Raw genomic sequence first — 55,768 nt, forward strand, 5'->3', positions numbered from 1 at the left:
CGGCAGCACTGCCAGCCGCGCCGCGAGCTCGACCCGGCCGCCGCTCGGGCCGACGCAGCCCACGTGCGTCGCGACGCGGGCGCGCGCAAGCACCTCGTCGAGCAGGCCGAGCCGCGAGAGCGCCCGCTGCGCATCCGGTATCAGGCCGTCGCCGCAGGTCTTGTCGCGCGGAAAGGCGTGCTGGTCGACCAGCACCACGTCGAGGCCGGCCCCCGCGAGCGCCTGGGCGCAGGCGCTGCCGGCGGGGCCGGCGCCGATCACCAGCACTTCGCATGTGTTCGAGGCAGCCGAGAGGGTCACGGGCACTCCTGGGGAGCACCGATGTTAAATCGACGCCTGCGTGGTGTTTTCATTTGACCGATCGGTCGAATCCAGGCCCCGGATTGCAGCCTGTTGCAATGTCCCGATGCCTCTTTCGGGTAAACGATAGGCCATCTTTTTTTACCGAATGGATAATTTAGCCTACTCCACGATGCAGGAAGCACCCATGCCATCCCTCCGCCCGCGCAGCCGCTACTGGTCCGACCTGACCAGCGAAGAGTTCTCCCGCCTGGACCGGGCCAACCTGATCGCGGTGCTGCCGGTCGGCGCCACCGAGCAGCACGGCCCGCACCTGCCGATGTCGACCGACACCGCGACCATCGACGGCATGGTGCGCGCGACCCTGCCGCACCTGCCCGACGACCTGCCGGTGCTGTTCCTGCCCACGGTGGCCTACGGCAAGAGCAACGAGCATTCGCGCTACCCCGGCACGCTCACCGTGTCGGCCTCGACGCTGATCGCGCAGTGGAAGGACATCGGCGCCTGCGTGGCCCGCGCGGGCGTGCGCAAGCTGGTGCTCTACAACAGCCATGGCGGCCAGATGTCGATCATGGACATCGTCGCGCGGGACCTGCGCGAGTCGCACGACATGATGGTGGTGGCCGCCAACTGGTACACGCTGGGGCTGCCGGAAGGGCTCTTCACGGCGCACGAAGGCAAGCACGGCGTGCATGCCGGCGACCTCGAGAGCTCGGTGATGCTGCACCTCACGCCCGACCACGTGCGGCCCGAGAACTTCCGCAACTTCCGCTCGCTGACCGAGGACCTGGCGCAGGAGAACCGCTTTCTCTCGATCACGCCGACCGGCAAGCTGGGCTGGCAGATGCACGACATCAACCCGGTCGGTGCGGCCGGCGACGCCACGCGGGCGACCGCGGCCAAGGGCGAGGCGGTGCTCGACCACGTCGGGCGCAACTTCGTGCAGCTGCTGCAGGAAGTCCATCGCTTCCCGATCGAGCGGCTGGCCAACGAACCGGCCTGGAGCTGAACATGGCCGCAGCTTCCACGCCGCCGCTGGTCAGCCTGCGCCAGGTCAGCAAGCGCTTCGCCAACGGCACCCTGGCGCTGCAGGGCATGTCGCTCGACTGCGGCGAGCACGACTTCATCAGCTTCCTCGGCCCCTCGGGCTGCGGCAAGAGCACGGCGCTTCGGCTGATCGCCGGCCTGACGCGCAGCAGCTCGGGCGAACTCGCATGGTCGCGCACCAACAGCGGCGCGTCGACCAGCGACCGCGAGCTCGGCTTCGTGTTCCAGGAGCCGACCCTGATGCCCTGGGCCAAGGTCTTCGACAACGTCTGGCTGCCGCTCAAGCTGGCCGGCATGTCGCGCGACGCCGCCGCGCCGGTGGTCGCCCAGGTGCTCGAGATGGTCGGCCTCTCGCGCTTCGCCGACGTCTATCCGCGCGAGCTCTCGGGCGGCATGAAGATGCGGGTGTCGATCGCCCGCGCGCTGGTCACGCGGCCGCGGCTGCTGCTGATGGACGAGCCCTTCGCGGCGCTCGACGAGATGACCCGCATCAAGCTCAACAACGACCTGCTGGCGATCTGGCGCGAACACCGCTTCTCGGTGATCTTCGTCACCCACAGCGTCTACGAGTCGGTCTACCTGTCGAACCGCATCGTCGTGATGGCGCCGCGGCCGGGCCGCGTGGTCGACGAGATCCGCATCGACGAGCCCTACCCGCGCGGCGAAGCCTTCCGCACCTCCACCCGCTACAACGCGCACTGCACCGCAGTGTCGCAATCCCTGCACGGAGCCCTCCATGGCGTCGACATCGATCACTGACAATCCGGCGCTGGCCGCACTCGGCGATGCGCCCTCGGCGGCCGACCTGCAGCGGCGCGACGAGCGGCTGCGGCGGCGCGAATCGCTGCTGCGCACCGCGGTGCCGATCGCGGTGGTGGTCGGACTGCTGCTGCTGTGGGAGGTTCTGGTGCGCATCAACAACGTGCCGCACTACATCATCCCGGCGCCCTCGCTGATCCTCACGACGCTGGTCGACAACTGGGACACGCTCTCGAGCGCCCTGTGGTTCACGGTCAAGCTCACGCTGCTCTCGCTGGCCGCGGCGATCGTCGGCGGCGTCCTGCTGGCGATCGCCTTCGCGCTCTTCAAGTGGGTCGAGATCGGCCTCTTCCCGATCGCCGTGATCCTGCAGGTGACGCCGATCATCGCGATCGCGCCGCTGATCCTGATCTACGTGTCGAGCACCACCGCGGCGCTGCTGCTGTGCGCCTGGATCGTGGCCTTCTTCCCGATCCTGTCGAACACCGTGATCGGCCTGAAGAGCGCCGACAGCAACCTGCGCGACCTGTTCCAGCTCTACAAGGCCTCGCCCTGGCAGACCTTCCGCTACCTGCTGGCGCCGAGCGCGCTGCCCTACTTCATGGCCGGCCTGAAGATCGCCGGCGGCCTGAGCCTGGTCGGTGCGGTGGTGGCCGAATTCACGGCCGGCACCGCGGGCCGCGAGACCGGGCTGGCCTCGCGCATCCTCGAATCGAGCTTCCGCACCGAGATCCCGATGATGTTCGCGGCACTGCTGCTGGTGTCCCTGCTGGGCATCGTGATCTTCATCGTCTTCGCCGCGCTGTCGAGGGCGGTGCTCGGCCACTGGCACGAGAGCGAGATGAGGAGGGAGAGATGAGCGCCGTGCTGAAAGCACCAGAGCGGCCGGCTGCCATCGACTGGGAGGCTGTGAAACGCGACCTGCACGGCTTGAACGTGATCGAGTCGCCGAACCAGCGCAAGCAACTGTCGAAGGACTTCTACTGGTACAGCCCGATCCTCACCGAGCAACTCGCCGGCTGCGTGGCCGACCTGGTGGTCAAGGTCTCGACCGAGGACGACGTCCGCCAGGCCGCCGCCGTGGCCGCCAAGTGGAAGCTGCCGCTCACGGTGCGCGCCGGCGGCACCGGCAACTACGGCCAGTGCGTGCCGCTCGAAGGCGGGCTGGTGCTCGACGTCACGCCGATGAGCCGGGTGCTGGAGATCGGCGACGGCCGCGTGCGGGTACAGGCCGGCGCGCGCATGCACGACATCGAGCTCGCGGTGGCCGAGACCGGCCAGGCGCTGCGCATGTGGCCCTCGACCTGGCACGTGGCCTCGATCGGCGGCTTCATCGCCGGCGGCTTCGGCGGCATCGGCTCGATCCGCCACGGCATCCTGCGCGACCCGGGCAACCTGCTGGGGGCGCGCATCATGACGGTCGAGCGCGAGCCGCGAATCATCGAGCTGCGCGGCGACGAGATCCAGCAGGTGCACCACGCCTACGGCACCAACGGCATCCTGACCGAGGTCGAGGTGGCGCTGAGCCCGGCGGTCGAGTGGGTGCACTGCATCGCGCTGTTCGACAGCTACCGGCGGGTGCTGGATTTCGGCGTGGCGGCCAGCACGCCCGCGCTCGAACTGTTCCTGCTGTCGGCGGTCGATGCCCGCTTCTCGCCCTACTACGCGAACCTCGGCGACCACTTCCCGGCCGATCGCCATGCGATGTTCGCGATGGTCGCGCCGGACTCGATGCCGGCCTTCCGCGCACTGGTGGCGGCGCACGGCGGCACGGTCTCGCTCGCCGGCACCGAGGCCGAACTGCAGGCCGCCGGCCTGCCGCCGGCCTACGAATGCGCCTACAACCACACCACCCTTCAGGCGCTCAAGGTCGACCGCAGCTGGACCTACCTGCAGGTGGCCTACGCGCAGCCCTTCGACCCCGCGGTGGTCGACCGCCACATCGCGGTCTTCGGTGACGACGTTCTGCAGCACCACGAGTTCGCGCGCGCCGGCGGCGAGTACGGCACCTTCTCGATCCTGCTCGTGCGCTGGAAGGGCGAGGCCCACCAGTACGAGGTGATTCGCGAGCTCGAGTCGCAGGGCGGCTGCCAGGTCTTCAACCCGCATGTCGTGACCATCGAGGACGGCGGCATGAAGACCATCGACACGCAGCAGATCGACTTCAAGAAGCGCAGCGACCCGATGGGCCTCATGAACCCCGGAAAAACGCGCGGCTGGCACCCCGACATGGCGCTGGACGCCTGAACCCCCTCCACAGAGACACAACCGAAGGAACCACGATGCGACTCGAATCCCGCTTCATTGCCCGCACCCTGCTGGCCAGCCTGCTCGCCTGCACCGCCCTGGCGGCCATCGCGCAAGACAAGGTGACCATCGCCACCAACTGGCGCGCCCAGCCCGGCCACGGCGGCTTCTACCAGGCGCTGGCCGACGGCACCTACAAGAAGTACGGGCTCGACGTCGACATCCAGCAGGGCGGCCCGCAGGTCAACAACCGGCCGATGCTGCCGGCCGGCAAGATCGACTTCCTGATGACCGGCAACATGCTGATGGCCTTCGACAACATCAAGCAGAAGGTGCCGACCGTGGTCGTTGCGGCCTACTTCCAGAAAGACCCGCAGGCCATCATCGCCCACCCGGGCCAGGGCTTCGACAAGTTCGCCGACCTCGCCAAGGCCAAGACCGTGCTGCTCGCCAAGGACGGCCAGATCAGCTACTGGCAATGGATGAAGAAGGCCTACGGCATGCGCGACGAACAGGTGCGCCCCTACAACTACAGCCTGTCGCAGTTCCTGGCCGACAAGCAGGCGGTGCAGCAGGCCTACGCGACCTCGGAGCCGCTGGCGGTCGAGAAGCAGGCCGGCTTCAAGCCGGTGGTGCTGTCGCTGGCCGACGCCGGATGGTCGACCTACGGCATGGTCATCGAGACGCGCCAGGACCTGGTCAAGACCAAGCCGGACGTGGTGCGCCGCTTCGTCGAGGCCACCAACATCGGCTACGCGAACTACCTCTACGGCGACCGCAAGGCGGCCGACGAGCTGATCAAGAAGATCAACCCGGACATCAGCGACGACTACATCGAGAAGTCGATCCCGATCCTGCGGGCCCACATCGACGTCGGCGATGCGGCCACCAAGGGCATCGGCGCGATGAGCGACGAGCGCATGAAGGACTTCTACGACAAGACGGTCGCGGCCGGCCTCTACAAGCCCACCGACTTCGACTATCGCGACGCCTACACCACGCAGTTCGTCAACAAGGGCGCCGGCGTCGACATCCGCAAGGCGGCCGCGAAGTGACGGTCCGGCGATGACCGAGCGCAATCTCACCGTGCGGGTGGCGCGCATCGCGCGCCAGACGCCGGAGATCCTCTCCTTCGAGCTGGTGCATCCGGCCGGCCGGGCGCTGCCGGGCTACCAGGCGGGCGCGCACATCGACGTCCACATGCCGGGCGGCTTCTCGCGCCAGTATTCGCTCGCCTGCGACGCCGGCGGGGACGGCCGCGCCGCTTCGCGCTACCTGATCGGCGTCAAGCGCGAGGCCGCCGGCCGCGGCGGCTCGGCCTCGATGCACGGTCGCGTCCGCGAAGGTGACCTGCTGCCGATCAGCGCGCCGCGCAACAGCTTCCCGGTCCGCGCCGAGGCGCGCCGCCACCTGCTGCTGGCCGGCGGCATCGGGATGACGCCGCTGCTCGCCATGGCCGAGTCGCTGGCACGCGCCGGCGCCGACTTCACGCTCTGCCTGTTCGTGCGCAGCGCCGAGCACCTGGCCTTCGCCGAAGCGCTGCGCGAGCCGCTGCTGGCGCCCCATGTGCGGCTGCACTTCGATGCCGGCACCGCCGCGCAGAAGATCGATCTGCGCGATCTGCTCGCAGTGCGCGAGGCCGGCACCCAGCTCTATGTGTGCGGCCCCGGCGGCTTCATGCAGGCGGTGCGCAGCGCCGCCGCGCACTGGCCCGAGGATGCGATCCACACCGAATATTTCGCGGCGCCGACCGATGCCGCCTGCGCCACCGGCAAGCCCTTCGTGCTGCACCTGGCCCAGCGCGGCATCCGCGTGCCGGTGGCCGGCGACCAGAGCGCGGTTGATGCGCTGCACGCTGTCGGCATCGACATCCCGGTGTCCTGCGAGCAGGGCCTGTGCGGCACCTGTGTGGTCGGCGGCGAAGGCGAGGGCGCGGAGCACCGCGATTTCTGCCTCACGCGCGGCGAGCGGGCGCACAAGGTGGCACTGTGCTGCTCGCGGGCCAAGGGCGAAGCTCTGGTGGTCGACCTGTGAGAACCTGTTTGCGCCGCCACTCTGGCACCATCCGCACCCAATGACCACCGCACCCCACGGCGACGCCCTGGACGAGCCGCTCGACGCGCCCGCCACACGCGGCCGTGCGCGCAAGTACACGCAGCTGCTGGCCGTGATCCACCGGGCCGCGGTCGAGGTGTTCGCGAGCGACGGGCTGGCCGGCGCGTCGACCCAGGCCATCGCCGACAAGGCCGGCCTGTCGAAGGCGCAGCTGCACTACTACATCGAGAGCAAGGAAGCGCTGTACCGCCAGGTGCTGCAGGGCATCATCGACGACTGGATCGGCGTCTTCGGCTTCAGCGACGAGGCCTTCGGCCCGCGCAAGGTGCTCAGCGACCTGATCCACCGCAAGATGGTGTTCTCGTTCGAGCATCCGCTGCGCTCGCGGATCTTCACGGCCGAGATGATGCGCGGCGCACCGGTGCTGCGGCCGATGATGGACCACAGCCAGCAGCGCACCGACCAGGCGGCGGCCGTGATCCAGAACTGGATCGACCAGGGCCTGATGGACCCGGTGGACCCGATCCTGTTCCTGTTCCATCTCTGGGCCGTGACCCAGTTCTACGCCGACCACGCGACGCAGGTGGCGCTGTTCAGGAAGGTCGCCGAGAGCGACGACAAAGACCGCCGCTACCTGATCGAGCAGGTGACCGAATTCCTGCTGAAGGGCGCCGGGGTCCGGTAGCAGCGCGGACGGCGGCGCTGCGCCGCTCAGTCGCCTGCGCTTTTCGCCGCATCCGCGGCACACGAGGGCGCAGGACAGGGCGGCGCAGTGTGTCCTGACGTGACCTCGGACACATAGTGGAGGTTGACCGGCTTGACGCGGATGATGCCGCGCCCGGGCACGTCGATTTCGGAGATCACCAGGAACGACAGCGAGATCGTCATCGGCAGCACGAGAAACAGCCCGGCCTTGCGCCGCAGGTGACGGGCGTTGTAGCCCACGAGGGCGTTGCAGAACACCGCGATCGTGGCCAGCAGCAGCCAGGCGGCCAGCGGAATCTGGGCGCGCCAGCCGGCGTATGTCTTCTGCTGCGCGCTCAGTACCTCGTTCACGCCGGCGACCACCAGCGACGTGATCGGATTCTTCTGCGCGACGGCCGCCGCGCTGGTCGCCGTCCACAGATCGTCCTGCAGTTCCTGCGCTGCGCGGCGGCTTTCGGCGTAGGTGCGCGGGTCGGCGCTCTCGTAGAAGCGGAGGCGCTCGCCCAGGTAGGCCGACAGCGTGCTGCGCAGACGTTCTCCCTCGGCCTGGGGCAGCAGGTCGGCGCGCAGGTAAGCGGTGCGGATGGCCCCGGCCTCGGCTTCCTCGCCGGCCTGGCGGCTGTTGAAACCGCTGATGGCCATGGACAGCGTGAAGCCGATGATGAGGCCGAGCAGCGACAGCGTGGCCCCGAGGATCATCCGGAAATCCTCTCCGCCTTCCGCGCCGGCCGGCGTCCTTCTGCCCAGAATCCGCGCCCCGAACTGGGCCGACAGCCACAACAGGCCGAAACAGCTCAGAAAGAGCGCCAGCGACGCGGGGGTGATGCCGTCGAGCGCCTGGGCAAGGGAAGTACCAAAGGTCTTGAGTTCAATCGGGAACATACGCAGATCAGGAAAATGCGAAAGCCGCGCGGCGCGCGGACGATCCGGCAGCGCCGGCCGCATCGGACAGACGCAGACGACGGACGTGCACACGCAAGGCATGCGCTTCGCGCCATCGCAAGGGTTATGGGCGGGCCGGAGGCTGCCGCGAAGGATCGGCAGCAGGGCGGCCGAGCCGGGAGATTGGCGCCGCGCGCGTCGCGCGGCGCGATTCGGGATTCCGCCCGCAGGCGGGCCCTGAAGTATACAAACGCCTGCCGGGCAGCGCCGCGCTTCGACCGACCCAAGTGTGCAAAATTCAACGAAAGGGCCGACTGGCGCGCTGCGCTTCGAGACCTTGCGAAAGCTTGACGCCACAGGGTGGTGCCGCGGCAGGCTTTGTTCGATCATCGGCCATGCCGAGCGCCTTCGATTTCGAGCATTCGCCCTTTGACTGCCTCACGGCCGAGGAGCGCGAGCGGGTGCGCGCCCAGGTCGACATCGCCTACTTTCGCGAAGGCGAGGCGATCCTCGAGGCCGGCATGGCGCCGACCCACCTGTTCGTCGTCATCAAGGGCTTCGTGCAGCAGTTCGAACACGGCGGCAGCGAAGCGGTGGCGAGCTTCGGCCCGCACGACACCTTCGACGGCCGCAGCCTGCTGTCGGGCCAGGTCGGCGGACGCTTCGTGGCCGCCGAGGAAGTGCTGGCCTACCAGCTCGCGCGGCAAGTCGTCACCGAACTGATCGCGCGCAACGCGACCTTCGGCGCCCTGCTGTTCTCCGATCTGTCGAACAAGCTGGCCGCCATCGCCGGCCGCGTCGGCCAGCACGAGCTGCAGTCGCTGGCGCTGGCGCGGGTCGACACGATCCCGGTGCGGGCGCCGCACTTCGTCGATGCCGACTGCGACGTGCTGTCGGTGGTGCGGCTGCTGCAGGCCGAGCGCAGCACCAACGTGCTGGTGCGGGACCTGTCCGGGCCAGCTCCGCGGCTGGGCATCTTCACCGTGACGGCGCTGCAGCGCGCGGTGCTGCACGGCACGCCGCTGGACCGGCTGCCGGTGCGCGAGGTCAGCAGCTTCGGCCTGATCACGGTCGACGCGGCGGCCCCGGTCGGCGACGCACTGATCGTGATGGTGCGGCACCGGGTGCACCGCGTGGTGGTGATGGCCGACGACGGCGGCGGCGACGGCGGCCGGGTGGTGGGCGTGCTGGAGGCGCTCGACCTGTTCAGCTTCCTGTCCAATCACTCCTACCTGATCAACCGCGAGATCGCCGAAGCGCAGGACCTGCAGGCACTGGCCCGCGCGAGCGCCCACGTCACGCAGCTGGTCGGCCTGCTGCACGGCGGCGGCACCCGGGTCGGGCAGATCGCCACGCTGGTGCAGGCGCTCAACGGCCAGCTGTTCCAGCGGGCCTGGGAACTGATCGCGCCGCCCGAGCTGGTCGCCAACAGCTGCCTGTTCGTGATGGGCAGCGAGGGCCGCGGCGAGCAGCTGCAGAAGACCGACCAGGACAACGGCCTGCTGCTGCGCGACGGCTACGCGCCGCCGGCCGACCTGGACGCGATCTGCCAGCGCCTCACCCGCGCGCTGATCGAATTCGGCTGGCCCGAATGCCCAGGCGGCGTCATGGTCTCGAACCCCCAGTGGCGCGCCGGCCAGGCCGAACTCGCCGAGCGCGCCTGCCAGTGGCTGCTGCAGCCCGACGGCGAGCGGCTGATGGCGCTGGCGATCTTCCTCGATGCCCACGCGGTGGCCGGCGACACGACGCTGCTGGCGGGCGTGCGGGCCCGGCTGTTCTCGCTGGCCACCGACAACGACGCGATGCTGGCGCGCTTCGCCGCGGCCATCGACGCCTTCGCCGAGGATTCGCATTGGTGGCAGCGCCTGCTGGCCTTCGGCGAGCCCACGGCGCCGCACTTCGACGTCAAGAAGCAGGGCCTGTTCCCGATCGTGCACGGCGTGCGCAGCCTGGCGCTGCGCGCCGGCCTGGACGCGACCTCCACCGCGGAACGCCTCGAGGCCCTGGTCGCTGCCGGCCGGATCGAGCGCGAGTTCGCCGCCGACCTGCTCGAGAGCCTCTATTTCTTCATGGGCCTGCGGCTCAAGGCCGGCCTGGCGGAGCAGGCGGCCGGGCACGAAGTGTCGGGGCAGGTCGATCCGGCCCGCATGAGCAGCCTCGAGCGGGACCTGCTCAAGGACACGCTCGAGGTGGTGAAACGTTTTCGCCGCATGCTGCGCCTGAGCTTCCGGCTGGACGCGCTGTGATGACCGGCTGGTTCTCGGCCCTCAAGCGATGGTGGCTGCTCCAGCACCTGGCTGATCCGCGCTTTCGTTTCATGTGGGACCCGCCGCCCGCCGACGAGTGGGTGGCGATCGACTGCGAGACCACCGGCCTCGACACGCGGCGCGACGAGATCGTGGCGATCGCCGCGGTGCGCATCCGTGGCAGCTGCGTGATGTGCAGCGAGCGGCTCGAGCTGCTGGTGCGGCCCGAGCGCCGCAGCGTAGCGACCGGCAGCGCGCGCGTGCACCAGCTGCGCGAGCGCGACCTGGCCCAGGGACTGGCGGCCGAGGCCGCCGTGCAGGCGCTGCTGCATTTCATCGGCAGCCGGCCGCTGGTGGGCTACTACCTGGAGTTCGACGTCGCGATGATCGACCGCGTGCTGTTCCCGATGCTGGGCATGGGGCTGCCGCAACCGAAGATCGAGGTCTCGGCGCTCTACTACGACCATGTGAACCGGCGCCGCTCGCCGCACCTGCGCCATGGCGACATCGACCTGCGCTTCGCGGCCATCATGACCGCGCTGGACCTGCCGCAGCGCCCCGCGCACGATGCGCTGGACGATGCGGTGATGGCGGCGCTGGCCTTCGTCAAGCTGAACGCCCTCAGTGACCCGACGCGCCCGAGGCGCCGAGGCCCGTCTCCGAGCGCACCTGCTGCGCCGGGAACGCCGCCCGCTCCTGCTGCGCCTGGCGGCTTCGGTCGGTGATCGAGAACAGCCAGATGCCGACGAAAGCCAGCGTCATCGAGAACAGCGCCGGCGAGGCATAGGGGAACCAGGCCGAGCCCGCGGGGTGGCCCAGCGTGGCTTCCCAGACCGACGGCGAGACGATGGTCAGCGCCACCGACGACACCAGCCCGAGCGAGCCGCCGACGACCGCGCCGCGCGTCGTGCAATCCTTCCAGAGCACCGACATGAACAGCACCGGGAAATTGGCCGAGGCCGCCACCGCGAAGGCCAGCGACACCATGAAGGCGATGTTCTGCTTCTCGAAGGCGATGCCGAGCAGCACCGCGACCACGCCGAGCGCGATCGTGGTGATGCGCGACACCCTGAGCTCGGCGCGGCTGTCGGCCTTGCCCTTCTTGATCAGGGTGGCGTAGAGGTCGTGCGACACCGCCGAGGCGCCCGACAGCGTGAGCCCGGCCACCACCGCGAGGATGGTCGCGAAGGCCACCGCCGAGATGAAGCCGTAGAAGACATTGCCGCCGACCGACTTCGCCACCAGCACCGCCGCCATGTTGGCCGCGCCGCCGCCGCCCTTGATGGTGCCGGTCGCGACGTCGGCGAACTCGGGATTGGTCAGCACCAGCGTGATGGCGCCGAAGCCGATGATGAAGATCAGCAGGTAGAAATAGCCGATCCAGGTGGTGGCCCAGAACACCGACTTGCGCGCCTGCTTGGCATCGGGCACCGTGAAGAAGCGCATCAGGATGTGCGGCAGACCGGCGGTGCCGAACATCAGCGCGATGCCGAAGGAGATCGCCGAGACCGGGTCCTTCACGAAGCCGCCCGGTCCCATGATGCTGCGTCCGATGGCCGAGGCCTCGAGCGGGCTCTTGCCGCCATTGGCCGCGATCTGCGTGCGCACCTCGACCGACTTGGCGAACAGCGCCTCGGGGCTGAAGCTGAAGGCCGCCAGCACCATCAGCGCCATGAAGGTCACGCCGGCCAGCAGCAGCACGGCCTTGATGATCTGCACCCAGGTGGTGGCCGTCATGCCGCCGAACAGCACGTAGACCATCATCAGCGCGCCGACGATCACCACCGCGACCCAGTAGTCGAGCCCGAACAGCAGCTTGATCAGCTGACCGGCGCCGACCATCTGCGCGATCAGGTAGAAGGCCACCACCACCAGCGTGCCCGAGGCCGCGAAGGCGCGGATCGGGCCGGGCTGGAAGCGGTAGCCGGCGACGTCGGCGAAGGTGAACTTGCCGAGGTTGCGCAGGCGCTCGGCCATCAGGAAGGTGATCACCGGCCAGCCGACCAGGAAGCCGATCGAATAGATCAGGCCGTCGTAGCCGGTGGCCATCACCGCGGCCGAGATGCCGAGGAACGAGGCCGCCGACATGTAGTCGCCGGCGATCGCCAGCCCGTTCTGGAAGCCGGTGATGCCGCCGCCGGCGGTGTAGAAGTCTGCCGCCGACTTGGTCCTGGAGGCGGCCCACTTGGTGATCCACAAGGTCAGCAGCACGAAGCCCGAGAACATCGCGATCGCGATCCAGTTGGTCGGCTGCTTGGTGACCTGCCCGACGTCGGCGCCGGCGGCAGCGGCCCAGCCGGAGGCGCTGGCCAGCAGCGCGGCAAGAGCGGCGTGACGCGCTTTCATCGCGTGGCCTCCTGGATGATCTCGGCCGTCAGCCGATCGAACTCGCCATTCGCGCGGCGGATGTAGAAGGCCGTGATCAGGATCGTGAAGACGATCACGCCGAGCCCGATCGGGATGCCGATGGTGGTCACGCCGCCGCCGATCGGCTGCGCCAGGAAAGGCTTGTTGAACGCGATCAGCGCGATGTAGCCGTAGTACACGACCATCATCAGCGCCGTGAGGCACCAGCCGAAGCGGTTGCGCTTTCGGCGAAGCTCGAGGTACTTGGGGTTGGACTGGATCTTCGTCACCACGGGGTCGCTCATGATTCGTCTCCTGGACTACGGTTCGGCGGATTCTGGGATGCGGCCGGCCCGTGCGGGGTGCGGTGCAATCATTCGTCACATTGCGATGCAATGCGGGGACCTTTCGAGTCCGAATCGAGACCGATCGGCGGGACTACTCCCACAGCACGTTCGCGGCGAACAGATAGCCGGCCCCGTACACGGTCTTGATGATGGCCGGCTCGTGCGGATCCAGTTCGATCTTCCTGCGCAGGCGCGAGATGCGCACGTCGATGCTGCGGTCGGTCGGCAGCAGGTCGCGCGCGCCCATCAGCTGCTCGCGCGTGAGGATCTGGTGCGGGCGCTCCACGAAGCAGCGCAGCACCTGGGTCTCGGCCGTGCCCAGCAGATGCTCGCTGCCGTCGGGCGCGCGCAGCACGTTGGCCGCGCAATCGATGCGCCAGCCCAGGAACGACGCATAGCGCCTCTGCCCCGTGGCCTGGCCCGGCGCCAGGCTGCGCCGGCGCAGGATGCTGCGCACCCGCGCCACCAGCTCGCGGGCCTCGAAGGGCTTGGTGACGTAGTCGTCGCCGCCGAGCTCGAGCCCCATCACGCGGTCGGCCGGATGGCCGCGGCCGGTGAGGATCAGCACGCCCGCGTTCGACGCCGCCTGGATGCGCCGCATGAGATCGATGCCGTCCATGTCGGGCAGGCCGAGGTCGACGATGCAGAGGTCGGGTTTCTCGACCTGCAGCCGCCGCAGCACGCTCGCGCCGGTGCTGAAGCCTTCGCCATTGAAGCCGAACTCGGCCAGCGTGGCGAGCACCAGCCGCGCCACGGCCGGGTCGTCCTCGATCACGTAGACCAGCGACGGCGGGTTCGCCTCGTCGGCGCCGGCGCGGTGGGTCAGTCCTGCGCCATGGTGTTCGTTCGTCATCGGCCCTCCTCGATCGCTTGCGCGAGCTGCGCGGTGCTGAAAGGCTTGGTGAGCATCGGAAAGTCGACCTGCCGCGACAGGTCGCCCGGCGCATAGCCGCTCATCAGCACCACGGCGCGGGCGCGGCCGCCCTCGCGCGCCGCCCGTGCCACGGCGAGGCCGTCGACACCGCCTCCCATCACGACGTCGGACAGCAGCAGCACGATGTCCGGCGTGTGTTCGAGCAGGCTCAGCGCGTCGGCGCCGCCGTCGGCTTCGAGCACCGAATAGCCCAGCTCCAGCAGGCTGCGCCGGATCACGCGCCGCACCTGGGCGTCGTCGTCCACCAGCAGCGCCAGGCCCATCGAGGCGGCCGGCGGCCTGCCGGTCGGGCGGGTGCTGTCGGCCGCGCCGTCCGCCGGTGCGGGCTCGGCCGCCGGCAGCCATACCGACACCGTGGTGCCGCGCCCCGGTGCGCTGCGCACGTCGATGGCGCCGCCCGACTGCTTCACGAAGCCGTAGACCACGGCCATGCCGAGTCCGGTGCCGCTGCCCGGCTGCTTGGTGGTGAAGAAGGGGTCGAACAGATGGGCCAGGGTGTCGGCGTCCATGCCGCTGCCGTCGTCTTCGACTTCGATGCGCACGCAGTCGCCCGCGGACAGCTGCAACGGTGCTGCCTCCGCGGCGTCGATGCGAACGCGCCGGGCCCGCAGCACGATGCGTCCGTCGGGACCGGTCGCGTCGCGCGCATTCAGCACCAGGTTCACCAGCGCCTGCTCGAGCAGGGTGGCATCGATCCAGGTCCACAGCGGCAGTTCGCCGACATCGACGTCGATGTCGAGCCGCAGAGTCTCGGGCAGCGAGCGCCGCACCAGCCGGGCCACGGTGTCGACCAGCGCGCCCACATGCACCGCCGCCGCCTGCAGCGGTTGGCGCCGGGCGAACATCAGCAGGCCGCGCACCAGCTCGGCCCCGCGGCGCGCGGCGTCGAGCGCCGGATGCACATAGTCGTCCAGCGCCGGATCGCCCGGCCGGGCTTCGGCCAGCGCCGCCAGGTTGCCGATCACGACCGTGAGGATGTTGTTGAAGTCGTGCGCCAGCCCCCCGGTCAGGCGGCCCAGCGAGTCGAGCTTCTGGGCCCGCGCCAGCAGCGCCTGCGAGCGCCGCTCCTGCGTGATGTCGAAGGTCAGTTCGAAGCAGCCGACGACCCGCCCCTCGGCGCTGCGCTGCGGCACCAGCGAGGTCCGCACCCAGAGGCGGCGGGCGTCGCAGGTCTGAAGTTCATATTCCAGGCTTTGCGTCTCGCCGGCGAGGGCCCGCAGCACCTGCGGCTTGACCATCGCATAGACCGCGTCGCCCAGGAAGGCCTTGGCGCTGACGGCCTCCGGGCGCGAGGTGTCGACGCAGAACCAGTCGTGGTAGCCGCGGTTGAGGTAGCGGTAGACCCGCCGGTGGTCGAAGTAGGCCACCAGCGCGGGGATCGAATCCATGATCAGCCGCACCCGCTCCTCGCTGTGCTGCAGCTCGGCTGTGCGCGCGGCCACCCGGCCTTCGAGCTCGGCGTTGTGGCGGCGGATGATCTGCTCGGCGCGGCGCTGCTCGGTGACATCGGAATAGAGCGTGACGAAGCCGTGGCCCGGCACCGGCTCGCCGCGGATGAGCAGCACCCGCCCGTCGGGCCGCACCCGCTCGATCTGGTGCGGTGCGAAGTGGCGCGCCGCCGCGATGCGTTCGGCCACCAGCTGCTGCGGGTCGCCCGGACCGTACTCGCCGCGCCGGGCATTGAAGCCGATGAAGCTCTCGAACGGCGCCCCCATGTAGGCCATCTCGTCGGGGAAGCCGAGCAGGCGGACGTAGGCGCGGTTCCAGGCCACCAGGCGCAGGTCGGCGTCGAAGATCGACAGGCCCTGGTCCAGCAGGTCGAGCCCCGCCTGCAGCGTCAGGTAGCGCTCCAGCGTGCGGATCACCCCGGCCACCTTCCCGGGCTGCAAACATTCGTCATTTTTGAATGTGTCTCCTGCAATGTTCGTCGGACATCCTATGGCTCTTGATTGTTGATGACCTCGCCCGAGACGCACTTGACAGCCGTCAAACGGGCGGCGCCGTCGAGTGATCACGGCCGTACATCCCTCATCCACGCACCAGGAGCACGCCATGGAACCGACCCTTGCCCCCGCCCTTCCCGCCACGCTGTACCCGCCCTCCGAGGCCACCGTGCAACGCGCGCGGATCTCCGGCCGCGCCGCCTACGACCGGCTGGTCGCCGAGGCCGAGGCCGACCCCGACGCGTACTGGGGCCGCCTGGCGCGCGAGCTGATCGCCTGGAAGCAGCCCTTCACGCAGGTGCTCGACCAGCGCCGGGCGCCCTTCTTCGAATGGTTCGCCGACGGCACGCTCAACGCGTCGTACAACTGCCTGGACCGCCAGGTCGAGAACGGCCTGGGCGAGAAGACCGCCATCATCTTCGAGGCCGACGACGGCAGCGTCACGCGGATCAGCTACCAGGACCTGCTGGCGCGCGTCTGCCGCACCGCCAACGTGCTGAAGTCGCTGGGCGTCGGCCGCGGCGACCGGGTCGTGATCTACATGGCGATGTCGATCGACGGCGTGGTCGCGATGCAGGCCTGCGCGCGCATCGGCGCCATCCATTCGGTGGTCTTCGGCGGCTTCTCGGCGCAGTCCCTGCGCGACCGCATCGCCGACACCGGCGCCGTGATGGTGCTCACCGCCGACCAGCAGGTGCGCGGCGGCAAGCAGCTGCCGCTGAAGGCGATCGTCGACGAGGCGCTGGTCCTCGGCGGCTGCGACAGCGTGCGCCATGTGCTGGTGACGCGCCGCACCGGCGGCGCGGTGCCCTTCCAGTCGCCGCGCGACCTGTGGATGGCGGATCTCGCGGCAGCCCAAGAGCCGGTCTGCGAACCCGAGTGGGTGAACGCCGAGCACCCGCTGTTCCTGCTGTACACCTCGGGCTCGACCGGCAAGCCCAAGGGCGTGCAGCACGCCACCGGGGGCTACCTGCTCCATGCGGCGCTGACCTGCCAGTGGACCTTCGACCTCGGCCCCGAGGACGTCTTCTGGTGCACGGCCGACATGGGCTGGGTCACCGGCCACACCTACATCGCCTACGGTCCCCTGGCGATCGGCGCGACCCAGGTGGTGTTCGAGGGCGTGCCCACCTACCCCGATGCCGGCCGCTTCTGGAAGATGATCCAGGAGCACAAAGTCAGCGTGTTCTACACCGCGCCGACCGCGATCCGCTCGCTGATCAAGATGGCCGAGGGCAACGACGCGGTGCACCCGCGCCACTACGACCTGTCGAGCCTGCGCATCCTCGGATCGGTCGGCGAGCCGATCAACCCGGCGGCCTGGGAGTGGTACCACCGCCACGTGGGCGGCGGCCGCTGCCCGGTGCTCGACACCTTCTGGCAGACCGAGACCGGCGGCCACATGATCACGCCGCTGCCGGGCGTCACGCCGCTGGTGCCGGGCTCGTGCACCCTGCCGTTCCCGGGCATCGACGCGGCCGTGGTGGACGAGGCCGGCAACGAACTGCCCTGGGGCCAGGGCGGCATCCTGGTCGTGCGCAAGCCCTGGCCGTCGATGATCCGCACCATCTGGAACGACCCGGAGCGCTTCAAGGCCAGCTACTACCCCGAGGAGTTCCAGGGCCGCTACTACCTGGCCGGCGACGGCGCGATACGCGACAAGACGACCGGCTACTTCACCATCACCGGGCGCATCGACGACGTGCTCAACGTCAGCGGCCATCGGATGGGCACGATGGAGATCGAATCCGCGCTGGTGGCGATGACCGACCTGGTGGCCGAGGCCGCGGTGGTGGGACGGCCCGACGACACCACGGGCGAGGCGGTCTGCGCCTTCGTGGTGCTGAAGCGGCCGCTGCCCAGCGGCGACGAGGCCCGGCGCATCGCCGACCAGCTGCGCAACTGGGTCGGCAAGGAGATCGGCCCGATCGCCAAGCCGCGCGACATCCGCTTCGGCGACAACCTGCCGAAGACCCGCAGCGGCAAGATCATGCGCCGGCTGCTGCGCACGCTGGCCAAGGGCGAGGCGGTGACGCAGGACGTCAGCACGCTCGAAAACCCTGCAGTTCTAGAGCAGCTGGGCCAGCCCTATTGAGGGGGCAGGTACATCGTCGCCTCGACCTCGATCAGCACCTCGTCCCCGGGCAGGAAGCGCGACACCTCGACCACCGTGCTGACCGGCGGCTGGCCCGGGTAGAACAGGCCGCGCACCCGGTTGTAGGGCGCGTAGTCTGGCAGGCGGCGGAAGTACTGCACCAGCTTCACGACGTCGTCCATCGTGCCGCCGTGCTCGGCCGCGATCTGGCGGATGCGCTCGAGCACGAACCAGCTCTGGGCCACGATGGGCGCCTCGAACACATCGACCGACATCTGGCCGGTGGCGTAGCCGAGCGTTCGCAGGGCCGCGCGCGCCGCGTCGGGGATGTCGTCGTAGCCGGCCACCGCGCGGCGGGTCGACGGGTCGACCGCGACCACGCCGCTCATGAAGACGAAATCGCCGACGCGTTTCGCGGCGGCGTAGTTGGCCATCGGCTTGCCCATGCTCATGGGATGTTCTCCAGGGTACGGCCCGCGCGGATGACGGTGCGGCGTCGGCCATGCGGGTCCAGCAGTTCGTACTCGTCGGTGGCCGCCAGCAGCACCAGGTCGGCCGGGCAGCCCGGCGCGATGCGCCCGTCCCAGGCCAGCCCCAGGGCGCGGGCCGGGCTCACGGTGATGGCGTCGAGCCAGTCGGCGGCCGGCGCCAGGTGCGCCATCTGCACGCCGAGGCCGAAGGTCTCGACCAGGTCGTAGCCGCCGTAGGGATAGAAGGCGTCCTGCACGTTGTCGGTGGCGAGGCTCGGCCGCAGGCCGTGCGCCGCGGCCTCGCGCAGCCGCGTGATGCCGCGCTGAACCGGCGTGCGGTCCCAGGCGCCCTGCAGATAGAGGTTGGTGCTCGGCAAGGCGATCAGGTGGATGCCGGCCTGGGCGCACAGCGCGAGCGTGTCGTTGGCGGCGGCGTCGTCCTGCACCGACAGCGAGCAGGCATGGCCGCAGGCGACGCGCCCCCGCAGGCCGCGCGCGATCGTGAGCTGGGCGATGGTGCGCAGGCCGGTCGCTTCGGCATCGAGGCCTTCGTCGACGTGGAAGTCCAGCGTCAGTCGATGCTGCTGCGCGAGGTCGAAGACCCGCCCGAGCTTGTGCACGATGCCGTCGTTGCGATAGACGAAGGCGCCGAGCACCCCGCCCGCGCGCCGCACCGCCTGCGCGATGCGTTCGCCCGCGTCGGCCTCGGCGAACAGGTCGAGCGGCGCCAGCGCGACGAACTGCAGCTCGATGCGGCCACGCCATTCGTCGCGCAACTGCTCGAACACCGCGAGCGACACCGGCGCGTCGGCGCCGCCCCAGTCGAGATGAGTGCGCAGGGCCCGCGTGCCGGCGCGCCAGGCTTCGTCCAGCGCCCGCAGCATGCGGGTGCGCAGCGACTGCGCCGTCCAGCGCGCGCGATGCGCCGCCATGCGCTCGATCGCCGCGAACAGGTTGCCTTCGGCCGCGCCGGCCTCGCGCACCGTGTAGTTCTTGTCGATGTGGGCATGGGCATCGACCATCGCGCTCAGCAAGGTGCCGCGCGCCGGCTGGCGGGACGGCACGATGGCCTCGACCTGCGCGCCGGCGAGCGTGACATCGAACACCTCGGCATCGCCCGCCGGAAAGCCGCGCAGGCGCGCCGGGATGCGGACGGCTTCCAGCCTCGAGGGCGCCGTCATCCGCGCGCCGCGCGCGGCAGGCCGCGCAGCCAGCCGAGCCCGGCCGAGGTTCCATCGGCCACGGCGCCGCGGCGCGGGCGGTACTCGCAGCCGACCCAGCCCTGCCAGCCGCATTGCGCCGACACCTCGTCGATGACCTCGAACAGGTAGGGGTGGTTGAGCTCCCCGATGTCGGGCTCGTTGCGATCGGGCACGCCGGCGATCTGGAAATGGCCGACCCGGCCGGTCGGCAGGTACTTGCGGATCTTCATCGCCACGTCGCCCTCGACGATCTGGCAGTGGTAGAGGTCCATCTGGACCTGCACGTTGAGCGCGCCCACCGCCTCGACGAGCTCGTGCGCGTGGTCCTGGCGGTTCAGGAAGAAGCGCGGGATGTCGCGCGTGTTGATCGGCTCGATCAGCACGTCGCGGCCGGCCTTGGCCGCCTCGACGGCCGCCCAGCGCAGGTTCTCGAGGTAGGTCGGCTGCACGGTCTCGCGCTCGACGCCCTCGGGCACCAGCCCGGCCATGACGTGGATGCGCGGGCAGTCGAGCGCCGCCGCGTAGTCGATCGCCTTAAGGATGCCGCCGCGGAACTCGGCCTCGCGCCCAGGCAGGCAGGCCAGGCCGCGCTCGCCACGCTCCCAGTCGCCGGGCGGGCCGTTGAACAGCACCTGCTTCAGGCCGTTGGCGGCCAGCCGCGAGGCCAGCTCGTGCGCTTCGTAGGCGTAGGGGAACAGATACTCGACGGCGGCGAAGCCATCCTTGGCGGCGGCCTCGAAGCGGTCGAGGAAATCGAGCTCCGGATAGAGCATGGAAAGGTTGGCGGCGAAGCGTGGCATGGTTCGATGATAGGGACGGTCAGGAGGACGGCGGCAGTTCGATGCCGGGGAATATCTTGATCACCGCGCTGTCGTCTTCCTTCGCGTAGCCGGCCGTCGAGGCCTGCATGAACATCTGGTGCGCGGTCGAGGCCAGCGGCAGCGGGAACTTGCTGGCACGCGCCGTGTCGAGCACCAGCCCGAGGTCCTTGACGAAGATGTCGACCGCCGACAGCGGCGTGTAGTCGCCGGCCAGCACGTGGGCCATGCGGTTCTCGAACATCCAGCTGTTGCCGGCGCTGTGCGTGATGACCTCGTACAGCGCGTCCGGGGCCACGCCTTCGCGCAGGCCCAGGGCCATCGCCTCCGCCGCCGCCGCGATGTGCACCCCGGCCAGCAGCTGGTTGATGATCTTGACCTTGCTGCCCGCGCCGGCGCGGTCGCCGAGCCGGTAGACCTTGCCGGCCATGGCGTCGAGCACCGCGTCGGCGCGCGCGTAGGCCTCGGGCCGGGCCGCGCTCATCACGGTCATCTGGCCGCTCGCGGCCTTGGCGGCGCCGCCCGAGATCGGCGCGTCGATGTAGAGGATGCCCAGCGCGCCCAGCCGCTCCTCGAGCGCCATCGACCAGTTGGGATCGACCGTCGAGCACATCACGAACACGCTGCCGGGTTTCATCGAGGCGGCGGCGCCGCCCTCGCCGAACAGCACCTCCTCGGTCTGCGCGGCATTGACCACGACCGAGATCACGACCTCGCAGCGGTGCGCGACCTGCGCCGGCGTGGCCCAGGCGACGCCGCCGGCCTCGGCGAAGCGCACCGCCGCGCCGGGGCGCGCGTCGCATACGTGCATCTCGTAGCCGCGGTCGCGCAAGGTGGCGGCAATGCCAGCGCCCATGGCGCCCAGGCCGATGAGTCCTGCTTTGTTCATGAGGTGTCCTAGGAGGGTTCGCGCTTCGCGCGCGCCATCATAGGCGCCCCGCCCCGCCGCTTCAACGCGATCCGAGCGCGTGCAGGGCCGCGCGCACGATGCTCTGCGCATCGACGCCGAAGAACTGCCGCAGGGCCGCGCGGGTGTCGCTGCGGCCGAAGCCGTCGGTGCCGAGCGTGAGGAAGCGCCGGCCCTCGGGCAGGAAGGCGCGAACGCTCTCGGGCACGCTGCGCACGTAGTCCGTCGCGGCGATGATCGGCCCGCGGCCGCCCGCCAGCTGCCGCGCGATGAACGGCGTGCCCGGCTCGGCCTCGCCCGCCAGCGCGTGGGCCTCGCAGGCACGGCCGTCGCGGGCCAGCTCGCTCCAGCTCGTGACGCTGAACACCTCGGCGGCAATGCCCTCTTCGGCCAGCATCTGCGCCGCCTTGACGACTTCGGTGAGGATCGCACCGGAACCGAGAAGCGTGACCTTCGCCTCGGCGCCTGCCGGCTGCGCGCCCTTCCATCCATCGAAGCGATAGCAACCGCGCAGCACATCGGCTTCCGCGTCCGCCGGCAGGTCGGGCTGGGCGTAGTTCTCGTTCATCAAGGTGACGTAGTAGAAGACGTCCTTCTGCTCGACCATCATCTCGCGGATGCCGGCATCGACGATCACCGCCATCTCGCCCGCGAAGGCCGGGTCGTAGGCCTTGCAGTTCGGGATCGTCGCGGCAATGAGGTGGCTCGATCCGTCCTGGTGCTGCAACCCCTCGCCGCCCAGCGTGGTGCGCCCGGAGGTGGCACCGAGCAGGAAGCCGCGCGGCCGCTGGTCGGCGGCGGCCCAGATCTGGTCGCCGACGCGCTGGAAGCCGAACATCGAGTAGTAGATGTAGAAGGGCAGCATCGCCAGCCCGTGCACGCTGTAGCTGGTCGCGGCGGCGGTCCAGCTGGCGATGGCGCCGGCCTCGCTGATGCCTTCCTCGAGGATCTGGCCATCGGTCGCCTCGCGGTACGACAGCACCGAGCCGATGTCCTCCGGCGCATAGCGCTGGCCCACGCTCGAATAGATGCCGACCTGCTTGAACAGGTTCGCCATGCCGAAGGTGCGCGCCTCGTCGGCCACGATCGGCACCACGCGCGGGCCGAGCGTCTTGTCCTTCATGAGGTTGCCCAGCATGCGCACGAAGGCCATGGTGGTGCTCATCTCCTTGCCGGCGGCCGCGACCGCAAACTGCGCATAGGCCGCCAGCTCGGGCTTGGCGACGGTGTCGCAGTCGGTGACGCGGCGCGGCATGCTGCCGCCGAGCGCGGCCCGCTTGGCCAGCAGGTAGCGCATCTCGGCGCTGTCGTCGGCCGGCTTGTAGAAGGCGGCGGTCGTGGCCTGCTCGTCGGTCAACGGCAGCTTGAAGCGGTCGCGGAAGGCGATCAGGTCGGTGTCGTCGAACTTCTTCTGCGAATGCGTCGTCATCTTGCCCTGGCCGGCGCTGCCCATGCCGTAGCCCTTCTTGGTGTGGGCCAGGATCACGGTCGGCCGGCCGCGGTGCGCGGCCGCCGCGGCATAGGCGGCGTGGATCTTCACCAGGTCGTGGCCGCCGCGCTTCAGGTGGTCGATCTGCTCGTCGGTCATGCCTTCGGCGAGCCGCGCCAGTTCCGGGTCCTGGCCGAAGAAGGTGTCGCGGTTGTAGCGGCCGTCCTTGGCGGCGAAGGTCTGCATCTGGCCGTCGACCGTGTTCGAGAACGCCCGTACCAGCGCACCCGTGAGGTCGCGCGCGAACAGGCCGTCCCAGTCGCTGCCCCAGACCAGTTTGATGACGTTCCAGCCGGCGCCGGCGAACAGCTTCTCGAGTTCGTCGATGATGCGGCCGTTGCCGCGCACCGGGCCGTCCAGGCGCTGCAGGTTGCAGTTGACCACCCAGACCAGGTTGTCGAGCTTCTCGCGGGCGGCGAGCGTCAGCGCGCTCATCGATTCGGGCTCGTCCATCTCGCCGTCGCCGAACACGCCCCAAACCTTGCGGCCTTCGCAGTCCAGCAGGTTGCGGTGCGTGAGGTAGCGCATGAAGCGCGCGTGGTAGATCGAGCTGATCGGCCCGATGCCCATCGAGCCGGTCGGGAACTGCCAGAAGTCCGGCATCAGGTACGGGTGCGGGTAGCTGCTCAGGCCGCGTGCGCCCTGGCCTTCGGTGAACGCGGGCGCGCTGAGTTCCTGCCGGTAGTGGCGCAGGTCCTCTTCGCCGAGCCGGCCTTCGAGGAAGGCGCGCGCGTAGACGCCCGGCGCGCTGTGCGGCTGGAAGAACACGAGGTCGCCACGGTGGGCATCCGTGCGCGCATGGAAGAAGTGGTTGAAGCCGGTCTCGAACAGGTCCGCCGCGCTGGCGTAGCTGGCGATGTGGCCGCCGAGCTCGCCGTAGGCCTGGTTGGCGCGCACCACCATCGCGAGCGCATTCCAGCGCATCAGCGAGGCCAGGCGCTCCTCCATCGCGAGGTCGCCGGGGAAGGCCGGCTGGGCGTCGACCGCGATGGTGTTCACGTACGGCGTCGACAGGTCCGGCTCCCAGCCGATGCGCTGGGCCCGCGCCAGCCGTGCGAGTTCGTCCAGCATCCAGCGCGCCCGCTCCGGCCCGTGGGCGTCGGCCAGGGCGACGAAGGCGGCCCGCCATTCGGCGGTTTCGACGGGATCGGGATCGTGCAGGGGCATGTCGATCAGGGCGCGCAAGGGGTCGAAGGGGATCGGGGCGTTCATGAACCGCAATCTAGGCCGTTCGCGATGGAATGGGGTGCCGATTCCGTGCCTTTCCGGCCCAGTCCACCGCATAGAATTCTGCATTTTTGCCGCTGGACAGCATTTCATGCAACTGGACACCATCGACCTGCGCATTCTCGACGAGCTGCAGCGCGACGGCGGCCTGTCCAACGTCGAACTGGCGCGCCGCATCCACCTGTCGCCCTCGCCCTGCCTGGCGCGGGTGAAGGCGCTCGAGGCCGGCGGCGTGATCCAGCGCTACGTGGCCCTGGTCAATGCCGGCGCACTCGGGCTCGGCCTCAACGTCTTCATCTCGATCAGCCTGAAGACACAAAGCAAGCAGTCGCTGTCCGATTTCGAGCAGCGCATCGCGGAGCACGACGAGGTGATGGAGTGCTACCTCATGACCGGGGACAGCGACTACCTGATCCGGGTCGCCGTGGCCGATATCGCGGCGCTGGAGAAGTTCATCCTCGAACAGCTGACGCCGATCTCCGGCATCGAGAAGATCCGCTCGAGCTTCGCGCTCAAGCAGGTGCGCTACAAGACCGCGCTGCCGCTGCCCCGGCCGCAGGAGCCCGTGCGCGCTCACTGATAATCCGTGTTGGTGCAGGCCCGTGTGACAGCAAGGACGGCGGTTTGGTGGATATCTCTTTCGATCTCATGTTCGGGGCCCTGACGCTGGTCGTGGCCGGCGCCGCCCTCCTCATCGCACCCCGCGAGCGGCGGCTCGAGTTCCTGATGCACATCGCGATGGTCACCGCGCTCACGATCTTCGTGGTGAAGATGAACGCCTGACTATTTCGGCCAGAGCGCCCAGAGCCGCAGCGGCTGGTTGACTCGCGCAGCGACCCGGCCCGCATCGGCGCCGGTGCCGGCGAAATAGTCGGCCCGCACCGCGCCGACGATGGCGCTCCCGGTGTCCTGCGCGACCACCAGCTTGGCCAGCGGCACGGCCGGCCCCGGCGAGGCGAGCCAGACCGGCGTGCCGTAGGGAATGCTGTCGCGGTCGACCGCGATCGAGCGGCCGGCCGTCAGCGGCACGCCCTGCGCGCCCACCGGCCCCGAGGCCGCGTCGACTTCATTGAGCGGCTCCTCGCGGAAGAACACGTAGCGCGGATTGCTCCACAGCAGCTGCGACACGCGCTGAGGGTTCTGCGCCACCCACTGCTTGGTGTCGTCCGGCCACAGGCTGACCTTGGTCGCGCCCTGGCTCGACAGCCATTGCTGGACGCTGCGATAGGGCTGTTCGTTGGTGGCCGCGAAGGCCACGCGCACCATGCGCTGCGAACCGTCGGCCTCGGTGATGCGCAGTCGACCCGAGCCCTGGATGTGAAGCATCAGCGCGTCGATGGGATCGGCCAGCCAGGCGATCTCGCGGCCGCGCAGCGCGGCCTGGGCCTGGGGCAGCGTGTCGATCTCCTGGCGGGTGTACCAGGGGCGCTTGGGGACCAGGCCCGCCGGCGCCTGGTAGAGCGGCACCGTGTGGGTCGCAGTCGGCCGCCGCGTGGCATCGAAGACCGGCTCGTAGTAGCTGGTGAGCTTGCCTTCGCTCGGGCCCGCAAGCGACTCGATGCGAAACGGCTGCAGCCGCTGCATCATCCATTCGCGCTGCTGGTCCGGCTCGGCCAGCGCCAGTTGGCGCACCTCGCGGCAGAGCGGCGCGATGGCGGCGTTGGGCCGCGCGCAGTTGCTGACCATCGCGACCCAGCCTTCGTGCAGGGCGTCCTCGTTGAAGCCCGGCAGCTCGGACCAAGGCACCGGCGTCCAGCGGCTCTTGGGATGGGTGAGCGAGCCAGTCAGGGGACCGAGATCGCGTGGCGGGGGCGCGCTCGGGGTTGCCAGCGGCACCTCGGGCTGTCGTGTGCTGAAGCTGCAGCCCGCGAGCGTTGCTACGATCGCGAGTCCCACCAGCCACCGGAGTCCTTTGTTCATGGGTCTGATTTTGCTTGAAGCCCTCGCGGCCGCGATCGCGCTGGTGCTGATCGTCTGGTGGACCATGTTCTCGGGCCGCAAGGGCGGCGAACTGGACGACCGCGACGATGCCCAGGAGCCCCCGAAAAGGGATTGAATCGCGGTAGTCCGGCGCCGCACACGACTGTGGGCCGGCGCGCCATACGCTACCGAAAAGATAGCAGCACAACCAGATGCGACAAGGGTTTAGAGAGATCCCATCGCCGATCAACGTTACAAGCCGACACGGCCGCGTCACCGGATTTGCGCGATTCGCTCCGGATAATGGTTCTTCCTTGTATTGCATCCCCAGAAAGACCGACATGAAAAAACTCGTACTCGCCACCTCCGCCGCCGCCCTCGTTCTCGCCGGTTGCGCCGGCACCGGCATGACCGACACCCAGCGCAACACCGGCATCGGTGCCGGCGTCGGCGCACTGGCGGGCGCGGCGATCGGCTCGGCAACCGGCGGCCGTGCGGGCACCGGCGCCGCGGTGGGTGCGCTCGCCGGTGCGGCCGGCGGCTACCTGTGGTCGCAGCGCATGGAGAACCAGAAGAAGCAGATGGAAGCCGCCACCCGGGGCACCGGCGTGGCCGTCACCCAGACCGCCAGCAACGAACTCAAGCTGGCGATCCCGAGCGACATCTCCTTCGACGTCGGCCGCTCGGCGATCAAGCCCAACTTCTCGCCGGTGCTCGACCAGTTCGCCAGCGGCCTGCGCAACAACCCGAACGCCGAGGTGCGCATCATCGGCCACACCGACAGCACCGGCACCGATGCCATCAACAACCCGCTGTCGATCGAACGTGCCGCGAGCACCCGCGACTACCTGGTGGCGCGCGGCGTGCCGGCCGGCGCCATCCGCACCGAAGGCCGCGGCTCGCGCGAGCCGGTCGCCGACAACAACACCGAAGCCGGCCGGGCGCAGAACCGCCGCGTCGAGATCTTCGTCGGCGAACGCCCGCAGGGCTGATCGGGTTCAGACCCCGCGCAGCAGGTTGGCGAGCTCGACCGCCGACTTGACCTCCATCTTCTCGAACACGCGCGCGCGGTGGACCTCCACCGTGCGCACGCTGATCGCCAGCTGATCGGCGATCAGCTTGTTCGGCAGCCCCTCGACCACGCAGCGCATCACGTCGCGCTCGCGCTCCGTCAGCTCGTCGATGCGGCGCTTCAGGAGCTGGCGCGTGCGCCTGGCCTCGACCGCGCGCAGCGACGCCCCGAGCGCGTGCTCGATGCGGTCGACCAGCGCGTTGTCCGAGAACGGCTTCTCGCAGAAGTCGAAGGCGCCGCGCTTGACCGCATCGACCGCGGTCGGCACGTCGGCATGGCCGGTCAGGAAGATCACCGGCATGGCGTCGAGCAGGCCGCGCTCGGCCAGGCGGTCGAACAGCACCAGGCCGCTGGTGCCCGGCATGCGGACGTCGAGCAGCAGGCAATGCGGATGGTCGGTCAGCGGCTCCTCGGCCAGACGGGCCTCGAAGGCTTCGGCGCTGGCGAATTGCTCGCTCACCAGGCGCCGCGATCGCAGCAGCCAGGCCAGGGCCTCGCGCACGCTGGCGTCGTCGTCGACGATGAAGATCAGGGCATCGATCAGGGGTTGCATGGCTTGAAGTGTCAGCTTGCGGTGGCCAGGGTGAATCGGAAGATGGTGCCGCGCGGGCGCTGCGGTTCGTGCATCAGCACGCCGCCGTGCTGCTCGACCACCGTACGGCACAGGCTCAGGCCCAGGCCCATGCCGTCGGGGCGCGTCGTGAAGAAAGGCGTGAACAGGCGCGACGCCACCTCGTCGCTGATGCCGCAGCCGAGGTCGGCGACCGAGAACTCGAGCCAGCGGCGTGCGTCCGGGCCCGGGCTGCCGCTGGCGCGAACGACCCGCAGGCGCAGCACGCGCTCGCTCAGTTCGGGCATGTCCATCGCCTGCATGCCGTTGCGCGCCAGGTTCAGCAGCACCTGCTCGACCAGCGTGCGGTCGCAGACCACGGCCGGCAGGTTGTCGTCCAGGGCCAGCTCCACGCGCACGCCGAGCTTGCGCGCCTGCAGCCGCACCAGCGGCAGCACCGCATCGACCAGCACCTGGGGCGTCACCGACTCGCGCGTGCGATCGCGCCGGCGCACGAAGTCGTGCACGCTGCGGATCACCTGGCCGGCGCGATCGGCCTGCTCGGCGATCCGGCGCACCGCCATCGCGACCTCCTGCCGGTCGCCGTCTTGCGGCGGCCCGTCCGTCCCCAGCAGGTTGAGCGAGCCGCTGGCGTAGCTGGCGATCGCGGCCAGCGGCTGCGTCAGTTCGTGGCTCAGCAGCGAGGCCATCTCGCCCACGGTGGCCAGCCGGGCGCTGGCCTGCAGCCGCTCCTGGCTGGCGCGCGAGAGCTCCTCCACGCGGCGTTGTTCGCTGATGTCGATGAAGGCACTCATCCAGCCCGACTGCGAGCCTTGCGCGTTGATCAGCGGGGCCTCGAAGATCAGCACCGGGAAGCGGCTGCCGTCCTTGCGCATGAAGACCGACTCGAAGCCCTCGCGCGGCGGCGTCGCGCCCGCCAGCCGCACCGCCTGCCGGCGCTGGTACTCGTGCGCCAGCTCGGTCGGCCAGTAGGGCACCTCGACGTCGCTGCGCATCAGTTCCTCGGCGCTGAAGCCCACCATCTCGCAGAAGGCCGGGTTGACGTAGGTGATGCGGCCCTGCAGGTCGCGCGCGCGCAGGCCGGTGATGACCGAATCCTCCATCGCCTTGCGGAAGGCCAGCGCATCGCCGAGATCGCGCTCGGCCCGCAGGCGCCGCCGGGTGTCGCGCGCCAGCAGCACCAGCACCGACACCAGCGCGATCGAGATCGCCGTGACAAGCGCGGTCAGCATGTTGGGGAACAGGTCCGGCACGGCGCGCCAGCCGTCGACGCGCAGCATCAGGGTGACGCCCGGCAGGTCGATCAGCTGCTGCGAGGTGAAGACCCGGGTGCCGATGCGCCGCGGCGCGCCGATCGCCACCAGCCGGGTGCCGTCGGACTCGGTGAAGGCGACTTCCTGGCCGCGGCTGAGCATCGGCGCCAGCAGTTCGGTGAGCGTATCGCGCAGCGAGTAGGCCGCCACCAGGTAGCCGCCGCCCTCGACCGGGACGCACAGCTCCAGCACCTCGAGGCCGCCGCTGCCCTGCACCGAGGCCACGTAGTGGCTCGGCGAATAGGCCGCCGATCCCAGCTTGCGCGCGGTCGAGCAGGCCTGTTCGACGTCGATCTGCTCGGGGCCGCGCTCGTTGTCGCCGAACACCTTGCGGCGATAGGGCGAATCGACCGCGGCGAGCGGGCGCAGTGCCGGGTCGCGCCATTCGAGACGCAGCCACTCGCGGTGATCGCGCAGCAAGGCCGAGGCCCGGCCCTCCCACTGCTCGCGGTCGACCCCGCCGGCCAGCGAGGCGCGCAAGGTCTGGACGTTGCGCTGCAGGCCGTCGCGCAGGTCGGCCACCGCATCGGCCGTGTCGCGGTCCAGCACGGTCTGGGTCTGCTCGACCTCGTGCCGGCCGGCCAGCCAGACCACGGTGACCAGCAGCGCCAGCACCAGAATCGCCAGCAGCACCCAGAGGAACCAGCGGCGCCAGAACGAGCGCAGGAAGCGCAGCCGCGCGAAGGCGGGACGCAGGACGCGGGCGGCGGGCAGGGAAGGCGCGGACACTTCGGCTTCAGATCACGCTGTGGGCCAGCGCCGGGAGCTGGGCGCGCGCGGCCTCGAGTTGCGCGGCATCGACATCGAACAGCACCACGGCCTCGCCCTCGGCGTGCTGCGCCGCCACCGTGCCCCAGGGGTCGACCACCATCGACTGGCCCCAGGTCTGGCGGCCGTTCTCGTGCGTGCCGCCTTGCGCCGGCGCCACCACCCAGGCCAGGTTCTCGATCGCCCGGGCCCGCAGCAGCACCTCCCAGTGGGCAGCGCCGGTGGTTCGCGTGAAGGCGCTGGGCACCAGCAGCAGCTCGGCCCCCTGGCGGGCCAGCGCCCGGTAGAGCTCCGGAAACCGCAGGTCATAGCAGACGCTCATGCCGATGCGCCAGGCGTGGCCGTCGCGCGAGGGCAGGTCGAAGCACACCGGCTGGGTGCCCGGTGCGATCACGCGGCGTTCGTCGTAGCGCTCGCGGCCATTGTCGAAAAAGAACAGGTGGATCTTGTCGTAGCGCGCAACGCGCTCGCCGTCCGGCGCGTAGACCAGCGAGCTGTTGAAGACATGCTGGTCGTCGTCGGTCTCGATCGGCAAGGTGCCGCCGACGATCCAGAGCCCGAACTCGCGCGCCGCATCGGCCAGGAAGCTCTGCACCGTGCCGGCCCCCGCGGTCTCGCGCAGCGCCAGCTTGTCGGTGTCGCGGCGCCCCATCATGCAGAAATACTCGGGCAGCACGGCCAGTTCGGCGCCGGCGGCGGCGGCTTCGGCCAGCAGGTCGTGGGCGCGTGCCAGGTTGGCCTCGCGGGCGATGGCCGACACCATCTGGATGGCTGCGACTTTCATGGCGGTGGTCTCCTTTTTCTTTCTAGCGCGGCGCCGGCGGCTCGGCCAGCGCTTCGGGCGTTGCGCGCCGCGGCACGCGGGTGATCTTGGGGTCGGTCCAGGTGCCGTCGATCTGGAACTCCTGCGTGGCCGCCGCGATGAGCGGCCGGCTCAGCACCATCTGCGCCAGGAAGGTGCCGAGTCCGATCGCCGGATTGATCGCGGTCGCCACCAGCGCCGCGGTGCCGGCGCTGATCTCGGGCACCACCACGACCCGGATGCTCTGCGTCTCGCGCGCGATGTCGGCCGAGCCGTCCATCAGCACGGCGGCGTTGACGCCCTTCATCTGCAGGTTGTTGGTGGAGGCCACGCCGTTGGCGATCTTGGCATCGCCGCGCAGGAAGTCGAAGGCGAAGCCGGCGCTGAAGATGTCGCGGAAATCGAGCGTGAGGCGCCGTGGCAAGGCCTGCAGGCTCAGCACGCCGAGCAGCTTGGCAATGCCCGGGTCGGCCTTCAGGAACTGGCCCGATTCGACGTCGATCTGCAGCTGCCCGCCGAGGCTCGGGTAGTCGATCGAGAACGGCGAGCCGGTCCAGTTGACCTGGCCCTCGAGCCGGCCGCGGCCACGCCGCACCACGTCCTTCATGCCGAAGCGGTTCAGCAGCGCACCGGCGTCCACGATGTCGAGCTTGAAATCCATCGCGGTGCGGCGCTGGTCGCGCCCTGCGCTGGCGCCGGGCGGCGCGGCCCAGCTGCCGTGGGCGTTGAAGGTGGCGTCCGGATTGCTGAGGGTCAGCTTGTTGAGCATCCATTCGCGGCCGGCACCGCCGCGGTTCACGGCATCGATCTCGGCCCGGCCGAGGCGGCGGCCGAAGAGCTCGAAGTCGTCGACCACGATGTCGAGCGCCGGCAGGGTGCTCGGCTGCTCGTCGAGCAGGGACTCGACCGCCGTGGCTTCGCTGCGCGCGATCTTGAGTCGGGCCAGGCGCGCATACAGGCGCCCCGCCTGTGCATGGCGGTACTCGGCATAGCCGCTGAGCTCGACCGCGTCGACGTTGGCGCGCCAGAGCTGGCCGTCGCGCGTGCCGCCGAGCACCACGTCGTGCAGCGTGCGGCCGCCGAACACCAGCTCCTGGGCCCGCAGCGCGATGGTCGTCGGCAGGTAGGCCAGCGCGTCGTCGCCGCTGTCGACATTCGCCACGGCTTCGGGCGCCTTGCCGGTGGCCGCACTGAACAGCGCCTGCCAGGCACCGAGGTCGAGCCGCTCGAAACGCATGTTGGCGGCCACGCCGCGCTCCGGCGGCGGCGCCGATTCGCCAGCCGCGAGGCCGATGCCGATGGCGCCGCGCAGCACCCGCGCCTCGCGGCCCGAGACGTCGCGCACATAGCTGGCCGAGCCGACCTTGCCCAGCTCGAGCGAGATCTGGTCGTGCAGCTGCGGCGCAGCGCCGGCCCCGCGGGCCTCGCGCAGCACGATCTTCTTCTCGACCCGCAGCGGCATGGCGTCCTGGGCCTCCTTGGCCATCGGCGCCGGCAACTGGAGCCCCAGGCCCTGCAGGCTGCTGGTCAGCAAGAACTCGGGCGTGCCTTCACGCACCGAGAAGCTGGCCGCATAGGGCGCGCTGCCGGTCGCGTTCTTGGCCAGGCGGGCCAGCCAGTCGATCTCGCGCGCCGCCCGCAGGCCTTCGGCGCTGGCCGTACCCTGGACGCGCAGCTCCAGCTCCTGCTTGCCGGTGAAGCGGCCGCTGCCGTCGATGCGCATGGCGCCACCGAGGCCGCGCGCCTGCACGCCGGCGAGCGAAAACCCGCCTTCGGTGAAATTCAGCGTGCCGCGCGCCTGCGTCAGCGCCGGCGCGCCGGACACCAGTTGCAGCTCGTTGTCGGCGAGCGCGATGGCGGCCTGCACCTTGGTCTTGTCCATCGCCTCGAGCGGCAGCTCGAGCCGCAGCTTGTAGTCGGCATTGCCGGTCGCGCGCATGTCCGCCAGGGTCGGGGCGGCCTCGCCGGCGAGCGGTCCGCCGACCCGCAGCACCTCGCCCAGCGGCCCCTTGGCCTGGACGTCGAGCTTGAGCACCGGCGCATGGTGCGACATGTCGGCAATCTGCGCCTCGGCCTTCGTGACCTCGACGGCCTGGGCCGCCGCCAGTCGCCCGCGCGCATTGCGCACCAGCATGCCGGCCCGCTCGAACACCAGTTCGCCCGACAGGCCGCTCAGCGCGGGCCAGACCACGGTCGCGCCCGGCGCCGGCGGCACATAGGCGTAGCTGACATCCGCGACCTTTGCGGCGATGCGGAAATCGCCCTGCTTCGGGTCCATGAAGGGCATGTCCCAGAGGTCGCCACGGACCTTGAAGTCGACCGCGCTGGCTGTGCCCTTGGTGATCGCGTCGCGCACGTAGTCGCGCGTGGCCTTCGGGATGTGCAGCGGCAGGTAGCGCCAGACACGGGTGCCGTCGGCGCGTGTGAGCTTGCCCTGCAGGTCGAGCACGCCCGGGTAGCGATCGGCGCTGTGCGAGACGGCCGGGTCGCTGGTGCGCCAGCTGGCCTGGGCCTCGCCTTCGGCATCGACGTTGGCGAAACGCAGGTTCGACACCTGCACCTGCACCGCGCCGCGATCGAGCTTCCACTGCAGCTGGGTCGACAGCCGATCGATCGGCACCACCGGCTCCTCGAACACGCCCGGCAGGTCGAGCGCGCCACTGGCGATCGACAGCGTGGCGCTGCCGCCGGCCTGGCTGGCGTCGAAATCGACCGTGGCGCCGCTGACGCCGGGACTGCCGACCGGCACGTGCGGCGCCGAGGCGGACGTGCCGGCCGCCCCGGCCGGCGTCGCCGGCGCGGGGGCCGGCACGCCGGGCTGAGACGCGACGCTGAAGCCGCTCATGCGGCCCTTCAGCTGGTAGCCGGAGGGTTCGCCGGCGGGGCCCTGCCAGCTGGCCTCGATGTGCTCGACCATGCCACGCGGCTGGTAGGCCTCGAGCTGCTTGCGGAACGCCTCGCCCAAGGGCAGCCGGTCGGCGATCAGCGCCAGCGCCGCGAGGTCGAGCCGGTCGGCCCGCAGGGCGGTGCGCTCCGCCGTGCGCCCCTTGGCGTCCGCGTGCTGGAACCACAGGTTGCCGCCGGGCCAGCGCATGCGGTCCGCGGTGTCGAACTGCAGCCGGGTGGTCGCGAACTCGAGCGTGCCGTCGCCGCGCTTGCCGGTCAGGCGGCCGGTGACGTCGCGCAGCACCAGCGGCTCGCGCGCCTTGCCGAGCGACACGTCGATGCGGCTCAGTCCCAGATCGGCCACGCCGCCCGTGATCTCGCCGTCATTGACGTCGGCCCAGAGGCGCAGGCCGCCGGAACCCTGGCGGATCCGGGCGTCGAGGTCGACATAGCCGTCGAGCCGGGCGATGTCGAGGTAGGGAAGGTCGGCATAGAGCTGGCCGTCCCAGCTGCGCCAGTTGCCGCTGCGCACCGACAGCAGCGGCTGGCGGAACTGGCCGCGCAGCGTGAAGCGCGCGCCCCAGCCGGGGGGCGGGGTGGCGTCCAGGCGCATGGCGTGGCGGCGCGCCCCGTTGCGGGCCACGAACTGCACATCGGACAGCAGCAGCGGCGCGGTCTGGCGCCGCTCGTCGGTCCAGCGCACGGTGCCGCCCTGCACGACCAGTTCGCGCTGGGCGAAGAACCAGTCGGCACCAGCGCCGCCGCCGCTGGTGTCGTTCGGCATGTGGAGCCCGGCGACGTGGATGTTGCCGAGTGCATCGCGCCGGACGTCGACCTGCGGCCGCTCGATGTAGAGCTGTTCGAAGCTGAGGTTCCAGAGCGAGCGCGGCGACACGCTGGCCACCACCCGCTCGAGCCGCAGCGCCTCCTGGCTGCGCTCGTCCATGAGCACCACGTCGCGCAGCTCGACGGCCGGGAAAAGGCCGCCCGACCGGGCGCTGATCGAGCCGATGCGCACGGGTACGCCGATGGCCCGTGTGGCCTGCGCCTCCAGTGCGCCACGGTAGTTTCCGATTCGCGGCACAATCCAGAGATGTAGGACAACGACTGACAGCGCAAGCAGGAGCCATGCACCGATCAGCAAACCCAACAACCAGCGCGCCGTCGCAGCGGTGATCTTGAGCAGACGTGAAGGGGAAGACGTCGTGTCGTTCATTGAGGATCGCGCTGTGTCAGGAATTATGACCGCCAGCTCCCAGCCGGGTTCCACCGCCGCCGACAGCGCCACGCTTCGGCCGCCAGCATCATCCGATTCGCCGCCTTTGTCGGCATCGTCCCGCTTCATCCAGCGCTTGCGCCGGCGCTACGCTGCCGAGCTGTCGCTGCTGCCGCCGGGCGAGCCCACGCGGCCCCACATGGCCGAAGCGTACCGGGCCCTGCGCGAGCGCGGCGACAACGTCGCCGACGCCTTGCGCATCGTTCGCCAGCTGGTGATGGAACGCCTCATCACGCTCGACTGCGACCTGCAGGCGCCGCTGGCCGTGGTCACCACCGCGGTCACCCAGCTGGCCGAATTCGCGCTCGACGTCGCCTGCCGGGAGGCCTGCGCCGAGCTCGACGAAGCCCACGGCGCACCGCTCGCGGCCGACGGCCGGCGGTCCCAGCTCTGGGTGGTCGGCATGGGCAAGCTCGGCGCCCGCGAGCTCAACGTGTCGAGCGACATCGACCTGATATACCTCTACGACCACGACGGCGAGACCGCCGGCAACGCCGAGGGCCGCTCGAGGCTGGCCAATCAGGAATACTTCGCGCGGGCGGTCAAGCGGATCTACGCGCTGGTGGGCGACACCACCGAACACGGCTTCGTGTTCCGGGTCGACCTGGCCCTGCGGCCCAACGGCAATTCGGGGCCGAGCGTGGTCTCGCTCGACGCCCTCGAGGAGTATTTCCAGGTCCAGGGCCGCGAATGGGAGCGCTTCGCCTGGCTCAAGAGCCGGGTGGTCGCGCCCGCCGCGGTGGTGGCCGACGGCTCGGCCCAGGCGCTGCGCAGCGCGGTGTTGCCCTTCGTCTTCCGCCGCTACCTCGACTACAGCGTCTTCGATTCGCTGCGCACGCTGCACCGGCAGATTCGCGAACAGGCGGCACGCCGCAGCGCCGGCCGGCCCGAGCGCGCCAACGACGTCAAGCTGTCGCGCGGCGGCATCCGCGAGATCGAATTCACGGTGCAGTTGCTGCAGGTGGTGCGCGGCGGCCAGTTCCCCGAACTGCGGACCCGGCCGACGCTCGATGCGCTTCAACGGCTGGCACGCGCCGGGCTGATGCCGCAGGAAGCGGCCGACGCGCTGGCCTCGGCCTACGAGTTCCTGCGCCGGGTCGAGCACCGCATCCAGTACCTGGACGACCAGCAGACCCATGTGCTGCCGGTCAACGACGACGACCTGCACTGGATCGCGCTCACGCTCGGCTTCGCCGATTGCTGCGCCTTCCTGGCCCAGCTCGACACCCATCGCGAATTCGTGGCCCAGGAGTTCGACAAGCTGCTGGGCGGCAAGAAACCCTGCAGCGGCTGCAAGGGCGGCGCTTCGGCCCCCGCCCCGCTCGACATGAGCGACCTGCTCGAATCGCTGCCGGCACCGTTCGCCGCGCGCGTCCGGGCCTGGAACGAGAACCCGCGGGTGCTGGCGCTGCGCGACGACACCCGGGCCCGCCTGCGCCAGCTGGTGCAGCGCACCGCACTGTGGCTGCGCGAGCCCGACAGCAATGCCCAGGGCCAGATCAGCCGCCACGTCGATGCCGCGCTGCGCTGGGCCGACTGGATCGAGCCGCTGCTGCGCCGCGACAGCTACATCGCGCTGCTGGTCGAGCGGCCCGCGGTGCAAGAGCGCCTGCTGCGCCTGCTCGGCTCGGCCAAATGGCCCGCGAGCTACCTGCTGAAGCACCCCGGCGTGATCGACGAACTGGCCAGCAGCGCCATGCTGTCAGGGCGCTTCGTCGCCGCCGACTTCGAGCGCGAGCTCGAAGACCGCCACCGCTCGCTGACGCAGACCGGCGAGGCCGACGAGGAGCGGCTGCTGAACCTGCTGCGCCACGCCCACCACGCGGAGCTGTTCCGTACGCTGGCGCGCGACCTCGATGGCCGCATCACGGTCGAGCAGGTGGCTGACGACCTGAGCGCCCTGGCCGACGCGGTGCTGCGCGTGACCGCGCGCTGGTGCTGGCCCCAGGTGCGCAATCCGCACCGCGACCAGCCGCGCTTCGCGATCATCGGCTACGGCAAGCTCGGCGGCAAGGAGCTCGGCTACGGCAGCGACCTCGACATCGTCTTCGTCTACGACGACGAGGACGAGCGTGCCGGCGAAGTCTATGCCGCCTACGTCCGCAAGCTGATCAACTGGCTCACGGTCAAGACCCGCGAGGGCGACTTGTTCGAGATCGACACCGCGCTGCGCCCCAATGGCAATTCAGGCCTGCTGACCACCAGCTTCGATGCCTACGAGAAGTACCAGCTGGGCCGCGGCAGCAACACCGCCTGGACCTGGGAGCACCAGGCCATGACGCGGGCGCGCTGCGTGCTGGGCGAGCCGGCTCACGTTGAGCGTTTCGACCGCATCCGCGAAGCCGTGATCACGGCACCGCGCGACCGCGAGGCCCTCAAGGCCGAGATCGTCGCGATGCGCGCCAAGGTAAGCGCCGCGCGGCCGGTCAAGCCCGATCTCTTCGACGTCAAGCACAGCGCCGGCGGCATGGTCGATGCCGAGTTCGCGGTGCAGTTCCTGGTGCTGTCCGAGGCCAAGGCGCATCCCGAGCTGGTGCCCAATGTCGGCAACATCGCGCTGCTCCAGCGTGCCGAAGCGGCCAAGCTGCTGCCCGCAGGCGTGGGCGAGGCCGCCGCCGCGGCCTACCGGGAACTGCGCCGGGTGCAGCACCGGGCCCGCCTCAACGAGGAGCCGACCCAGGTGCCGATGAGCACCCTGGTGGCCGAACGCGAGGCCATGCTGGCGCTCTGGAAGGCGGTCTTTGGCTAGCCAGCGGCACGCTTCAGCGTGGCTCGCGGCGGCGACGCTGGTGCTGCTCGCGGGCTGCGCCAGCGGGCCGCGCGGCGGCCGCGACGGTGCAGATGCCAATCCGCCTTCGGGCCTGGGCCAGGTCCCGGATGCCGAACCCCGGGTCGAACCGATCCGCGGCAGCGGCGGCACCAGCAAGCCCTACACGGTGCTCGGCCGCTCCTATGTGCCGATCACCGACGACCGGCCCTTCCGCGAAACCGGCTTGGCCTCGTGGTACGGGCGCAAGTTCCACGCCCAATCGACCGCCAGCGGCGAGCCGTACGACATGTACGCGATGACGGCGGCCCACAAGACCTTGCCGCTGCCGAGCTACGCAAGGGTGCGCAACCCGGCCAACGGCCGCGAAGTGATCGTCCGCGTGAACGACCGCGGCCCCTTCCACGACGACCGGGTCATCGACCTGAGCTACACAGCGGCCCTCAAGCTCGACCTGCTGCGCGGCGTCGCGCCGGTGGAGATCGAGCGCCTCACCAACGAGGACATCCGTACCGGTGCCTGGCGCCGCGGCGATGCCCCGGTGCTGGCCCAGCAGGCCGCGCCGATCGCCGCCGTGGCCGCCGCGGACGGTGTCGCGGTGCCCGCGGCGCTGACTGCACCGGTGGTCGCCACCTCGCGCTACGACGCCATGGAAGTCGCGGCGCTGCCGCCGATGACCCCGCTGGCCGCGGCACCCGCCCAGCCGGCCACGCCGGCTCCGCGTACGGCGGCCGCCGGGCCCGGTTTCTGGGTCCAGCTCGGCGCCTTCAGCCAGCGCGAAGGCGCCCAGCGTTTTCAGCAGCAGGTGGCACGCGAGATGCCGCCGCTGGCGAGCACCCTCAATGTGTTCAGCGAGAACGGTACGCACCGCCTGCAGTCAGGCCCCTATGCCTCGCGGGACACGGCCCGCGACGCGGCCGAACAAGTCCGCAACGGCCTGCAGCTGGCGCCGGTGATCGTCGAGCGCCGCTGAGACCCTGTTCCGGGTTCAGGCGCCCTGGTATTCGGGCCTGGGGCCGAGGGTGGCCGCGAGCTCCTTGCGGTAGCGGTTCAGTTCCTGGACCGTCTTGAAGCTGCGGTTCATCAGCAGGCTCAGGTTGTGCAGGATCCGCTCGCCGACCTTGTTCTCCCAGACCGAATCGAACTTGATCTGCTTGTCGAGCCAGTGCTCGAGCCAGTCGGGATCGGGCACCCGGCTCTGGATCGTGTCGTTCGGGAACAGCGCCTTGTTGACGTGCAGGTTGGTCGGATGCAGCGCCTGCGCCGTGCGGCGGGCGCTGGCCATCAGCACGCCGACCTTGGTGAAGGCCGAACGGGCCTCGTCGCCGAACTTTTCCATGGCCCGCTTCATGTAGCGCAGGTAGGCGCCGCCGTGGCGCGCCTCGTCCTGGCTCAGCGTGGTGTAGATGTGCTTGATGACCGGCTCGGTGTGCCACTCGGCGGCACGGCGATACCAGTGGTTCAGGCGGATCTCGCCGCAGAAATGCAGCATCAGGGTCTCGAGCGGCGGCGCCGGATCGAAATCGAAGCGCACGTCGTGCAGTTCCTGCTCGGTCGGCGCATGCTGGGGGCTGAAGCGCTTGAGGTATTCCATCAGCACCAGCGAGTGCTTCTGCTCCTCGAAGAACCAGATCGACATGAAGGCCGAAAAGTCGCTGTCATGCCGGTTGTCGCGCAGGAACATCTCGGTGGCCGGCAGCGCCGCCCACTCGGTGATCGCGTTCATCTTGATGGTCTGCGCCTGCTCCTCGGTGAGCCGGCTTGCGTCGAAAGACTGCCAAGGAATATCCTTGTCCATGTCCCAGCGGACAGATTCGAGTTGTCTGAAGAGTTCCGGATAAAGCATCAATGTCTTTCTTAAGCCGACGGATTTTAGTCGGCAGGCTTATCGCGCCTGTGACAAGCGCGCGATGATGTAGGTCCGCGCGCCGCAAACTTGCCCATTCGCGCTGCTTTTCACTCGGGAACACCGCCATGCGAATACCCCTCGGTCTGTTAGTGCCATTTTTCCCAGCCATCGTGCTGGCTGCCGGTCTGCTGCCGACCGGCGCCGCCGCGCAGGGCGCCGCGGCCGGCTGTCCTGCGATCCTTCAGCACACTTTTCCGCGGCTCCAGGACGAAAAGCCGCAGGCCCTGTGCCAGTACGCGGGCAAGGTCGTGCTGGTGGTCAATACCGCGAGTTTTTGCGGCTTCACGCCCCAGTACAAGGGGCTGGAAGCCCTCGACAGCAAATACCGGTCGCGGGGGCTCGTCGTGCTGGGCTTCCCGTCGAACGATTTCGCCCAGGAGGCCGGCTCGAACAAGGAAATCGCCGACTTCTGCGAAAGCACCTTCGGCGTCAAATTTCCGATGTTCGCGAAATCATCGGTGCGGGGTCCCGATGCCAGCCCGCTTTTCAAGCAGCTGGCGCAGCTCTCCGGCACGACGCCGAAATGGAATTTCTACAAATACCTGATCGGCCGCGACGGCAAGGTGGTGGACGCCTACTCCAGCATGACGGCACCTGACGACCGCGCGTTCGTGCGGGAGATCGAAAAGCAGTTGGGCGCGGCGCCGCTGGCGTCGGTGACTTCACAACCGGCAACAACTTCCAACTAGTCACAAACGCTTACGTATCGCCAGGGAACCGGCTCGCCGGTCCACGCTCATACCGTTTCCGGGCACGAAAGTCCGGTCGGTTTTTATGTTGCGAGGTCTTCCGGGCGCTTGCCGCCAGGTTGAAATCCCGAGGCGATTCTTCTCCTCCTCCCTCCCTCCCTCCTTCGCGTCGGGGCGCCTCGTAACATCTTTATCTCGCCCCCAGGTTGTCCGGCACTGCGTGTCCGGACGCCCACCCCCTGCCGGGGGCGACACCAGCGGCCTGGCAAAGCCAGTTCCGCGGTGTCTCACCAACGGGCCTGGCTGCGCCGGCCTCGACAATGAAAAAGCCCCGCGTGCGGGGCTTTTTCATTGGAGCCGCTCGGGCTGGTCAGGGTTTGGTGTCGGCGAAGCTGGGGCGCAGCATGAGCTTGTCGAACAGCTTCACCAGGTTGGCGTGGTCGGCGCGCCAGTCGATCTCGGGGAAGCGGTAGTCGAGCCAGCCCAGGACGCAGCCGACGGCGATGTCGGACAGGCTCAGGTGGATGCCGCTGCAGAAGGGCTTGTCGGCCAGGCCCTTGGCCATGGCGGCGATGCCGTTGTTGATCTTGCCGCGCTGGCGGTCCATCCAGGCCTGGCTGCGCTCGCTGTCGGCGCGGTGCACCCAGGTGGCCTCCATGCGCAGCAGCAATCCGGCGTCCATCACGCCATCGGCCAGCGCCTCCCAGGTCTTGACCTCGGCGCGCTCGCGGCTTTGCTGCGGGATCAGCTTGCCGACCGGCGACAGGGTGTCGAGGTACTCGACGATCACCCGCGAATCGAACATCGCCTCGCTGCCGTCCATGATCAGGCAGGGCACCTTGCCGAGCGGGTTGGAACTGGAAATCGTGGTATCGGCAGACCAGACGTCTTCGATCACGAACTGGTAATCGAGCCGCTTCTCGGCCATGACCACGCGCACCTTGCGCACGTACGGGCTGGCAGCGGATCCGATCAGTTTCATGCAGGCACTCCCCCATCTGGGTCATCGTTGTAGCGCTTTGATTCTAGGGGAATGCGCGTCACGGAATGCTGGGCGAAGCCCGGCGAAATTGCTTCGGGCGTGCCGCAACCTAAAATTGGCCCATGAGTTTCTCCACCGTCTCCGCCCTTTCCCCCCTCGACGGCCGCTATGCGGCCAAGCTCTCGGCGCTGCGTCCGCTGATGAGCGAACAGGGCTACATGCACCGGCGCGTGCAGGTCGAGGTGGCCTGGTTCATCGCCCTCTCGGACTGCGGCTTCGCCGAATTCAAGCCCCTCACGGGCGGCGCCCGAAAGTACCTGCTCGGCCTGGTGTCCAACTTCTCGGAAGCCGACGCGGTCGCGATCAAGCAGATCGAAAAGACCACCAACCACGACGTGAAAGCGGTCGAGTACTGGATCAAGTCCAAGTTCGAGGCCCGCCCGGAACTGCTGGCGGCCTCCGAGTTCGTCCATTTCGCCTGCACCAGCGAGGACATCAACAACACCAGCCACGCGCTCCAGATCCAGGCCGCGCGCGAAAAGGTCATGCTCCCGGCCATCGACGGCCTGATCGCCACCCTGCGCGATATGGCCGGCAAGTTCGCCGGCGTGTCGATGCTGTCGCGCACCCACGGCCAGACCGCGAGCCCGACCACGGTCGGCAAGGAACTCGCGAACGTCGCGGTGCGCCTCGCCAAGGCACGCGCGCAGATCGCCGGCGTGCAGCTGCTGGGCAAGATGAACGGCGCGGTCGGCAACTACAACGCCCACATGGCCGCCTGGCCCGATTTCGACTGGGAAGCCTTCAGCCGCAAGGTGGTCGAGACGCCCGCGCCGCTCGGCCTGGGCCTGAGCTTCCAGCCCTACAGCATCCAGATCGAGCCGCACGACTACATGGCCGAGCTGTTCGACGCCGTGGCGCGCGCCAACACCATCCTGGTCGACTTCTCGCGCGACATCTGGGGCTACGTCAGCCTGGGCTATTTCAAGCAGCGGCTGAAGCCGGGCGAGATCGGCTCCTCGACGATGCCGCACAAGGTCAACCCGATCGATTTCGAGAACGCCGAGGGCAACCTGGGACTGGCCAACGCGGTGCTGCGCCACCTGAGCGAGAAGCTGCCGATCAGCCGCTGGCAGCGCGACCTGACCGACAGCACGGTGCTGCGCAACATCGGCGTCGCCTTCGGCTACGCCACCCTGGCCTATGCCAGCCTGGCGACCGGGCTGGGCAAGCTCGAGCTCAACGAGGAGGCGCTGGCCCAGGACCTCGACCGCTCGTGGGAAGTGCTGGCGGAGCCGATCCAGACCGTGATGCGCCGCTTCGGCGTGCAGGGCGCCTACGAGCAGCTCAAGGAAGTCACGCGCGGCAAGACGGTGACGGCCGAGGCGCTGCACGGGCTGATCCGCTCGCTGGAGATTCCGCAGGAAGAGAAGGACCGCTTGCTTGCGATGACCCCGGCGAGCTACATCGGAAAAGCAGCCGAACTGGCCCGGCGGGCATGAAGGCCCCCACGCTCGGCACTTCGTGTCCTCGCTGCCCCCCGAGGGGGCTGATTCGCCTTGGGGCGGCCCGGCGGCGAATCTGATGGCACTCAAATCCACCATCTTCAAGGCCAGTCTCGCGGTCGCCGACATCGACCACAACTACTACGCCGACCACGCGCTGACCCTGGCGCGCCACCCCAGCGAGACCGACGAGCGGATGATGATCCGGCTGGTCGCGCTGGCGCTCAATGCCCACCAGTTGCAGGACGTCTGCAACGGCGACGGCACGCTGGCCTTCGGCGCCGGCCTGTCGAATCCCGACGAGCCCGATGTCTGGCTGCGCGATTTCACCGGCCAGGTGAAGCTCTGGATCGAGGTCGGCCAGCCCGAGGACAAGCCGGTCATCAAGGCCTGCGGCAAGGCCGATTCGGTGATCGTCTACTGCTTCAACCACGCGGCCGAGATCTGGTGGCGCGGCATCGAGAACAAGCTGACCCGGCCGCAGAACCTGCAGGTGTTCCGGGTGCCGACGGCGGCTTCGCAGTCGCTGGCGGCGCTGGCGCAGCGCTCGATGCAGCTGCAGGCAACGATCCAGGAAGGCACGCTGATGCTGGGCGACGGCAGCCGCAGCATCGACATCGAGCCCGTGAGGCTGCGCTAGCAGGGCGCGCTCAGCCTAGGGCATCGGGGCGCCGCAGCGCCAGCACTGGTCGAAGCCGCCCTCGACCAGTTCGCCGCAGCGGCACTCCCAGCGGCGCTGCGGACGGTGCCTGAGCGCATGCAGCAGCCGCTCGGCGAGCTCGAACTGGGCGTCGTCCTCGATCCATATTTCCGGCAGGCACTGATCAGGCGGCAACTGCCCGGCGGCAGCGCCCAGATACTCGCGCTGCACCGAGGCGTCGACGCCATCGTCGCGCAGCATCTGCACCCACAGCGTGGCGAGCGCCAGGTTGGGGGCTTGGGCGAGGCGGCGCATGGCGTCTGTTCAGCCCGCGGGATCGGGCGGCGGCGCCTCGTCGGCCCGGACCTGGCTGGCCTCCCGGGCGCGCTCGGCGTACTTGTTGAAGCGCCAGGCGGTGTCCTGCATCGTGATGCGGCGCCAGGTCGAGCGCTTCTCGGCCGGTGTCATCGCGGGCCAGTGCTGGACCTCGTCGAAGCTGCGCCCGCAGCCCTTGCACTGGTCGTCGCCCTGGCTGGTGGAGCAGATCGCGATGCAGGGCGTGTCGGGCGTGGTCTGGTACCAGGCGAGCCAGGCGGCCCAGGCCTTGGCGGGAAAGCCGACCTCGTCGACCTCGTCCTCGTGGTGGAACACCATCAGCGCGTAGACCTCGGCCAGCGCGCGCAGTTCGGGCGCCAGCGTGATGCCGTCGGGCGAGGGTTTTCTCTCGCGCCAGTAGTTGATGGCGGCCTCGATGTCGGTGATGTGAATGGCGGCCATGGACAGACGAAAAAAAGCGAGCGCGAATCATAGTCCGGGCAATGGCCCGCACTCGTTGAAGGAATTGAATGCTATCAAATCAATAGCATCAACTTCCAGATTCACGGGGCATCCAGGCTCTTTCGCTTTAAGGACTCGGACGAGTCCGGTTGCAACACCCCGCCCTCGATGCTCTAATTCCGGCCACGAAGGGGAGTAGCTCCCACTTGCTCCCGAGGGAGTGGGTTCGCCAGGTCGTCAATACGAAGCAAAAAACTTCCGGCCTGTCGGGCAGCCGCGTGCTGTCATGCAAGACCTTCGATACAAGCCCTCGCGGTTTTGATCGAAGCGTTGCATTTCCCGGAACTCCGTTCTCTCAAGTCAACGCCTCCACCGATCCACGCGAGCGGAAGTGAAACGAAATCAGAGAGGACTTCATGGAGCAATTTCTAACCCCAGAATTCTGGGTCGCGGTCGGCCAGATCATCATGATCGACATCCTGCTGGGTGGCGACAACGCGGTCGTGATCGCACTGGCCTGCCGCAAACTGCCGCCGGCCCAGCGCACCAAGGGCATCCTGTGGGGCACCGCGGGCGCCATCGTGCTGCGCGTGGTCCTGATCTTCTTCGCGCTCACGCTGCTGGCGATTCCGTTCCTGAAGCTGGCCGGCGCCATCCTGCTGCTGTGGATCGGCGTCAAGCTGCTGGCGCCCGAGCATGACGACGCCCACGGCAACATCGCGGCCAGCGACAAGCTCTGGGCCGCGGTCAAGACCGTGATCGTGGCCGACCTCGTGATGAGCGTCGACAACGTGATCGCGATCGCTGGCGCCGCGCAGGGCGCCGGCGAAGGCCACCAGATGCCGCTGGTCGTCTTCGGCCTGCTCGTGAGCATCCCGATCATCGTCTGGGGCAGCCAGCTGGTCATCAAGCTGATGGACCGCTTCCCGCTGATCATCACCCTGGGCGGCATGCTGCTCGGCTGGATCGCCGGCACCATGGCGGTGTCCGATCCGTCGGTGGCCAATCCGGCCGCCTGGACCTGGGTGCCCAAGCTGCCGCAGAGCGACGTGGTGCGCTACGCGGCCGGCGTCATGGGTGCGCTGCTGGTGCTGGTGATCGGCAAGTGGGTGGCCTCGCGGCGCCCGAAGCCGGCCGAAACGGTCGCCGCCTGAAGCGATTTCTTCCGTCGATGTCTCTCCCACTCCAACCAACCCAAGAAGGAGCAACCATGGAAAAGGTCATTCTGTACGTGGACGACGCGGCCTACGCGCGCGAATTCCTCGCCCGGCCTCCCGCCGCGGCCGGCGGCGCCGAGGTGAGCGCATGGGTGCTCGTGGCGTGTGCCCCGCGCATGACCCGCCGCATCAGCAAGTGGGTGAGCCACAGTGCCCGCGAGAACTGGCGTGCCAAGTGGTTCGCCAAGGTCCAGGAGCAGCTGCTGCCCGTGCTCACGCACGGCGGCGCGCCGGTGATGCCGGTGCTGGCCAAGGGGCCGCTCCCCGAGCTGACCCAGCGCCTGAAGCTGGAGCACGGCGCGGCGCGGGTGGTCGACGCCCGGCGACCGAAGATCGGCGTCGACCTCGAGCCCGTGGCGCCCGATGTCGCGCCGGCCGGCCACTCGGGCTGGGCGCTGCCCGGCGCGATGGTGGGCATGGGCGCGCTGCTGGTGCTGGCCAACGAACTCTCCGAGTAGCCTGGACCGCCGCGCACCTGATGCGACTTCTCATCAAGTGGCTGCTGAGCGCGCTGGCGCTGCTGGCGGTGGCCTATCTCTACAGCGGGGTCCAGGTCAGCACCTATACCTCGGCGCTGCTGGCGGCGGCCGTGATCGGGCTGCTCAACATGTTCGTGCGGCCGGTGCTGGTGGTGCTGACCTTGCCGGTCACGATCGTCACGCTGGGCCTGTTCCTGTTCGTCATCAACGCCCTGCTTTTCTGGGCGGCGTCGGGCCTGCTGTCGGGCTTCCATGTCAACAGCTTCTTTGCTGCGCTGGTCGGCTCGCTGATCTATTCGCTGCTCGGCGTGGTGATCGAGTCCGCGCTCGGCGGACTGTTCTCGAAGCAGGCCTGAGGCCCGCGCGCTGCGCGGCCGCTACCTGGGTGGCCGCTTTTCCTCGGCGGCCTGCTCCCTGAGGAGCGCGTCCACCGCGCGGGCGCGGGTGTCGATGATCGACGCCTCGTAGTGGTCGATCGGCACCGAGCCGGGCTTGCGCACCAGGTCCTGCGCCGCCTTGAATCGATCGCGCGCGGCCGCCAGGTCGAGCGTGGCGACGTTGGACTCGGCGTCGGCGCGGATCGCGCTGACCGGCTCGTTGTTGGCGCCGTACAGGTTGGCCAGCATGCGCCAGGCCGTGGCGTCGCGCGGATGGGTCGCAACCCAGTCGCGCAGCGGCGGGATCATCGGCGCCGGGGCGTGGGTGGCGACTGCGACCTGCGCCGCGAGCAGCATTTCGGGGCGGTCCTTGGCCTTCGGATCGAGCAGCGCCGCGGCCGCCTGCGGCGCGCCCGCTGCAAGTTCGATCTCGGCCGAGAGCAGGCGCGCCAGCCGCGCCGAAGGCGCATCGCCGGCGGTGCGCGCGACCAGCCGCTGGACCAGGGAGCGGGCCGCCTTGAAGTCGCGCAGTTCACTGGCCGACAGCGCGGCCGCGTAGAGCGTGCCGGCCTGCTGCGCCGGCGAACTGCGCGCGAACTCGCCGGCCCCGGCCGCATCGACCCATTGCCGCAGCACGTCGACGCCGGGGCGCGTGAACACCCGGGCGCGGGCGGAGATCATGGCGTGGTCCATCAGCAGCGGCAGTGCGGCCGCGTTGCCGGGCTTGAACTGGAACCGGCCCTGCATGTCGGCGATCCGCTCGCTGTTGAGCGGGTGGCTGCGCAGGTAGGGGTAGGAGCCGTTGTCGTTGAGCCGGGCGGCGTATTGCAGCTTCTCGAACATCGCCGCCGCGCCCTGCGGCGCATAGCCGGCCTGGGTCATGACGCCGAAGCCGACCCGATCGGCCTCGCGCTCCATGTCGCGCGAGAAGCTCAGCTGGTTCTGCATAAAGGCCGCCTGGCTGCCCATGATCATGGCCTGGCCGGCATCGCCGCTTCGGCTCTTGCTGGCCGCGATCACCCCGAGAACCATGGCCGCCAGCATCAACGGCAGCTGCTGGCTCTGCTTGGCCATGACGCGCGCGATGTGGCGCTGCGTGACGTGCGACAGCTCGTGGCCGAGCACGGTGGCCAGCTCGTCCCGGCTGCCGACCACAGCCAGCAGCCCCAGATTGAGCCCGAGGTAGCCGCCCGGCAGCGCGAAGGCGTTGATGGTGCGGTCGCGGCCCAAAAGGATGGTCCAGGCGAAGCGCTCGTCGAGTTCGGGCGTGAGCTCGCCGCGCACGCGCGCCGCCGCCAGCAGGCGCTGCCAGATGTCCTGCACGTACTCGACCAGCACCGGGTCGTCGAGGTAGTCCGGGTCGCGGTAGAGCTCGCGGGCGATCTGGTCGCCCAGGTGGCGTTCGGCGGCGGCGGTCATCTCGCCGCCATCGCCCATGCCGGGCAGCTGGGCCTGGGCGCGCAGCGGCAGCGCGACCTGGGCGGCCATCAGGAGGCCGGCGCACAGGCCGCGCAGGAGGCGTCTGGCGCGCCGCGCCGCGGGGGGAAGGGATGGGTCGGTGGGAGTCAAGCGTGGCATTCCTCGTCCATGGCTCGGGCTCGTATGATGCTGCACTCAGCGGAACGTTCACACAATGAGTTCTCTCACCCATTTCGACGACCAGGGCCAGGCGCACATGGTCGACGTGGCGGCCAAGCCCGCGACCCACCGCGTGGCCGTGGCGACCGGCCGCATCGAGATGATGCCGTCGACCCTGGCGCTGATCGAATCGGGCACCGCCAAGAAGGGCGACGTGCTCGGCATCGCGCGCATCGCCGGCATCCAGGCCGCCAAGAAGACCAGCGACCTGATCCCGCTGTGCCATCCGCTGGCGCTGACCCGCGTGGCGGTGGCCTTTGCGTTGGCCGATGGCGGCGCGCCGCAGGTGGCCTGCACCGCGACCGTCGAGACCGTGGGGCCGACCGGCGTCGAGATGGAGGCGCTGACCGCCGTGCAGGTGGCGCTGCTGACCATTTATGACATGTGCAAGGCGGTCGACCGCGGGATGCGCATCAACGACGTGCACGTGCTGGAGAAGCACGGGGGCACGTCTGGGAGCTACGTGGCGGACTGAGGCTGTTCGGCCGCGTCGTCGGCCAGTGGCAGGCCGGCGAGCCAGCGGCTGTATTCGTGCGGGAAGGCCGCCTTGAAGCGCGCGGCCTGGGCGGCCGCCTCGTCCGCCTCGCCCAGCAGCACGGCGCTGTCGATCAGCTTGACGATCACCGATGGCTCGGGCGAGTAGTGCAGCACGCGCTGCGCCAGCGCATGCATCTCGGCCGCGTTGGCGAGGTCGACCGGCGTCAGCGTCAACCGGGCGAAGGCGACCGGTGCCTCGAAGAGCAGCGAGCGCTGCGCCTGGTCGAGCGGGTGGTCGCGGTACGCCGGCAGCCGCTGGCCGCGCGCCAGATAGACCTGGCTGATTCGGGTGTAGTCCCAGGAGGCGTAGCAGACCACGGCCATCAGGGCCAGCGCGCAGGCCATCGGGGCGGCACGCGCCGCCAGCGGCAGGACCCGGGGCGATCGCGGGGGCGCCGCGGCCGCTGCCGGTGCCGGCCAGAGGAAGCCCAGGCACAGCCCGAAGACGAGCTGGAACGGCCCGAACCACAGCGGGTATTCGAGCAGGCTGTGCAGGACGATGACGGCCAGCAGGCCCCAGGCCATCAGCCGGGCCGGGTCGGCCTCGCGCCACGGACGGGCGGACCACACCAGCCAGCCGAAGCCGCCGCAGACCAGCAGGGCGGCCGGAATGCCGAGCTCGACCGCGAGGTGCAGCGGCAGGTTGTGGGCGTTGTCGAGGATCTCGACGAAGCGCGGACCGGCATAGAGCGTGCTGTAGTGGGCGAACTTCAGCTCGCCCCAGCCCCAGCCGGCCCAGGGATGCACGGCGATCAGGTCGATGACGTTGCGCCAGAGCACGAGCCGGCTGTGGGCGTCCGGCGCGCCGTCGCGCAGGCGGGCCAGCATGCCTTCGACCTCGGGGCCGGCGAGGTGGGGCAGCAGCCAGGAGGCTGTGAAATAGGCCAGCACCAGCGCGACGAGGACCAAGGGGTGCGGAAGGCGGAGTGGCCGCGCAGGACCGCGCCGGCGCTCGCGCCAGGCCAGAAAGACGGAGGTGCCGGCGATCAGCAGCAGTTGAAGCAGGCCGGTGCGGGAGGTCGCGGCGGCGGCGGCGACGAGCAGCAGCAGGGCGGCCGGTGCCAGGGCGGCGCGGAGCCGGCGACCGTGCACGGCGTACAGCCACAGGGCCGCGATCAGCGCCATGTTGATCAGCGAGGCGAACTGGTTGCGCTGGCGCAGGTTGCCGTAGGCCTGGCCCGGTTCGGGGGCGGTGGTCCAGGGGACCAGGGGCTCGGCGCAGCCGTAGTACTGGAGGAGGCCGAGGACGGCGTTGAGGAGGCCGGCGATGAGGAGACCGAGTGGCAGCGAACTCCGCGACTGCGACCGGGACATACCTGCGCCGACAGTGGCGGCCATCGCGATCGCCGCCAATGCAACGACTGGCCCACCGTCCGGCGTTTCTGCACCCAGGTGCCCCAAGACCAGCGCCGATCCCGCGGCCATGAGCCAGACGACCAACGGCCGCGCCAGCGGCGCCCTCGGTCCCACGACGGCCAAAAGCGCCACGCCGATCCACGCAGCCAGTTGTTGCCACACGCTGACCGAGGGCCCCGCTGCAAACGGAAAGAGAAAAACCAGGGCAATCAGCGACGTCGACACAATTGAAATGGATTCCGCAGTGATTGCTCACCTACGATGAATGCACGAATTGCTAAGCTAAACGACCGCGTCTCGTTATGAAAAAGCTCACACTTTTTGACTCAGCGGCGACAGAAGGAGGGAAGACGCTGACGAGCGGTCGGGTGTTCAGCGCCGCTTTGGTGACAATTTGTCACGTTCGTCAACACGCATCAAGGGCATCTCAGTGCAATACACGTTCCAGCGCCGTCGTCACCTGCGTGGCTTCACGTTGATCGAACTCATGATCACCGTGGCCATTATTGGCATTCTCGCGGCCGTCGCGATCCCGGCGTACTCGGACTACATCCGACGCGGGCAGGTGGTCGACGCCACTTCGGGGCTGGCGACCATGCGTGCCAACATGGAGCGGTTCTTTCAGGACAACCGGACGTACATCACGGTGGGCTCGTACACGACGCCTTGCCAGGTGGACGCTGCCCAGCGCCAGGTGGGCACCTTCACCCTCAGCTGCTCCGTCGATCCCACCGCAACCACCTACACACTGGCCGCCACCGGCAGCGGCGCGACAGCCGGCTTCGTCTACACGATCGATCAGGCGAACGTGCGCGCCACCACGCAGGTACCGGCCGGTTCCGGCTGGAACACCTGCGCCACCTCCTGGATCATGAAGAAGGGCCAGACGTGTTGAAGCATCGCGCCGCGCCTCGCGTCGCGGGTTTCACCATCATCGAGATGATGGTCACGTTGGTGGTGATGGCCGTCCTGCTCGGCCTCGCGATGCCGGCGATGAGCACCTGGATTCGCAACAGCCGGCTGCGCGCTGCCAGCGACTCCCTGCAGGATGGCATCCGGCTGGCGCAGGCCGAGGCCCTGCGCAGGAGCTATCAGGTCGTGTTCTCGCTCACCGACGACAAGCCGACCACGAGCACCTACACCGCGAAGACGAGCGGAAAAAATTGGGCGGCGAAGACGGTCAAGCGACTCACGACCGACACCAGCGATTTCATCGAGGCGGGCGTGATCGCCGAACTGGATTCCTCCATCACCATCACCGGGCCGCAATCGATCTGTTTCAACTCCATCGGGCGGCTGGTGGCCAACTCCGATCCGGGCACCAACGCCGGCGAATGCATCTTGCCGACCAACACGCCGCCGATGCAGACCTACGACATCTCCTACACCGACGCGGTGGCTGGCGTCGATCGGCCGCTGCGCGTGACGGTGGCCCTGGGAGGCCAGGTGCGCCTCTGCGACCCGGCCAAGACCCTGTCGAGCGATCACCCGGACGGCTGCCCATGACCATGCCACGCCCCACTATCCCAAGAGCCCCAAGAGCCGGCCGCCAGGGCGGCGTTGCCCTCCTCGAAGTGCTGGTCGCCATCCTGCTGTTCTCCTTCGGCATCCTGGGCCTGATCGGCCTGCAGGCCCGCGCCATCAGCTATTCGACCGACGCGGAAGACCGCAACCGCGCCGCGATGCTCGCCAATGAGATCGCGACCACCATGTGGCTGAACAACTCCCTGACGGTGCCGGCGGACACCCTCGCCAGTTGGCAGTTGAAGGTGGCGAATGCGACCGGCGGCGGGCTTCCGGGGGGAGTGGGAACGGTCACGGCCGATGCCGTCGACCACTCGGCGGACATCCTCATCACCTGGCGGGCGCCGAGCCGGACCGTGGTACAGGACAGCACACTCGTTACCAAGGTGATCATCCCATGAAGCCGAACATCCACGAGGCGCGCGGCCCGCAGCTACAGCGCGGCATGACCCTGATCGAACTGATGGTGGCGGTCGTGATCGGCCTGATCGTCACGCTGGCCGTGACCAGCGCCGTCACCTTCGGCGAGGCCCAGAAGCGCACGACTTTGTCGACCAACGACATGGGCCAGTCGGGTGCCTATGGCTCCTACCTGCTCGATCGCGCGATGCGCAGCGCCGGTTCAGGTTTCACGCAGTCGTGGGACCTCGGCATCTTCGGCTGCAAGCTGAATGTGAGCCGCGCCAATGCGGCCATCCTGCCGCGTGCGACTGCATTTCCGGCGCCATTCCAAGGCTTTCTCGGCGGCGCCGCCGGCAGTGCGAATCTGCGGGTCGCACCGGTCCTCATCGGCGCGCAGCAAGGCATCGACGGATCGTCCGATGTGATCGCAGTGATGGGCGGGAACGGCGCCGCGGGGGCCGTACCGCGCGCCATCCGCTCGATGAATACCGACTACGACACGTTCCGTCTGGACAACACGATCGGCCTGGCCAACGGCGACATGGCGCTCATCAGCCAGGTCGGTACGACCGACTGCTATCTCGAACAGGTGAACGGCGCGAACAGCGTTCTCGCAACCGCCAACAACGACGCATTGCTGCTCGGCGGCACCTATTTCAAGGCCGGCAATGCGGCACTCGGAACGATGGCCGACAGCGGGGCGGCGTACTTCACGCCGCTCGGCAACGTCGGCGCCACCGACATGCAGTTCCAGCTGTTCGGCATCGGCGACAACCGCACCCTCTTCAGCTACGACCTGCTGAACAGCAACGGCAGCGACGCCCCGCAGGCGATCGTCGAAGGCGTGGTGCGCATGAATGCGCTCTACGGCATGGTCAATCCGACCACCGGCGCCTTCACCGGCTGGGTGGCACCCTCCACGACCGCCACCGACCCCTACTACGTCAACAACGTCATGACGACGCCGCTGACCGCCCGCAGCATCGCGGCGGTCCGCATCGCCCTGGTCCTGCGAAGCAGCCAGCAGGAAAAGGCCGACGCCAGCGGAAACAAGGTTGCCCCGGCTGCCATCACCGTCTTCGGCGACCTCGCAGCATCGCTGCACAAAACCATTCCCATCAGCGCCGATGAGCAGAACTATCGCCATCGCGTGGTCGAGTTCACCATCCCCTTGCGCAACGTGTTGTTGCTGCCAACCACATGACGACACCCATTGCCCTGCGGCGCCCGCGTGAGCGCGGCGTCGTGCTGCTGTTCTGCCTGATCATCCTGGTCGTGCTGCTGGCCGGTGGCGTCGCAGTCGTGCGCTCGATGAACTCGTCGTATTTCAGTGCCGGCAACCTCGCTTTCAAGCGGGATCTGGTCAATCGCGGCGAACTGGCCGCGGCACAGGTCATGACCTTGTTCAAGACCGGCGCCCTGGCCGGATCGGCCGACACGGCGGACATGAAGGCCGAGAACTACAGCGCGACGACCCTGCCGGTCAACGACCGGGGCATTCCCACCGCCCTGCTGAGCAACACGGCATACGACGCCAAGGCGAGCAAGAAGATCGGCAACGACAACGACGCCGTAACCATCCGCTACCTCATCGACCGCATGTGCAACGACGTCGGGACGCCGGCGTCATTGGGCGCCAAGGGATGCGTCTACGCGCCGCTCACAACGCAGGTTCTCGGGGGCAGCAGCCAGCGCGCGAAGGACGATTTGCCGCCACCTTCCTCCCTGATCTACCGATTGACCATCCGGGTCGACGGCCCGCGGAACACGCAGGTCTTCCTGCAGTCTTCGTTCACCAAGCCCGATCTCTAAGAAAGCCAGCAGGCTCATCATGAAAAAACTCTCATCGAGCTGCGCAGGTGCTGCCCGCGCCGTCGCCTTGGCAGCCATGCTGCTTGGCGCCCATGGAGTCATCGGCGCGGCCAGCCTGGCGAATCAACCGGTGTTCGCGACATCCAACGTGCCTGGCAACCTGGCGCTGGCGCTGTCGGTCGAATGGCCGACGGCCTCGCGCACGGCCCATACCGACAACTATTCCAGCGCCGCCACTTTCCTCGGCTATTTCGATCCCAACAAGTGCTACGCGTATGTGGTCGACAGCACGCCCAACGACACCAACACCGGCGACAAGAGCTACTTCAATCCGGTCGCGATGGCGACAGCGCACAAGTGCTCGGGCTACTGGAGCGGCAACTTCCTGAACTGGGCCGGGACCACGACCATCGATCCATTCCGCTGGGCCATGACGGGGGGTCGGCGCGTGGTCGACGACGTCGACCTCACCATTCTCGAACAAGGCTGGCACGGCAATCGCAGCCTCTTCGACGACCGCTACCTGCCGACCGCTGAAATAGCAGGCGCCACGCCCAACACGACGGCGGCCAGCTCGGTGCTCATCAAGGCCCAGAACATGGGCTTCAAGATGCGAGTCACCAGCGAGACCCTGACGGGAGGCCGTCCCCTCAAGGGCGAGTATTACCAAGGCACGAGCAGCCAGTACAAAGGCTTCTATGGCGGCGCGACCGCCACGGTAGTCAACGACGACGCCAACCACATCTGGAATGGCGCGAGCCCGGCACCTGGCGTCAGCGGCAACTATTTCTCCGCCCGCTACACCGGATCATTCACCGCACCAGAGGCCGGTAACTACTTTTTTCGAACGCTGTCGGACGACGGCGTGCGCCTTTGGGTCAACAACGTCCAGGTGATCAACAACTGGACCGATCACGGCACGACGACAGACACCAGTGCAGCCGTGGCGATGACCGCGGGGCAGAGCTTCAACATCACACTGGAGTTCTACCAGGGCAACGGGGGCGCCCAGCTTCAGTTCCAATGGAAAAAACCCTCGAGTAGCGACTACTCGACCTTCACCACCGGCAGCACGTCCGTCGACTACACGATGCGCGTGAAGGTCTGCGCGCCGATCGCCGGCCTGACCCTCGAATCGAACTGCCAGAAATACGGAAACAACTACAAGCCTGAAGGCTTGATTCAGAAATACTCCCAACGCATGCGGTTCAGCGCCTTCGGCTACCTGAACGACAGCAGCGACCAGCGCGACGGCGGCGTCATGCGCGCGAGCCAGAAATTCGTCGGCCCCAACCAGCCGCAACCCGGCCTGCCCGACACGGACAATGGTCAGAAGGAGTGGAGTTCGACCACCGGCCAGTTCGTGCGCAACCCGAACCCGACCGATGCGAGCAATACGACCACCGCGACCGGCATCACCATCCAGGACAGCGGCGTCATCAACTACTTGAACAAGTTCGGGCAGCTGATTCCCGGCAACTACAAGGACTATGACCCGGTCAGCGAGATGTACTACTCGGTGCTTCGCTACTACAAGAACCTGGGCAATGTGCCGTCGTGGAGCAACCTTGGAACCACCGACACAGCGGCCAAGACCCGGATGCTTGATGGCTTTCCGGTGGTCACCAACTGGGACGATCCGATCCAGTACTCGTGCCAGCGCAACTTCGTGCTCGGCATCGGCGACATCTACACCCACGTCGACAAGAACGTGCCTGGCAACACCGACTACAGGACACGCGAACCGGCCATGCCCGCCGAATTCGCGACCGATCCGGTGAATGCGGTCACCGCCACCAACAAGGTCGGGGCGCTCCAGGGACTGGGCAACATCGGCAGCACCAACGACTACAGCGGGCGCAACAACTCCGCGTATATCGCCGGTCTTGCGTACGACGCGAACACCACCGACATTCGTCCCGACGTCACCGGGGTTGCAAAGACGATCGGCAAGCAGACGGTCCAGACCTACTGGGTCGACGTGCTGGAGCAGTCATTCCAGGCCAACAACCAGTTCTACCTTGCAGCGAAGTTCGGCGGCCTCAAGGTGCCGGGCGACTACGATCCGTATAACTTCGTCGGCAACATTCCCCAGACCTGGTGGTCCACGAGCGGCGAGACGCTCACCGACGTGCGAACGAACACCGTCCAGGCTCGGCCTGACAACTACTTCACTGCAGGACGGCCCGACCAGATGGTCGATGGCCTGACCCGGGCGTTCGCCAGCATCGCGAACGCCATCAAGGCCTACACCACGTCCTTCTCGCTCTCCACTGTCCAGGTGTCGTCCACGGGCGCGGCATCGTATGCCTCGCAATACGATTCGAACGGCTGGAGCGGCGTGCTGACGGCCAGCAACATCACCTTTGCGAGCGACGGCACGCCATCGTCGACCGCAGTATGGAGCAGCGCGACGACCTACGAAGCCCAGTTGGCCGGCACCGGATGGGACACCGGACGCCGCATCGCCACTTGGGACGGCGCGACGAGGCTCGGTGTTCCATTCCGGGCGGGGAGCCTTCCGGCCGGG

Annotated in this window: 52 protein-coding genes (1 of these 52 cut by a window edge); 30 read left to right on the forward strand and 22 right to left on the reverse strand. The window is 69.0% G+C overall.

What is annotated here, in order from left to right:
• A partial coding sequence (locus AC1DF3_RS26640) for an NAD(P)/FAD-dependent oxidoreductase (protein ID WP_478141414.1) occupies positions 1-300 on the reverse strand: 300 nt, incomplete at its 3' end.
• A gap of 187 nt (positions 301-487) precedes the next feature.
• Between AC1DF3_RS26640 and AC1DF3_RS26645 the strand changes: the two genes are divergently transcribed.
• Genes AC1DF3_RS26645 through AC1DF3_RS26675 form a run of 7 tightly spaced genes read left to right on the forward strand, consistent with a single transcriptional unit; the run spans position 488 to position 7,093 of the window.
• Positions 488-1,309, forward strand: coding sequence for a creatininase family protein (locus AC1DF3_RS26645; RefSeq protein ID WP_478141415.1), 822 nt, complete (start codon positions 488-490; stop codon positions 1,307-1,309).
• A 2-nt stretch (positions 1,310-1,311) separates the two neighbouring features.
• The gene (locus AC1DF3_RS26650) at positions 1,312-2,106 is read left to right on the forward strand and encodes an ABC transporter ATP-binding protein (protein WP_478141416.1); all 795 of its coding nucleotides are present in this window, start codon (positions 1,312-1,314) and stop codon (positions 2,104-2,106) included.
• The gene (locus tag AC1DF3_RS26655) at positions 2,084-2,965 is read left to right on the forward strand and encodes an ABC transporter permease (RefSeq protein ID WP_286533440.1); all 882 of its coding nucleotides are present in this window, start codon (positions 2,084-2,086) and stop codon (positions 2,963-2,965) included. Before AC1DF3_RS26650 ends, AC1DF3_RS26655 begins: the two co-directional genes overlap by 23 nt.
• Positions 2,962-4,353 carry an FAD-binding oxidoreductase gene (locus tag AC1DF3_RS26660; protein WP_478141417.1) on the forward strand — a complete coding sequence of 464 codons (1,392 nt, stop codon included), beginning with the start codon at positions 2,962-2,964 and terminating at the stop codon, positions 4,351-4,353. The genes AC1DF3_RS26655 and AC1DF3_RS26660 overlap by 4 nt, the downstream gene beginning before the upstream one ends.
• Positions 4,354-4,388: 35 nt before the next feature.
• Positions 4,389-5,408: an ABC transporter substrate-binding protein gene (locus AC1DF3_RS26665; RefSeq protein ID WP_478141418.1), complete on the forward strand. Its 1,020-nt coding sequence runs from the start codon at positions 4,389-4,391 to the stop codon at positions 5,406-5,408.
• 10 nt (positions 5,409-5,418) lie between these two features.
• Positions 5,419-6,387 (forward strand): PDR/VanB family oxidoreductase, encoded by a 969-nt coding sequence (locus AC1DF3_RS26670; protein WP_478141419.1) that lies wholly within the window; start codon positions 5,419-5,421, stop codon positions 6,385-6,387.
• A gap of 40 nt (positions 6,388-6,427) precedes the next feature.
• A complete protein-coding gene (locus AC1DF3_RS26675; RefSeq protein WP_286533432.1) occupies positions 6,428-7,093 on the forward strand; it encodes a TetR family transcriptional regulator C-terminal domain-containing protein in 666 nt (221 codons plus the stop codon).
• 26 nt (positions 7,094-7,119) lie between these two features.
• On the opposite strand, the gene AC1DF3_RS26680 is transcribed toward AC1DF3_RS26675, so the two are convergent.
• Complete coding sequence (locus tag AC1DF3_RS26680) at positions 7,120-8,058, reverse strand: bestrophin-like domain (RefSeq protein WP_478141420.1); 939 nt, start codon at positions 8,056-8,058, stop codon at positions 7,120-7,122.
• Positions 8,059-8,390: 332 nt separating this feature from the next.
• Between AC1DF3_RS26680 and AC1DF3_RS26685 the strand changes: the two genes are divergently transcribed.
• Both AC1DF3_RS26685 and AC1DF3_RS26690 read left to right on the forward strand, forming a co-directional pair.
• A complete protein-coding gene (locus tag AC1DF3_RS26685; protein WP_478141421.1) occupies positions 8,391-10,241 on the forward strand; it encodes a putative nucleotidyltransferase substrate binding domain-containing protein in 1,851 nt (616 codons plus the stop codon).
• Positions 10,241-10,966, forward strand: a complete 726-nt coding sequence (locus AC1DF3_RS26690; protein ID WP_286533426.1) for a 3'-5' exonuclease — start codon at positions 10,241-10,243, stop codon at positions 10,964-10,966. Before AC1DF3_RS26685 ends, AC1DF3_RS26690 begins: the two co-directional genes overlap by 1 nt.
• Here AC1DF3_RS26690 and AC1DF3_RS26695 read toward each other — a convergent pair.
• The 4 genes from AC1DF3_RS26695 to AC1DF3_RS26710 form a co-directional block, all read right to left on the reverse strand.
• Positions 10,863-12,587: a cation acetate symporter gene (locus tag AC1DF3_RS26695; RefSeq protein WP_478141422.1), complete on the reverse strand. Its 1,725-nt coding sequence runs from the start codon at positions 12,585-12,587 to the stop codon at positions 10,863-10,865. The genes AC1DF3_RS26690 and AC1DF3_RS26695 overlap by 104 nt on opposite strands.
• The gene (locus AC1DF3_RS26700; protein WP_286533424.1) at positions 12,584-12,892 is read right to left on the reverse strand and encodes a DUF485 domain-containing protein; all 309 of its coding nucleotides are present in this window, start codon (positions 12,890-12,892) and stop codon (positions 12,584-12,586) included. The genes AC1DF3_RS26695 and AC1DF3_RS26700 overlap by 4 nt, the downstream gene beginning before the upstream one ends.
• A gap of 133 nt (positions 12,893-13,025) precedes the next feature.
• Positions 13,026-13,787 (reverse strand): response regulator transcription factor, encoded by a 762-nt coding sequence (locus tag AC1DF3_RS26705; protein WP_478141423.1) that lies wholly within the window; start codon positions 13,785-13,787, stop codon positions 13,026-13,028.
• A complete protein-coding gene (locus AC1DF3_RS26710) occupies positions 13,784-15,757 on the reverse strand; it encodes a hybrid sensor histidine kinase/response regulator (protein WP_478141424.1) in 1,974 nt (657 codons plus the stop codon). Before AC1DF3_RS26710 ends, AC1DF3_RS26705 begins: the two co-directional genes overlap by 4 nt.
• A 163-nt stretch (positions 15,758-15,920) precedes the next feature.
• On the opposite strand from AC1DF3_RS26710, the gene acs reads away from it, so the two are divergent.
• The gene (gene acs, locus AC1DF3_RS26715; RefSeq protein ID WP_478141425.1) at positions 15,921-17,906 is read left to right on the forward strand and encodes an acetate--CoA ligase; all 1,986 of its coding nucleotides are present in this window, start codon (positions 15,921-15,923) and stop codon (positions 17,904-17,906) included.
• On the opposite strand, the gene AC1DF3_RS26720 is transcribed toward acs, so the two are convergent.
• The 5 genes from AC1DF3_RS26720 to mdeB form a co-directional block, all read right to left on the reverse strand.
• A complete protein-coding gene (locus AC1DF3_RS26720; protein WP_478141426.1) occupies positions 17,900-18,358 on the reverse strand; it encodes a RidA family protein in 459 nt (152 codons plus the stop codon). The two genes, acs and AC1DF3_RS26720, sit on opposite strands and share 7 nt — an antisense overlap.
• Positions 18,355-19,557 (reverse strand): amidohydrolase family protein, encoded by a 1,203-nt coding sequence (locus AC1DF3_RS26725; protein WP_478141427.1) that lies wholly within the window; start codon positions 19,555-19,557, stop codon positions 18,355-18,357. Before AC1DF3_RS26725 ends, AC1DF3_RS26720 begins: the two co-directional genes overlap by 4 nt.
• Entirely contained in the window at positions 19,554-20,378 is an 825-nt protein-coding gene (otnI, locus tag AC1DF3_RS26730; protein WP_478141428.1) for a 2-oxo-tetronate isomerase, read from the reverse strand. The genes AC1DF3_RS26725 and otnI overlap by 4 nt, the downstream gene beginning before the upstream one ends.
• 19 nt (positions 20,379-20,397) lie before the next feature.
• Positions 20,398-21,285 (reverse strand): L-threonate dehydrogenase, encoded by an 888-nt coding sequence (ltnD, locus tag AC1DF3_RS26735; RefSeq protein WP_478141429.1) that lies wholly within the window; start codon positions 21,283-21,285, stop codon positions 20,398-20,400.
• A 61-nt stretch (positions 21,286-21,346) separates the two neighbouring features.
• The gene (gene mdeB, locus AC1DF3_RS26740) at positions 21,347-24,004 is read right to left on the reverse strand and encodes an alpha-ketoglutarate dehydrogenase (RefSeq protein ID WP_478141430.1); all 2,658 of its coding nucleotides are present in this window, start codon (positions 24,002-24,004) and stop codon (positions 21,347-21,349) included.
• 106 nt (positions 24,005-24,110) lie between these two features.
• Between mdeB and AC1DF3_RS26745 the strand changes: the two genes are divergently transcribed.
• The gene (locus AC1DF3_RS26745) at positions 24,111-24,599 is read left to right on the forward strand and encodes an Lrp/AsnC family transcriptional regulator (RefSeq protein ID WP_286533413.1); all 489 of its coding nucleotides are present in this window, start codon (positions 24,111-24,113) and stop codon (positions 24,597-24,599) included.
• A gap of 47 nt (positions 24,600-24,646) precedes the next feature.
• Positions 24,647-24,802, forward strand: a complete 156-nt coding sequence (locus AC1DF3_RS26750) for a hypothetical protein (protein ID WP_286519775.1) — start codon at positions 24,647-24,649, stop codon at positions 24,800-24,802.
• Here the strand turns inward: AC1DF3_RS26750 and mltA are convergent, their stop codons facing one another.
• The gene (gene mltA / locus AC1DF3_RS26755; protein ID WP_478141431.1) at positions 24,803-25,939 is read right to left on the reverse strand and encodes a murein transglycosylase A; all 1,137 of its coding nucleotides are present in this window, start codon (positions 25,937-25,939) and stop codon (positions 24,803-24,805) included.
• On the opposite strand from mltA, the gene AC1DF3_RS26760 reads away from it, so the two are divergent.
• On the forward strand, positions 25,938-26,075 hold the full coding sequence (locus tag AC1DF3_RS26760; protein ID WP_286533409.1) for a hypothetical protein: 138 nt from the start codon (positions 25,938-25,940) through the stop codon (positions 26,073-26,075). The two genes, mltA and AC1DF3_RS26760, sit on opposite strands and share 2 nt — an antisense overlap.
• A 205-nt stretch (positions 26,076-26,280) precedes the next feature.
• Complete coding sequence (locus tag AC1DF3_RS26765) at positions 26,281-26,931, forward strand: YiaD family glycine zipper/OmpA-like lipoprotein (protein ID WP_286533407.1); 651 nt, start codon at positions 26,281-26,283, stop codon at positions 26,929-26,931.
• Positions 26,932-26,937: 6 nt separating this feature from the next.
• On the opposite strand, the gene AC1DF3_RS26770 is transcribed toward AC1DF3_RS26765, so the two are convergent.
• Genes AC1DF3_RS26770 through AC1DF3_RS26785 form a run of 4 tightly spaced genes read right to left on the reverse strand, consistent with a single transcriptional unit; the run spans position 26,938 to position 34,567 of the window.
• Positions 26,938-27,564 (reverse strand): response regulator transcription factor, encoded by a 627-nt coding sequence (locus tag AC1DF3_RS26770; RefSeq protein ID WP_286509668.1) that lies wholly within the window; start codon positions 27,562-27,564, stop codon positions 26,938-26,940.
• A gap of 11 nt (positions 27,565-27,575) precedes the next feature.
• Entirely contained in the window at positions 27,576-29,624 is a 2,049-nt protein-coding gene (locus AC1DF3_RS26775; RefSeq protein WP_478141432.1) for a two-component system sensor histidine kinase NtrB, read from the reverse strand.
• Between the two features lie 7 nt (positions 29,625-29,631).
• Complete coding sequence (locus AC1DF3_RS26780) at positions 29,632-30,447, reverse strand: carbon-nitrogen hydrolase family protein (protein WP_478141433.1); 816 nt, start codon at positions 30,445-30,447, stop codon at positions 29,632-29,634.
• Between the two features lie 22 nt (positions 30,448-30,469).
• Complete coding sequence (locus tag AC1DF3_RS26785) at positions 30,470-34,567, reverse strand: YhdP family protein (RefSeq protein WP_478141434.1); 4,098 nt, start codon at positions 34,565-34,567, stop codon at positions 30,470-30,472.
• 25 nt (positions 34,568-34,592) lie between these two features.
• Here AC1DF3_RS26785 and glnE point away from each other — a divergent pair, with 25 nt between their 5' ends.
• The gene (gene glnE, locus AC1DF3_RS26790) at positions 34,593-37,376 is read left to right on the forward strand and encodes a bifunctional [glutamate--ammonia ligase]-adenylyl-L-tyrosine phosphorylase/[glutamate--ammonia-ligase] adenylyltransferase (RefSeq protein ID WP_478141435.1); all 2,784 of its coding nucleotides are present in this window, start codon (positions 34,593-34,595) and stop codon (positions 37,374-37,376) included.
• Positions 37,369-38,367 carry a septal ring lytic transglycosylase RlpA family protein gene (locus tag AC1DF3_RS26795; RefSeq protein WP_478141436.1) on the forward strand — a complete coding sequence of 333 codons (999 nt, stop codon included), beginning with the start codon at positions 37,369-37,371 and terminating at the stop codon, positions 38,365-38,367. Before glnE ends, AC1DF3_RS26795 begins: the two co-directional genes overlap by 8 nt.
• A gap of 15 nt (positions 38,368-38,382) precedes the next feature.
• Here the strand turns inward: AC1DF3_RS26795 and AC1DF3_RS26800 are convergent, their stop codons facing one another.
• On the reverse strand, positions 38,383-39,240 hold the full coding sequence (locus AC1DF3_RS26800; protein ID WP_286533399.1) for a ferritin family protein: 858 nt from the start codon (positions 39,238-39,240) through the stop codon (positions 38,383-38,385).
• A gap of 128 nt (positions 39,241-39,368) precedes the next feature.
• On the opposite strand from AC1DF3_RS26800, the gene AC1DF3_RS26805 reads away from it, so the two are divergent.
• A complete protein-coding gene (locus AC1DF3_RS26805; protein WP_478141437.1) occupies positions 39,369-39,992 on the forward strand; it encodes a glutathione peroxidase in 624 nt (207 codons plus the stop codon).
• A gap of 370 nt (positions 39,993-40,362) precedes the next feature.
• Here AC1DF3_RS26805 and AC1DF3_RS26810 read toward each other — a convergent pair whose 3' ends face one another.
• Entirely contained in the window at positions 40,363-40,974 is a 612-nt protein-coding gene (locus tag AC1DF3_RS26810) for a glutathione S-transferase N-terminal domain-containing protein (RefSeq protein WP_286519761.1), read from the reverse strand.
• 122 nt (positions 40,975-41,096) lie between these two features.
• Here AC1DF3_RS26810 and purB point away from each other — a divergent pair, with 122 nt between their 5' ends.
• Both purB and AC1DF3_RS26820 read left to right on the forward strand, forming a co-directional pair.
• Positions 41,097-42,476: an adenylosuccinate lyase gene (purB, locus tag AC1DF3_RS26815; protein WP_478141438.1), complete on the forward strand. Its 1,380-nt coding sequence runs from the start codon at positions 41,097-41,099 to the stop codon at positions 42,474-42,476.
• Between the two features lie 82 nt (positions 42,477-42,558).
• Entirely contained in the window at positions 42,559-43,119 is a 561-nt protein-coding gene (locus AC1DF3_RS26820) for a YaeQ family protein (RefSeq protein WP_286519759.1), read from the forward strand.
• A gap of 15 nt (positions 43,120-43,134) precedes the next feature.
• Here AC1DF3_RS26820 and AC1DF3_RS26825 read toward each other — a convergent pair whose 3' ends face one another.
• Both AC1DF3_RS26825 and AC1DF3_RS26830 read right to left on the reverse strand, forming a co-directional pair.
• Positions 43,135-43,434, reverse strand: a complete 300-nt coding sequence (locus AC1DF3_RS26825; protein WP_286533393.1) for a DUF2007 domain-containing protein — start codon at positions 43,432-43,434, stop codon at positions 43,135-43,137.
• 9 nt (positions 43,435-43,443) lie between these two features.
• The gene (locus AC1DF3_RS26830) at positions 43,444-43,896 is read right to left on the reverse strand and encodes a DUF3717 domain-containing protein (protein ID WP_286533392.1); all 453 of its coding nucleotides are present in this window, start codon (positions 43,894-43,896) and stop codon (positions 43,444-43,446) included.
• 416 nt (positions 43,897-44,312) lie between these two features.
• On the opposite strand from AC1DF3_RS26830, the gene AC1DF3_RS26835 reads away from it, so the two are divergent.
• Genes AC1DF3_RS26835 through AC1DF3_RS26845 form a run of 3 tightly spaced genes read left to right on the forward strand, consistent with a single transcriptional unit; the run spans position 44,313 to position 45,948 of the window.
• A complete protein-coding gene (locus tag AC1DF3_RS26835) occupies positions 44,313-45,050 on the forward strand; it encodes a TerC family protein (RefSeq protein ID WP_478141439.1) in 738 nt (245 codons plus the stop codon).
• Positions 45,051-45,106: 56 nt separating this feature from the next.
• Entirely contained in the window at positions 45,107-45,571 is a 465-nt protein-coding gene (locus AC1DF3_RS26840; protein ID WP_286533389.1) for a hypothetical protein, read from the forward strand.
• Between the two features lie 20 nt (positions 45,572-45,591).
• Positions 45,592-45,948, forward strand: a complete 357-nt coding sequence (locus AC1DF3_RS26845; protein WP_286519753.1) for a phage holin family protein — start codon at positions 45,592-45,594, stop codon at positions 45,946-45,948.
• Positions 45,949-45,969: 21 nt separating this feature from the next.
• Here the strand turns inward: AC1DF3_RS26845 and AC1DF3_RS26850 are convergent, their stop codons facing one another.
• Entirely contained in the window at positions 45,970-47,547 is a 1,578-nt protein-coding gene (locus AC1DF3_RS26850) for a M48 family metalloprotease (protein ID WP_478141440.1), read from the reverse strand.
• A gap of 55 nt (positions 47,548-47,602) precedes the next feature.
• Here AC1DF3_RS26850 and moaC point away from each other — a divergent pair, with 55 nt between their 5' ends.
• A complete protein-coding gene (gene moaC / locus AC1DF3_RS26855; protein WP_286533388.1) occupies positions 47,603-48,082 on the forward strand; it encodes a cyclic pyranopterin monophosphate synthase MoaC in 480 nt (159 codons plus the stop codon).
• Here moaC and AC1DF3_RS26860 read toward each other — a convergent pair.
• Positions 48,067-49,458, reverse strand: a complete 1,392-nt coding sequence (locus AC1DF3_RS26860; protein ID WP_478141441.1) for a PglL family O-oligosaccharyltransferase — start codon at positions 49,456-49,458, stop codon at positions 48,067-48,069. The two genes, moaC and AC1DF3_RS26860, sit on opposite strands and share 16 nt — an antisense overlap.
• A 109-nt stretch (positions 49,459-49,567) precedes the next feature.
• Here AC1DF3_RS26860 and AC1DF3_RS26865 point away from each other — a divergent pair, with 109 nt between their 5' ends.
• From AC1DF3_RS26865 to AC1DF3_RS26895, 7 genes are all read left to right on the forward strand, one after another.
• Positions 49,568-49,765 (forward strand): hypothetical protein, encoded by a 198-nt coding sequence (locus tag AC1DF3_RS26865; protein ID WP_478141442.1) that lies wholly within the window; start codon positions 49,568-49,570, stop codon positions 49,763-49,765.
• A 165-nt stretch (positions 49,766-49,930) separates the two neighbouring features.
• A complete protein-coding gene (locus AC1DF3_RS26870) occupies positions 49,931-50,395 on the forward strand; it encodes a type IV pilin protein (RefSeq protein WP_286533386.1) in 465 nt (154 codons plus the stop codon).
• Positions 50,389-51,006, forward strand: coding sequence for a pilus assembly FimT family protein (locus AC1DF3_RS26875; RefSeq protein ID WP_286533385.1), 618 nt, complete (start codon positions 50,389-50,391; stop codon positions 51,004-51,006). The genes AC1DF3_RS26870 and AC1DF3_RS26875 overlap by 7 nt, the downstream gene beginning before the upstream one ends.
• The gene (gene pilV, locus AC1DF3_RS26880) at positions 51,003-51,425 is read left to right on the forward strand and encodes a type IV pilus modification protein PilV (RefSeq protein WP_286533383.1); all 423 of its coding nucleotides are present in this window, start codon (positions 51,003-51,005) and stop codon (positions 51,423-51,425) included. Before AC1DF3_RS26875 ends, pilV begins: the two co-directional genes overlap by 4 nt.
• Positions 51,422-52,630, forward strand: coding sequence for a PilW family protein (locus AC1DF3_RS26885; protein WP_478141443.1), 1,209 nt, complete (start codon positions 51,422-51,424; stop codon positions 52,628-52,630). Before pilV ends, AC1DF3_RS26885 begins: the two co-directional genes overlap by 4 nt.
• A complete protein-coding gene (locus AC1DF3_RS26890) occupies positions 52,627-53,238 on the forward strand; it encodes a pilus assembly PilX family protein (protein ID WP_286533381.1) in 612 nt (203 codons plus the stop codon). Before AC1DF3_RS26885 ends, AC1DF3_RS26890 begins: the two co-directional genes overlap by 4 nt.
• Before the next feature lie 19 nt (positions 53,239-53,257).
• A protein-coding gene (locus AC1DF3_RS26895; protein ID WP_478141444.1) for a PilC/PilY family type IV pilus protein crosses the window boundary here: on the forward strand, positions 53,258-55,768 show its 5' portion. The gene runs 1,662 nt beyond the window's last position; the window shows 2,511 of its 4,173 coding nt (coding positions 1-2,511); its start codon is at positions 53,258-53,260; its stop codon lies beyond the right edge, outside the window.

This window comes from Variovorax sp. 10N432, from assembly GCF_056394465.1.

Bases quoted from the DNA above. Each gene is read 5' to 3' on its own strand.
- AC1DF3_RS26845 (WP_286519753.1), top strand. From the start codon at position 45,592: ATGCGACTTCTCATCAAGTGGCTGCTGAGCGCGCTGGCGCTGCTGGCG.
- AC1DF3_RS26765 (WP_286533407.1), top strand. From the start codon at position 26,281: ATGAAAAAACTCGTACTCGCCACCTCCGCCGCCGCCCTCGTTCTCGCC.
- AC1DF3_RS26805 (WP_478141437.1), top strand. From the start codon at position 39,369: ATGCGAATACCCCTCGGTCTGTTAGTGCCATTTTTCCCAGCCATCGTG.
- AC1DF3_RS26800 (WP_286533399.1), bottom strand. From the start codon at position 39,240: ATGCTTTATCCGGAACTCTTCAGACAACTCGAATCTGTCCGCTGGGAC.
- AC1DF3_RS26665 (WP_478141418.1), top strand. From the start codon at position 4,389: ATGCGACTCGAATCCCGCTTCATTGCCCGCACCCTGCTGGCCAGCCTG.
- AC1DF3_RS26670 (WP_478141419.1), top strand. From the start codon at position 5,419: ATGACCGAGCGCAATCTCACCGTGCGGGTGGCGCGCATCGCGCGCCAG.
- AC1DF3_RS26785 (WP_478141434.1), bottom strand. From the start codon at position 34,567: ATGAACGACACGACGTCTTCCCCTTCACGTCTGCTCAAGATCACCGCT.
- AC1DF3_RS26685 (WP_478141421.1), top strand. From the start codon at position 8,391: ATGCCGAGCGCCTTCGATTTCGAGCATTCGCCCTTTGACTGCCTCACG.
- AC1DF3_RS26825 (WP_286533393.1), bottom strand. From the start codon at position 43,434: ATGCGCCGCCTCGCCCAAGCCCCCAACCTGGCGCTCGCCACGCTGTGG.
- AC1DF3_RS26760 (WP_286533409.1), top strand. From the start codon at position 25,938: ATGGGTCTGATTTTGCTTGAAGCCCTCGCGGCCGCGATCGCGCTGGTG.
- AC1DF3_RS26680 (WP_478141420.1), bottom strand. From the start codon at position 8,058: ATGCGGCCGGCGCTGCCGGATCGTCCGCGCGCCGCGCGGCTTTCGCAT.
- AC1DF3_RS26700 (WP_286533424.1), bottom strand. From the start codon at position 12,892: ATGAGCGACCCCGTGGTGACGAAGATCCAGTCCAACCCCAAGTACCTC.
- otnI (WP_478141428.1), bottom strand. From the start codon at position 20,378: ATGCCACGCTTCGCCGCCAACCTTTCCATGCTCTATCCGGAGCTCGAT.
- AC1DF3_RS26850 (WP_478141440.1), bottom strand. From the start codon at position 47,547: ATGCCACGCTTGACTCCCACCGACCCATCCCTTCCCCCCGCGGCGCGG.
- AC1DF3_RS26660 (WP_478141417.1), top strand. From the start codon at position 2,962: ATGAGCGCCGTGCTGAAAGCACCAGAGCGGCCGGCTGCCATCGACTGG.
- AC1DF3_RS26675 (WP_286533432.1), top strand. From the start codon at position 6,428: ATGACCACCGCACCCCACGGCGACGCCCTGGACGAGCCGCTCGACGCG.
- AC1DF3_RS26865 (WP_478141442.1), top strand. From the start codon at position 49,568: ATGAGCCAGACGACCAACGGCCGCGCCAGCGGCGCCCTCGGTCCCACG.
- AC1DF3_RS26770 (WP_286509668.1), bottom strand. From the start codon at position 27,564: ATGCAACCCCTGATCGATGCCCTGATCTTCATCGTCGACGACGACGCC.
- AC1DF3_RS26780 (WP_478141433.1), bottom strand. From the start codon at position 30,447: ATGAAAGTCGCAGCCATCCAGATGGTGTCGGCCATCGCCCGCGAGGCC.
- AC1DF3_RS26650 (WP_478141416.1), top strand. From the start codon at position 1,312: ATGGCCGCAGCTTCCACGCCGCCGCTGGTCAGCCTGCGCCAGGTCAGC.
- AC1DF3_RS26885 (WP_478141443.1), top strand. From the start codon at position 51,422: ATGAAGCCGAACATCCACGAGGCGCGCGGCCCGCAGCTACAGCGCGGC.
- AC1DF3_RS26725 (WP_478141427.1), bottom strand. From the start codon at position 19,557: ATGACGGCGCCCTCGAGGCTGGAAGCCGTCCGCATCCCGGCGCGCCTG.
- AC1DF3_RS26820 (WP_286519759.1), top strand. From the start codon at position 42,559: ATGGCACTCAAATCCACCATCTTCAAGGCCAGTCTCGCGGTCGCCGAC.
- AC1DF3_RS26840 (WP_286533389.1), top strand. From the start codon at position 45,107: ATGGAAAAGGTCATTCTGTACGTGGACGACGCGGCCTACGCGCGCGAA.
- AC1DF3_RS26860 (WP_478141441.1), bottom strand. From the start codon at position 49,458: ATGTCCCGGTCGCAGTCGCGGAGTTCGCTGCCACTCGGTCTCCTCATC.
- AC1DF3_RS26830 (WP_286533392.1), bottom strand. From the start codon at position 43,896: ATGGCCGCCATTCACATCACCGACATCGAGGCCGCCATCAACTACTGG.
- AC1DF3_RS26645 (WP_478141415.1), top strand. From the start codon at position 488: ATGCCATCCCTCCGCCCGCGCAGCCGCTACTGGTCCGACCTGACCAGC.
- AC1DF3_RS26745 (WP_286533413.1), top strand. From the start codon at position 24,111: ATGCAACTGGACACCATCGACCTGCGCATTCTCGACGAGCTGCAGCGC.
- AC1DF3_RS26810 (WP_286519761.1), bottom strand. From the start codon at position 40,974: ATGAAACTGATCGGATCCGCTGCCAGCCCGTACGTGCGCAAGGTGCGC.
- mltA (WP_478141431.1), bottom strand. From the start codon at position 25,939: ATGAACAAAGGACTCCGGTGGCTGGTGGGACTCGCGATCGTAGCAACG.
- AC1DF3_RS26690 (WP_286533426.1), top strand. From the start codon at position 10,241: ATGACCGGCTGGTTCTCGGCCCTCAAGCGATGGTGGCTGCTCCAGCAC.
- glnE (WP_478141435.1), top strand. From the start codon at position 34,593: ATGACCGCCAGCTCCCAGCCGGGTTCCACCGCCGCCGACAGCGCCACG.
- purB (WP_478141438.1), top strand. From the start codon at position 41,097: ATGAGTTTCTCCACCGTCTCCGCCCTTTCCCCCCTCGACGGCCGCTAT.
- AC1DF3_RS26720 (WP_478141426.1), bottom strand. From the start codon at position 18,358: ATGAGCATGGGCAAGCCGATGGCCAACTACGCCGCCGCGAAACGCGTC.
- AC1DF3_RS26890 (WP_286533381.1), top strand. From the start codon at position 52,627: ATGACGACACCCATTGCCCTGCGGCGCCCGCGTGAGCGCGGCGTCGTG.
- AC1DF3_RS26705 (WP_478141423.1), bottom strand. From the start codon at position 13,787: ATGACGAACGAACACCATGGCGCAGGACTGACCCACCGCGCCGGCGCC.
- AC1DF3_RS26835 (WP_478141439.1), top strand. From the start codon at position 44,313: ATGGAGCAATTTCTAACCCCAGAATTCTGGGTCGCGGTCGGCCAGATC.
- mdeB (WP_478141430.1), bottom strand. From the start codon at position 24,004: ATGAACGCCCCGATCCCCTTCGACCCCTTGCGCGCCCTGATCGACATG.
- AC1DF3_RS26655 (WP_286533440.1), top strand. From the start codon at position 2,084: ATGGCGTCGACATCGATCACTGACAATCCGGCGCTGGCCGCACTCGGC.
- moaC (WP_286533388.1), top strand. From the start codon at position 47,603: ATGAGTTCTCTCACCCATTTCGACGACCAGGGCCAGGCGCACATGGTC.
- ltnD (WP_478141429.1), bottom strand. From the start codon at position 21,285: ATGAACAAAGCAGGACTCATCGGCCTGGGCGCCATGGGCGCTGGCATT.
- AC1DF3_RS26695 (WP_478141422.1), bottom strand. From the start codon at position 12,587: ATGAAAGCGCGTCACGCCGCTCTTGCCGCGCTGCTGGCCAGCGCCTCC.
- pilV (WP_286533383.1), top strand. From the start codon at position 51,003: ATGACCATGCCACGCCCCACTATCCCAAGAGCCCCAAGAGCCGGCCGC.
- acs (WP_478141425.1), top strand. From the start codon at position 15,921: ATGGAACCGACCCTTGCCCCCGCCCTTCCCGCCACGCTGTACCCGCCC.